General features: G+C 52.4%; 46 protein-coding genes, 1 tRNA gene and 1 other RNA gene (1 of these 48 running past the window's edge). 25 read left to right on the forward strand and 23 right to left on the reverse strand.

The genetic code is table 11. The features are described from left to right. Together AACZ40_RS01290 and AACZ40_RS01295 are read left to right on the forward strand one after the other, a co-directional pair. Window positions 1–260: DUF1559 domain-containing protein (locus AACZ40_RS01290; protein WP_339672860.1), on the forward strand; the 260-nt coding region annotated here is incomplete at its 5' end. Between the two features lie 209 nt (window positions 261–469). Beyond that, a complete protein-coding gene (locus AACZ40_RS01295; protein WP_291167984.1) occupies window positions 470–787 on the forward strand; it encodes a hypothetical protein in 318 nt (105 codons plus the stop codon). A gap of 15 nt (window positions 788–802) precedes the next feature. On the opposite strand, the gene AACZ40_RS01300 is transcribed toward AACZ40_RS01295, so the two are convergent. Both AACZ40_RS01300 and AACZ40_RS01305 read right to left on the reverse strand, forming a co-directional pair. Then, complete coding sequence (locus AACZ40_RS01300; RefSeq protein WP_291167982.1) at window positions 803–1,258, reverse strand: hypothetical protein; 456 nt, start codon at window positions 1,256–1,258, stop codon at window positions 803–805. 43 nt (window positions 1,259–1,301) lie between these two features. Beyond that, entirely contained in the window at window positions 1,302–2,489 is a 1,188-nt protein-coding gene (locus AACZ40_RS01305; protein ID WP_291167980.1) for an HRDC domain-containing protein, read from the reverse strand. Between the two features lie 344 nt (window positions 2,490–2,833). On the opposite strand from AACZ40_RS01305, the gene AACZ40_RS01310 reads away from it, so the two are divergent. After that, the gene (locus AACZ40_RS01310) at window positions 2,834–3,550 is read left to right on the forward strand and encodes a flagellar motor protein MotB (protein WP_291167978.1); all 717 of its coding nucleotides are present in this window, start codon (window positions 2,834–2,836) and stop codon (window positions 3,548–3,550) included. A gap of 30 nt (window positions 3,551–3,580) precedes the next feature. Here AACZ40_RS01310 and AACZ40_RS01315 read toward each other — a convergent pair whose 3' ends face one another. The 3 genes from AACZ40_RS01315 to eno form a co-directional block, all read right to left on the reverse strand. Continuing rightward, complete coding sequence (locus AACZ40_RS01315) at window positions 3,581–3,766, reverse strand: hypothetical protein (protein ID WP_291167976.1); 186 nt, start codon at window positions 3,764–3,766, stop codon at window positions 3,581–3,583. Window positions 3,767–4,254: 488 nt separating this feature from the next. Continuing rightward, complete coding sequence (locus AACZ40_RS01320) at window positions 4,255–4,848, reverse strand: hypothetical protein (RefSeq protein ID WP_291167975.1); 594 nt, start codon at window positions 4,846–4,848, stop codon at window positions 4,255–4,257. 249 nt (window positions 4,849–5,097) lie between these two features. Then, window positions 5,098–6,372, reverse strand: a complete 1,275-nt coding sequence (eno, locus tag AACZ40_RS01325) for a phosphopyruvate hydratase (RefSeq protein WP_291167973.1) — start codon at window positions 6,370–6,372, stop codon at window positions 5,098–5,100. Between the two features lie 493 nt (window positions 6,373–6,865). Here eno and AACZ40_RS01330 point away from each other — a divergent pair, with 493 nt between their 5' ends. The 7 genes from AACZ40_RS01330 (at window position 6,866) to AACZ40_RS01360 (ending at window position 13,696) form a co-directional block, all read left to right on the forward strand. Continuing rightward, entirely contained in the window at window positions 6,866–7,936 is a 1,071-nt protein-coding gene (locus tag AACZ40_RS01330) for a phosphatidylserine decarboxylase (protein WP_291167971.1), read from the forward strand. Further along, window positions 7,920–8,807, forward strand: a complete 888-nt coding sequence (gene pssA / locus AACZ40_RS01335) for a CDP-diacylglycerol--serine O-phosphatidyltransferase (protein ID WP_291167970.1) — start codon at window positions 7,920–7,922, stop codon at window positions 8,805–8,807. The genes AACZ40_RS01330 and pssA overlap by 17 nt, the downstream gene beginning before the upstream one ends. A gap of 53 nt (window positions 8,808–8,860) precedes the next feature. Further along, the gene (locus AACZ40_RS01340) at window positions 8,861–9,478 is read left to right on the forward strand and encodes a riboflavin synthase (protein ID WP_291167968.1); all 618 of its coding nucleotides are present in this window, start codon (window positions 8,861–8,863) and stop codon (window positions 9,476–9,478) included. After that, window positions 9,465–10,385: a 16S rRNA (adenine(1518)-N(6)/adenine(1519)-N(6))-dimethyltransferase RsmA gene (rsmA, locus tag AACZ40_RS01345; RefSeq protein WP_291167966.1), complete on the forward strand. Its 921-nt coding sequence runs from the start codon at window positions 9,465–9,467 to the stop codon at window positions 10,383–10,385. The genes AACZ40_RS01340 and rsmA overlap by 14 nt, the downstream gene beginning before the upstream one ends. 111 nt (window positions 10,386–10,496) lie before the next feature. Beyond that, window positions 10,497–11,981 carry an IMP dehydrogenase gene (guaB, locus tag AACZ40_RS01350; protein ID WP_291167964.1) on the forward strand — a complete coding sequence of 495 codons (1,485 nt, stop codon included), beginning with the start codon at window positions 10,497–10,499 and terminating at the stop codon, window positions 11,979–11,981. A 25-nt stretch (window positions 11,982–12,006) separates the two neighbouring features. Then, complete coding sequence (locus AACZ40_RS01355) at window positions 12,007–13,143, forward strand: hypothetical protein (RefSeq protein WP_291167963.1); 1,137 nt, start codon at window positions 12,007–12,009, stop codon at window positions 13,141–13,143. Window positions 13,144–13,291: 148 nt separating this feature from the next. Beyond that, a complete protein-coding gene (locus AACZ40_RS01360) occupies window positions 13,292–13,696 on the forward strand; it encodes a hypothetical protein (RefSeq protein WP_291167962.1) in 405 nt (134 codons plus the stop codon). Window positions 13,697–13,749: 53 nt separating this feature from the next. Here the strand turns inward: AACZ40_RS01360 and AACZ40_RS01365 are convergent, their stop codons facing one another. The 3 genes from AACZ40_RS01365 to AACZ40_RS01375 all read right to left on the reverse strand — a co-directional run bounded on the left by AACZ40_RS01365 (window position 13,750) and on the right by AACZ40_RS01375 (window position 17,416). Beyond that, the gene (locus AACZ40_RS01365) at window positions 13,750–14,871 is read right to left on the reverse strand and encodes a glycosyltransferase family 4 protein (protein WP_291167960.1); all 1,122 of its coding nucleotides are present in this window, start codon (window positions 14,869–14,871) and stop codon (window positions 13,750–13,752) included. 3 nt (window positions 14,872–14,874) lie between these two features. Next, window positions 14,875–15,849 (reverse strand): sugar phosphate isomerase/epimerase family protein, encoded by a 975-nt coding sequence (locus AACZ40_RS01370; protein ID WP_291167958.1) that lies wholly within the window; start codon window positions 15,847–15,849, stop codon window positions 14,875–14,877. A gap of 70 nt (window positions 15,850–15,919) precedes the next feature. Next, a complete protein-coding gene (locus AACZ40_RS01375; protein ID WP_291167956.1) occupies window positions 15,920–17,416 on the reverse strand; it encodes a hypothetical protein in 1,497 nt (498 codons plus the stop codon). A 361-nt stretch (window positions 17,417–17,777) separates the two neighbouring features. Here AACZ40_RS01375 and AACZ40_RS01380 point away from each other — a divergent pair, with 361 nt between their 5' ends. From AACZ40_RS01380 to AACZ40_RS01395, 4 genes are all read left to right on the forward strand, one after another. Beyond that, on the forward strand, window positions 17,778–18,785 hold the full coding sequence (locus tag AACZ40_RS01380; protein ID WP_291167955.1) for a CNNM domain-containing protein: 1,008 nt from the start codon (window positions 17,778–17,780) through the stop codon (window positions 18,783–18,785). Between the two features lie 314 nt (window positions 18,786–19,099). After that, window positions 19,100–21,145, forward strand: coding sequence for a methionine--tRNA ligase (gene metG, locus AACZ40_RS01385; protein WP_291167954.1), 2,046 nt, complete (start codon window positions 19,100–19,102; stop codon window positions 21,143–21,145). Window positions 21,146–21,665: 520 nt separating this feature from the next. Further along, a complete protein-coding gene (locus tag AACZ40_RS01390; protein ID WP_291167952.1) occupies window positions 21,666–22,187 on the forward strand; it encodes a type II secretion system protein in 522 nt (173 codons plus the stop codon). 236 nt (window positions 22,188–22,423) lie between these two features. Beyond that, window positions 22,424–23,932: a sulfatase-like hydrolase/transferase gene (locus AACZ40_RS01395; protein WP_291167950.1), complete on the forward strand. Its 1,509-nt coding sequence runs from the start codon at window positions 22,424–22,426 to the stop codon at window positions 23,930–23,932. A gap of 88 nt (window positions 23,933–24,020) precedes the next feature. On the opposite strand, the gene AACZ40_RS01400 is transcribed toward AACZ40_RS01395, so the two are convergent. After that, the gene (locus AACZ40_RS01400; protein WP_291167948.1) at window positions 24,021–26,501 is read right to left on the reverse strand and encodes a DUF1549 and DUF1553 domain-containing protein; all 2,481 of its coding nucleotides are present in this window, start codon (window positions 26,499–26,501) and stop codon (window positions 24,021–24,023) included. Between the two features lie 564 nt (window positions 26,502–27,065). Here AACZ40_RS01400 and AACZ40_RS01405 point away from each other — a divergent pair. From AACZ40_RS01405 to AACZ40_RS01420, 4 genes are all read left to right on the forward strand, one after another. Continuing rightward, window positions 27,066–28,412 (forward strand): DUF1501 domain-containing protein, encoded by a 1,347-nt coding sequence (locus AACZ40_RS01405; RefSeq protein ID WP_291167946.1) that lies wholly within the window; start codon window positions 27,066–27,068, stop codon window positions 28,410–28,412. 115 nt (window positions 28,413–28,527) lie between these two features. After that, complete coding sequence (locus AACZ40_RS01410; protein WP_339672883.1) at window positions 28,528–30,711, forward strand: hypothetical protein; 2,184 nt, start codon at window positions 28,528–28,530, stop codon at window positions 30,709–30,711. Window positions 30,712–30,780: 69 nt separating this feature from the next. Continuing rightward, window positions 30,781–32,004 carry a DUF1570 domain-containing protein gene (locus tag AACZ40_RS01415; protein WP_291167942.1) on the forward strand — a complete coding sequence of 408 codons (1,224 nt, stop codon included), beginning with the start codon at window positions 30,781–30,783 and terminating at the stop codon, window positions 32,002–32,004. A 134-nt stretch (window positions 32,005–32,138) separates the two neighbouring features. Beyond that, window positions 32,139–33,350, forward strand: a complete 1,212-nt coding sequence (locus AACZ40_RS01420) for an AI-2E family transporter (RefSeq protein WP_291167938.1) — start codon at window positions 32,139–32,141, stop codon at window positions 33,348–33,350. 607 nt (window positions 33,351–33,957) lie between these two features. Here the strand turns inward: AACZ40_RS01420 and AACZ40_RS01425 are convergent. The 4 genes from AACZ40_RS01425 to AACZ40_RS01440 form a co-directional block, all read right to left on the reverse strand. Next, on the reverse strand, window positions 33,958–35,610 hold the full coding sequence (locus tag AACZ40_RS01425; protein ID WP_291167936.1) for a TlpA disulfide reductase family protein: 1,653 nt from the start codon (window positions 35,608–35,610) through the stop codon (window positions 33,958–33,960). Between the two features lie 796 nt (window positions 35,611–36,406). Beyond that, window positions 36,407–37,855: a right-handed parallel beta-helix repeat-containing protein gene (locus tag AACZ40_RS01430; protein ID WP_291167935.1), complete on the reverse strand. Its 1,449-nt coding sequence runs from the start codon at window positions 37,853–37,855 to the stop codon at window positions 36,407–36,409. Between the two features lie 164 nt (window positions 37,856–38,019). After that, window positions 38,020–39,174, reverse strand: a complete 1,155-nt coding sequence (gene rsgA / locus AACZ40_RS01435) for a ribosome small subunit-dependent GTPase A (RefSeq protein WP_291167933.1) — start codon at window positions 39,172–39,174, stop codon at window positions 38,020–38,022. Between the two features lie 34 nt (window positions 39,175–39,208). After that, window positions 39,209–39,715: an FHA domain-containing protein gene (locus AACZ40_RS01440; RefSeq protein ID WP_291167931.1), complete on the reverse strand. Its 507-nt coding sequence runs from the start codon at window positions 39,713–39,715 to the stop codon at window positions 39,209–39,211. Window positions 39,716–39,888: 173 nt separating this feature from the next. On the opposite strand from AACZ40_RS01440, the gene rnpB reads away from it, so the two are divergent. Beyond that, window positions 39,889–40,266, forward strand: an RNA gene (rnpB, locus tag AACZ40_RS01445) — RNase P RNA component class A. 292 nt (window positions 40,267–40,558) lie between these two features. Next, window positions 40,559–41,014, forward strand: a complete 456-nt coding sequence (locus AACZ40_RS01450; protein ID WP_291167930.1) for a hypothetical protein — start codon at window positions 40,559–40,561, stop codon at window positions 41,012–41,014. Window positions 41,015–41,202: 188 nt separating this feature from the next. On the opposite strand, the gene AACZ40_RS01455 is transcribed toward AACZ40_RS01450, so the two are convergent. From AACZ40_RS01455 to AACZ40_RS01465, 3 genes are all read right to left on the reverse strand, one after another. Next, window positions 41,203–43,233: a VCBS repeat-containing protein gene (locus AACZ40_RS01455; RefSeq protein WP_291167929.1), complete on the reverse strand. Its 2,031-nt coding sequence runs from the start codon at window positions 43,231–43,233 to the stop codon at window positions 41,203–41,205. A 33-nt stretch (window positions 43,234–43,266) separates the two neighbouring features. Further along, entirely contained in the window at window positions 43,267–43,680 is a 414-nt protein-coding gene (locus AACZ40_RS01460; RefSeq protein ID WP_291167927.1) for a hypothetical protein, read from the reverse strand. Window positions 43,681–43,809: 129 nt separating this feature from the next. Further along, the gene (locus tag AACZ40_RS01465) at window positions 43,810–44,751 is read right to left on the reverse strand and encodes a DUF1559 domain-containing protein (RefSeq protein WP_291167926.1); all 942 of its coding nucleotides are present in this window, start codon (window positions 44,749–44,751) and stop codon (window positions 43,810–43,812) included. Between the two features lie 431 nt (window positions 44,752–45,182). Here AACZ40_RS01465 and AACZ40_RS01470 point away from each other — a divergent pair, with 431 nt between their 5' ends. Then, the gene (locus AACZ40_RS01470; protein WP_291167925.1) at window positions 45,183–45,878 is read left to right on the forward strand and encodes a GntR family transcriptional regulator; all 696 of its coding nucleotides are present in this window, start codon (window positions 45,183–45,185) and stop codon (window positions 45,876–45,878) included. 74 nt (window positions 45,879–45,952) lie between these two features. Here the strand turns inward: AACZ40_RS01470 and AACZ40_RS01475 are convergent. The 4 genes from AACZ40_RS01475 to AACZ40_RS01490 all read right to left on the reverse strand — a co-directional run bounded on the left by AACZ40_RS01475 (window position 45,953) and on the right by AACZ40_RS01490 (window position 48,037). Then, a tRNA-Leu gene (locus AACZ40_RS01475) sits at window positions 45,953–46,037 on the reverse strand. Window positions 46,038–46,297: 260 nt separating this feature from the next. Continuing rightward, window positions 46,298–46,813: a protein-tyrosine phosphatase family protein gene (locus AACZ40_RS01480; RefSeq protein WP_291167923.1), complete on the reverse strand. Its 516-nt coding sequence runs from the start codon at window positions 46,811–46,813 to the stop codon at window positions 46,298–46,300. A 461-nt stretch (window positions 46,814–47,274) separates the two neighbouring features. Continuing rightward, window positions 47,275–47,760 carry a barstar family protein gene (locus AACZ40_RS01485; protein WP_291167921.1) on the reverse strand — a complete coding sequence of 162 codons (486 nt, stop codon included), beginning with the start codon at window positions 47,758–47,760 and terminating at the stop codon, window positions 47,275–47,277. A 19-nt stretch (window positions 47,761–47,779) separates the two neighbouring features. After that, on the reverse strand, window positions 47,780–48,037 hold the full coding sequence (locus AACZ40_RS01490; RefSeq protein ID WP_291167919.1) for a hypothetical protein: 258 nt from the start codon (window positions 48,035–48,037) through the stop codon (window positions 47,780–47,782). A gap of 172 nt (window positions 48,038–48,209) precedes the next feature. Between AACZ40_RS01490 and AACZ40_RS01495 the strand changes: the two genes are divergently transcribed. Continuing rightward, window positions 48,210–48,458: a hypothetical protein gene (locus AACZ40_RS01495; protein ID WP_291167918.1), complete on the forward strand. Its 249-nt coding sequence runs from the start codon at window positions 48,210–48,212 to the stop codon at window positions 48,456–48,458. Next, window positions 48,455–48,775 carry a type II toxin-antitoxin system RelE/ParE family toxin gene (locus AACZ40_RS01500; RefSeq protein ID WP_291167917.1) on the forward strand — a complete coding sequence of 107 codons (321 nt, stop codon included), beginning with the start codon at window positions 48,455–48,457 and terminating at the stop codon, window positions 48,773–48,775. Before AACZ40_RS01495 ends, AACZ40_RS01500 begins: the two co-directional genes overlap by 4 nt. A gap of 1,270 nt (window positions 48,776–50,045) precedes the next feature. Here the strand turns inward: AACZ40_RS01500 and AACZ40_RS01505 are convergent. Next, the gene (locus AACZ40_RS01505; protein ID WP_291167915.1) at window positions 50,046–51,944 is read right to left on the reverse strand and encodes a carbon starvation protein A; all 1,899 of its coding nucleotides are present in this window, start codon (window positions 51,942–51,944) and stop codon (window positions 50,046–50,048) included. Window positions 51,945–52,597: 653 nt separating this feature from the next. Between AACZ40_RS01505 and csrA the strand changes: the two genes are divergently transcribed. Then, window positions 52,598–52,828 (forward strand): carbon storage regulator CsrA, encoded by a 231-nt coding sequence (gene csrA, locus AACZ40_RS01510; RefSeq protein ID WP_291167913.1) that lies wholly within the window; start codon window positions 52,598–52,600, stop codon window positions 52,826–52,828. A gap of 232 nt (window positions 52,829–53,060) precedes the next feature. Here csrA and AACZ40_RS01515 read toward each other — a convergent pair whose 3' ends face one another. Together AACZ40_RS01515 and AACZ40_RS01520 are read right to left on the reverse strand one after the other, a co-directional pair. Continuing rightward, window positions 53,061–53,753 carry a class I SAM-dependent methyltransferase gene (locus tag AACZ40_RS01515; protein ID WP_291167911.1) on the reverse strand — a complete coding sequence of 231 codons (693 nt, stop codon included), beginning with the start codon at window positions 53,751–53,753 and terminating at the stop codon, window positions 53,061–53,063. Between the two features lie 114 nt (window positions 53,754–53,867). Further along, window positions 53,868–56,408 (reverse strand): ATP-dependent Clp protease ATP-binding subunit, encoded by a 2,541-nt coding sequence (locus AACZ40_RS01520; RefSeq protein WP_339672903.1) that lies wholly within the window; start codon window positions 56,406–56,408, stop codon window positions 53,868–53,870. 604 nt (window positions 56,409–57,012) lie between these two features. Here AACZ40_RS01520 and AACZ40_RS01525 point away from each other — a divergent pair. Next, window positions 57,013–57,671, forward strand: the 5' portion of a protein-coding gene (locus AACZ40_RS01525) for a thiamine phosphate synthase (RefSeq protein ID WP_291167907.1). Its footprint extends 904 nt past the window's final position; 659 of the gene's 1,563 nt are visible here — the first part of the coding sequence; the start codon lies at window positions 57,013–57,015; its stop codon lies beyond the right edge, outside the window.

The following is a 57,671-nucleotide window of genomic DNA, read 5'->3' on the forward strand; positions in this document are numbered from 1 at the left end:
ACTGGGTTTACGGTAACGGCGGTCTGACCGTGTTCAATACACTGCTCAACCCGAACTCCGAGTATCCTAACTGTGTGACCTGTTCCAGTTGTGGTACGAACGATGCCCCTGGACTGTTTCCTGCCCGCAGTCGTCACGCCGGTGGTGTGCATATTCTGATGGGCGATGGCGCCACGCGATTTATCAGTGACAACATTGACAATACCACCTGGCAGAACCTGGGCGGCATTCAGGACGGAAACGTTCTGGGTGAATTCTAAACTGAGTCCAGTTTTACTCAAGCGTCTCCCGGGTCATTGGGAGCGAGTCTAATAGATTGGGACACGCTCTGGTGAAATGCGACGTGTTCCAGACCGTTCTATCAGATGTTAAAAGATTTTTGAGATATGAGCAGCATGGGAGTTTCGACTCTCATGCTGTTTTTCCACAGGTGGCGGATACCTCCCCTATTTATTTGAAAGCAAGCTATATGAAATCACTCTTTGCGCTCCTGACTGGTCTGGCGTTGATTTTACCTGTAATGACTGGCTGTTCCGGCGAAGCAGAACCTGAAGTTCCAACTTCCGCGGCTATCATCTCTTCCTTCAAATCGAATCTGCAGGTTGTCGTTGATACCGGCGAGGGGGGCAGCGGGCTGGATGTACTGCGCTCGGACTTTGAAGAACTGCAGAAACAGGCGCCCGAAAAAGCCGCTGCCGTTGAGAAAGACTATAATGCACTGATGAAAGCCGGTAAGCCGGAAGACCGGAAAACGCTGGCCGCCAAAATCATCGCAGATTTAGAATAACGCATCTGCGAATCGTCAACCCTCACGGGGGGACGCTGCCGGTTTGTTCTTCCACCAGATCATCAGCCGCGGAGATAATTTGTCGCCTTCAAGAACACCTTCCACCTGAATAAACCGGTCCTCCTTGATGCGATAAATGAACGACTGCGGCGCCGGTGATTTTTTGCCTTTATTCGGGCCTTTCAGAACTTCAAGATCGTAATAGATAAAGAGGTTGGCGTCGCTCATGCGCTGCAGGCGATACTTTGCCTGATGCTGGTGAACGCGACGGCCCAGCCTGTCGTAGACAGTCACTTTTGAGAGATCGCGGGTGAGTTCTTGTTCGATGCGCAGCGGAGAGCCTTTTGCATCCTGATCGTTGCGGACCCAGATACCGGCTACTGCTTCATAGTCTTCCTCGGGTGCCGGTTCTGCTGCGGTACTCACAACGGCCCACAGCAGGAGCGCTGCCATCGCTGTTACAGACTTCATCTGAAACCTCCCTGTTTTGAATCGGAGACCTGATTTCTGAGTGTCAGCTGAGTCGTTCGAAATGCAGAGGGTGATCGGATTCCGGATCTGCCACCCGCATCGAGATTTTCCCGTCGAGAACATCGGTTAACAAATCGCCACAGACGTCGGCTCGCCAACCGGCCATCAGGCGGGGACGTTCCTCTGAGATTTCTTTGTAGACATGGTAGCGAACCAGGTGTCTTAAGTCGGCGGCAGTTCCCACGAGCGTCTGGGAGACATTCATTTCGGCACAGCGATTGGCCAGAGCGATTCCCAGCAGCTTGCCAATCACCTGTTCATCCTGGTTCTGTTGGGTATTGGGGTTTTCCGTGAGTTGAGGCAGCTGATCGCTGGGCGTCTGTTGTGCTTTGGCGATCCGCTGTACCACTTCGGGTGCCAGCTTGAACATATTCTTGCGGTTCAGATCACGTGTGGCCGTCAGATCCTGGGGGGTGGCCGGTTTGCGACGTGCGAGTTCAATCAGGAGGTCATCACGGAGAATCCTCCGTGCCGGCTGGTTCTTTTCCTGAGCCACTTCATCCCGCCAGTCAAACAGTTCACGCACAATGGCCAGCTCGCGCGGTTTCAACTTGTGCAAACCGGAAACACGGCGCCAGTTTTCCCGATGGAATTCAGAATCGACCTCGTCAATCATGCGTTGAAACTCGGCTTCAGCCCAGTCGAGTCGACCCAGTTCGATCAATTCTTTTTCCTGAATTTTCCAGATCTTGAGCACGAACTTGACGTCATCCAGAGCATATTTGATCTGTTGCTGAGTGAGCGGACGACGACGCCAGTCGGTGCGGGTCTCTTTACTACCTGCTTTTTCATTCAGCACACGCGCCACCAGTGCGGTATACGAAATGGGAAAGCTGCGGGAACGCAGGCCTTCGGCGATCTGCAGATCGATCAGTTGTTGAGGTTTTTTCCCGGAAAAATGACGACAAAATCGAACCTCTTCACGACCGCCGTGTACGACGACGGTTGTGGTATCGTTCGTCATGATATCCCACCAGGGAGATAAATCATCGATTTCATAAGGATCAACGGCAACAGCCTGGCCATTGACGGCAAACTGCAACAGGGACAGTTCCGGCCGATAGGTGAACTCTGAAACAAATTCGGTATCGAATGCGACGATGCCCGCGTCCAGGATTTGATCACATAACGCGATAAACTCGGACTGCTGCACGATGAGGGGGCTCGACATCCTTTAACCACTTCCTTTTCTTTGACCCGAAGCTCAGAACTTCGTCTGACTTGACTGCGCCGACTTGCCTGTTCCCGCTTAAACCCTAATGTTGTAGATATTTATCGGATTCGTCAATGAACTCAGGCACATTTTGTGCCGGTGTCAGTTATTGTCAGCCTCCTGAAAGGGGCGTTCACAGGGATTAAAAACCCGTTGAAGTCGACAGGATTGAAAAAAACCGTATAAGTTTCGCCGCCTGCTCTGTCGATTCTGTTTATAGAAGATCCTGTGGCTCAAATCTGAGCGGCAGAATCTGCCGATTGTTAACCTACTTTAAAAAGCCGCTCCAGGAGCAGACTGTCATGGAAGACGAGGCCCCACCGGGAGTCCCGGAGTGGGTGGTGACTTACGGTGATATGATGTCACTGTTGCTCACCTTCTTCATCATGCTGGTTTCATTGAGTGAAATCGTGAATGATGAAAAATACCGGGCCATCCTGGAATCCATTCAGACCTACACGGGATATCGGACCGGTCCGATCTCACCGCCGGGAAAGTATTTCCCGATGAACTCGCTGGTGGAACAAATGAGTATGCTGGGAGCCTACACAGACAGCCCCGATCGTGGTCGCGGGGGAATCAAAACCCGTTCCCTGGAAGGCAAGGATGTGCGCGTTTACCGGACGCGTGAAGGGGTACCCGTACAGGTGGGACGTACCCTGTATTACAACCAGATCGACATCGATCTGGATCCCGCACGCCGGGAAAAACTGGACCAGATGATCCCTGAACTGGCCGGGAAACCGAACAAAATCGAACTCCGCTCGCATACCTCAGTCAAACCGTTGCCCGCTGACTCGCCGATTCATGACAAGCTGGTTCTGACCTATCAGCGGGGGCGGAACGTGATGATGTACCTGATCCAGAAAGGCATCGAACCGAAACGGATTCGCATTACCTCCGCTGCCGACTATGAACCACCATTGCAGACCGGTGATGAAAAGTCGGAGCAGATGGATCGCCTGGATGTGTTACTCCTGGATGCTTTCGTGAACGATTATGTCGGCCCCAGAAAGTAACAGTCAATACAAGGCTGTGTCCTGAAAGTTTTACTCTGCCATCAGATCTTCGACCTGGTATGCGCGACGGCGGGTGGCTGCGTCGTGCATTTTGATGATATGCGGTGCGGAAGCTTCGATGTGGGCTTCATCCAGGCGTCTGTTGACAGCAGGAGCCAGGGGTACGAACATCGATGTAACGCGGGCGTCCATACTGTTCTCTTCTGATTCAGACATTTCCTGATCCTTTATCTTCATTTCATCTAACACGACAGGATTCCAAGTTTCTTTCCGCTGTTCGGCTGAGACATAATGTGTCCGGGCCCAGCTCCGCAATCTCAATTCTTTAACCAGAGAGATCGTACTGTCCAACTCCTTGATCATACTGCGCTATCCTCTTTGATGAATCTTCTGATGCACGCCCCATTTCCAGGCGCGTCCTGATCTGGATGGTCCCGGTTTCAAGAAACCGATAGACGCTGCAGCAAACCTGGACACAGGCTTAAATGTGACTACTAATCAGATCGTCTGGAATCTTACATCAGCCAGAATGATTTTGTTTTCGTTCATCGGCATTCAGTGAGATTCCCGCGGCAGGCAGCTATTGCAGACACAACCCGAAGAACATGGTTGTTGAGAAGAATGGTCAGGACCACAAATAAGAGACTACGCCGCATAATCAAACGGAACCCTGCAACCCGGCGCGACGCTCAAAATCAGTACAATCAGCATTCTTCTTCTTCCGGGTCTTCGTCACTGACCCGATAGCGTGAAAGCAGTACCGAAAACAGATTTCGCGTCGACCTGGTAACGGTTTCCAGCTGAGGCGTCTGGGACTCGTGCAGAAAGGTAAATGCCAAAACGATGATCACCGCCGCCGTCAACAGGATGGAAGAACGCACTTTCTGATTTTCGCTGAGTACCCCCAGCATGGGAATATACCAGGCGCGACTGGTGACAGACGCTTTGAGATGGGGATTCCACTCGGGAACATCCAGGGCATGATCCGGCTCGACGGCAATGCGTTCTTCCCCGGGACTGGCGGCATCAAAGTCGATGCGGGCCACTTCAGAACGGAACTCCGGGTCATTCTCCAGCGAATGCGCGATCTCTTTCAGGTATTCCACCTGATTTTCCAGCGAAACCAATTGCACCTGGTTAGTCAGATACTCATTGCGCAAGTTCAGATAAGACAGGTAGCGGGGCGCCAGAACCACCGCCGCAAACAGGCTGGCTGCAATGAATAACAGGATCCAGAATGTCAGCGAGATCATCCAGCCCAGGCGGGATTCTTCATTCTGATTCTGATTGACTGACACAATAAGCACGCCCGATTTCAACAGGGAAAAACTGCAGGAAAACAACACCGTCATTCTCTTTAATCAAAATCGACCACGACACACAGCCTTCTTCATGCGCTGTAAAACAGTACGGGTTATCCAGACTGCTCCCTTTCTAACGGTTGGCAAGCCAGGCTTGAGTCATCGGGCAGAATATACGGGCGCAAAAAAACTCCCCTCTGAAGTGAACCAGAGAGGAGTGATTTTTATTCGACTTTGCAGTAGCGATCAGGAGATCGTGCCACCAAAGGTTGCTTCGGTACCGAGGATTTCTTCGATGCGGAGCAACTGGTTGTATTTGCAGATCCGGTCGGTTCGGCTGGCAGAACCGGTTTTGATCTGACCTGTGCAGAGTGCAACGGCGAGGTCGGCGATGGTGGTGTCTTCGGTTTCGCCGGAACGATGACTCATCACGGCGGTGTAACCATTGCGTCCTGCCAGTTGAACGGCTTCGATGGTTTCGGAGAGCGTACCAATCTGGTTGACTTTCACCAGGATGCTGTTGGCGATGCCTTCATCAATCCCCCGCTGCAGACGTTTGGGATTGGTGACAAACAGGTCGTCGCCCACCAGTTGGACTTTATTACCCAGACGCTCGGTCAACAGTTTCCAGCCATCCCAGTCATCTTCAGCCAGACCGTCTTCGATGGAGCAGATCGGATATTTATCAACCCAGGAGGCGAGGAAATCAACCATGCCGGCAGAATCGAACTCGCGACCTTCGACGGTATAGATGCCGGTTTTGGAGTTAAAGAACTCGGTGGAAGCGGCATCCAGGGCGATCTTCACCTGATCGCCGGCTTTGTAGCCTGCGTTTTCAATCGCCGTCAGAATGACATCAATGGCGTCTTCACTGTTAGGCAGATCAGGAGCAAATCCTCCTTCGTCACCAACGGCAGTACTCAGACCTTTGGAAGAGAGGACTTTCTTGAGTGAATGGAAAATTTCGGTGCCGCAACGCAGTGAATCACTGAAGTTGTCGAAGCCCAGAGGCATCACCATGAATTCCTGCAGGTCGATCCCGTTGCTGGCATGCTCACCACCGTTGATGATGTTCATCATCGGGGCAGGCAGGCGGTTCGCACCCACGCCACCCAAGTAGCGAAACAGTGGCAGATCAGAAGCGTGTGCCGCTGCATGGGCTGCAGCCAGCGAACAGGCCAGGATCGCATTCGCACCCAGGCGAGATTTATTTTCCGTGCCATCCAGGTCCAGCATCACACGGTCGATGAGCAGCTGATCGCTGACATCCAGGTCGACCAAGACATCGGCGATCTCGGTGTTCACGTTTTCAACAGCCTGCTGAACCCCTTTGCCCAGAAAGCGATCTTTCTTATCTGCATCACGCAGTTCACAGGCTTCATGCATCCCTGTGCTGGCACCACTGGGTACAGCGGCACGTCCGACAGTTCCGTCTTCCAGTTCGATATCCACTTCCACAGTGGGATTCCCGCGGCTGTCAAGAATTTCACGGGCATGAACGGAACTAATGGCAATACTCATCGTTTGTGTTTCCTCAAAGACTTCTATGAAATGAACTCGAGCAGCTGAGTGTGATACACATCAACATTGTTCGATACAAGTGCGCTCAAAGAAGCATCTTTTTAGCAGAAACAGGGGTTAAGCTCAAATGACTGGGTTTAGATTGTATGAATCTTTCGAGGACCGGCAAGGTGACGCTTCCCGTAGATCCCGTGAGAGCACCCCCGAGCAAAGGACGCTGTTTAAACGACGAAAACCCTTGAATTGAATAGCTTTCCGACAGACGCGTATTGCCGCGGAATGCTGTCAGACTGGACAGTTTTTTTGGATTCGAGGATTTGGGACCGAAGATTACCGATTATTCGCCCCGTGGTGGAATCCCGAATCTCGTCAGGGGTTATGAATCTTGTTAGACTGTTCTGTTCCGGTGACAGACTGAAATCCGGTCTGTCTCCTTAATATAAATCGAATATAAATCGCTATTAAATTCCGCCTTGTTTGAAACCGTTTTCCGATGAGTTCCACTTCACAACATAATCATTCACAGAAATCTGGCACGTCCTACCCCCGCTTGAACGTGGAAGCCATGGACCCTCAGTTGACCACGATCCAGCCGGGTGGCGGGATTATTATCAACCTCGAGATGCTCTGGGGGCGCTGGCGCCGGTTCTGGCTGAAGACGTTCCGCCGGGGCTACGTGCAGAAGATGCAGAGCAAGCGAAAAGGTGATTTCAATCCCTGTCCGCATGAGGTACTCGATCCCCGTGATCTGAAGTACCATGAAAACCAGGGCGGGTATTACTGGGATCCGGCAGACGATCCGTTTGCTTATCGCAGCCGACTCCCATTCGCCCGGGAAGGACTGGCGGAACTGATCGTGCTTTCCACCCTGTTCTTCGGCGGTGCAGCTCTGACGACTGGATTGTTGCTGGTGACCGGGGCAGCGGGATACATCGCGAACTTCGGCTGGTTGCTGACGCTGACCCTGTTACTGCTGGGTCTGGAAATCGTCTGGTTCTTTCGTAATCCGAATCGGAAGATTCCGACCGAACCAGGAGTCGTCGTCTCACCCGCTGACGGGACCCTGGATACGATCGAAGAAATTGAACATCATGAATACATTGGCGGTCCGGCGATTGAGATCGGCATTTTTCTCTCCATTTTTAACGTACACATCAATCGCACACCGGTCGCCGGAAAAATTATCAAACTCGCTTACCGGCCGGGCAAATGTCTGAACGCGTTGCGCCCCGAATCCACGCGCGAGAACGAGCGTCTGGAAGTCTACCTGCAGATGCCGGAACCGACGAACCGCCCCATGCTGGTGCAGCAGATCACCGGCGCGATCGCCCGGCGCATTGTCTGCCGTATTAAACCGGGGGATGAATTAACCAGGGGTCAGCAGTTCGGTATGATTAAGCTGGGCTCAAGAACGGTGATCGTGTTTCCCCGCGAACCGGGGCTGGAAATTCTGTCAAAGCCGGGTGACAAGCTACTCGCGGGTTCGACAATTCTGGCAAAATACAAGGCTGACTCGGAGAGTGTGACACCAGCGGCGGAGGCATCCGATGAAGAAAAAGCGTAAACTGATCGCCGTGCTTCCGACATTGCTGACGCTGGGAAATGCCGCCTGCGGATTTGGTGCCATCACCTATGCCGCGAAGGTCGGTCCGGAATATCTGGGGCAGGCAGCCAACAGCGGTGGATTGACCCGCATGCTGGGTACTTCACCGGGCCTGTTTAATTCATTTGAAAATCAACACCTGTTTGTCGCTGCCGTCCTGATCTTTGTCGCCATGCTCTTTGATGCCCTCGATGGCAGCGCTGCCCGCTGGGCCAATCAGACCAGTGAATTCGGCGCCCAACTCGACAGCCTGTGCGACGCGATCAGTTTTGGAATCGCACCGGCCTTTCTGATGCTGCAGATGGTGCAGTTCCGCACGCAGTACCACCCCCGCTTATTATGGGTCATCGCCCTGTTGTTTGCCGTCTGTACCATCCTGAGACTGGCCCGTTTCAATGTGGAAACCGATGAAGAAGATACCCACGAAGGATTCAGCGGACTCCCTTCACCGGCGGCAGCCGGCGTTGTCGCTTCCTTTCCCATCGCCATGCGGGGGGTTTACAAACTGGCGGAGACAGACCAGGCATCACTGGCAAAAACGATCGCGGACTGGCTGATTCCAGCGGTCGTCTGGACACTCCCCTGGATCACCCTGGCTGTCGCAGCGTTAATGGTCTCGCGGATTCATTATTCGCATGTGTTTAATCAATTGTTCAGGGGGCAACGCAGCCGTCGCCATGTATTGCAACTCGTGTTTTCCATGGCGCTGGTGTTTCTGGTTCAGGAACTGGCCATCCCGGTCCTGTTCTGTTATTTCGCGTTTTCGTCTCCAATTCGTGCTTTTTGGGAAGAAGTTGTCTCTGGACGACTATACAAATCAAAACAAATTTGAGAAACTGGCACGTTTAACTCCTTAACAATCGAACCTTGAAGGTACTGTCGCCGATGTTTACGGGACTGGTCGAGGGTCGAGGTACCGTTCATCTTCTGGAGAAGAACGGCTCCGCCATCGATTTAACGCTTGCGATTCCGGAATGGATGACGATTGATGCCCACCTGGGAGACAGTGTGGCCATCAACGGATGCTGCCTGACGGTTGTTGAAATCGAAGTCGGCTTCCTGAAATTTCAGGCAGGTGCGGAAACCCTTGCCAGGACCAACTTGGGTCTGCTGGCACCGGGTAACGAGGTCAACCTGGAACGCCCCCTGGCAGCCAACGGCCGACTGGGCGGGCATTTTGTCCAGGGTCACGTGGATGGCGTGGCGACGATCAAATCGATCGACAGGGATGGGGAGTGGATCACAATGTGGTTCGATGTGCCGGAAGCATTAGCCCTGCAGATGGTCGCAAAAGGGTCGGTCACGATTGACGGGATCAGCCTGACGATTGTGGACAGCCAGCCGGCGGCATTCAGTATCGCCTTGATACCGCATACGCTGGAGGTAACCACCCTGGGCCAGAAGCAGGTGGGCAGCGTTGTGAATATCGAAACGGATATCCTCGGGAAGTATGTACAGAAACTGATTCCCATAACATCAGATGGTTTCAATGAAAGAAGATGAAAGGCAGACTCGATCTTATTTAATGCAGCTTTTTGAGCGGCATGGCTTTAACCCGCGCTCTGATCTGGGCCAGAACTTTCTGATCGATCTGAATATCATCGAATACGTCGTGGAACATGGGCATATCCAGCCGACCGATATTGTCCTCGAAGTGGGAACCGGCACCGGTGGCATGACCACCTTCATGGCCCAGCAGGCGGCGCATGTGATCACCGTCGAATACGACCGCAACATGCATACGCTGGCACAGGAAGCGACCCGGAAATACGATAACATCACGCTGCTGAACTGTGATGCCTTAAAAAACAAAAACCGGATGTCCCCCATCGTGCTCGACGAAATCGCGGCACAACTCGCAGCGCATCCGGGCAGCCAGCTTAAGCTGGTTGCGAACCTGCCTTACAACGTCGCAACGCCGATCATCTCAAATATCGTGGCCTCCGATCTGCCCTGGAATCGCATGGTCGTGACGATCCAGTACGAACTCGGGTTGAAAATGTCGTGTAAACCGTCGAGTTCGAATTACGGTGCCTTGTCGGTCTGGCTGCAGTCGCAGTGTTTTGTGAAACTGCTGAAGAAACTGGGGCCCACCGTCTTCTGGCCGCGCCCCAAGGTCGATTCGGCCATCGTCCAGCTCACACCCAATCCACCACTCAAACAGCAGATTGGCGACCGGGTCTTCTTCCAGGACTTTCTCCGCCGGGTTTTTCAGCACCGCCGCAAACTGATGCGAAGTACCCTGGTAGGGATGTACAGCAAACAATTACCCAAGGCGGACGTGGATTCATTATTACTGTCACACGGGATTGATAAAGAAAAAGCACGGGCGGAAGAATTAAGTATCCCCGAATTGATCGAACTGTCGAACTCGTTTCAGGAACAGATCGCACTGCAGGCAAACCGGTAACAAATTGCCAGCCTCCCAGTCCGTGTCTAAAATGCGTTCATCATAAAAACTTTAAAATAAATCACAGATCAACAGCAAAAACATTCAAGTGTCGCGTGAAGGAGAGGAACAATGGAAGATCGCATTATCTGTCAGGGAATAACCTTTGATGACGTCTTACTGCAACCCGCATACAGTGAAGTAATGCCATCGGAAGTCAGTGTAGCCACTCAGCTTACCAGAAATATTCCTCTGAATGTTCCCATCATCAGCAGTCCCATGGATACCGTGACGGAAAGTGATATGGCAATCGGGATGGCCCAGGAGGGGGGCATCGGCATTATTCACAAGAATATGCCCGCCGATCAGCAGGCGATGCTGGTGGATGTCGTGAAACGGAGTGAGCACGGCGTGATTGTCGATCCTGTGACCCTGCCCCCGGAAGCCACGGTCGCCGAAGCCGCCGAAATCATGAAGCGCAGGAATATCGGCGGGGTCCCTGTCACGAAAAATGGGAAGCTTGTAGGAATTTTAACGAGTAGGGACTTACGATTTTTTGACACGCCCGACAAGTCAATTTCGGAGATTATGACGAAAGACAAGCTTGTAACGGCTAAAGAAGATACAACGCTTGAAGCGGCTCAGCGGATATTATTGGAAAATAAGGTCGAGAAACTTCTGCTGGTTGACGAAAATTATCAACTGAAGGGGCTTATAACAATCAAAGACATCGACAAGACGATGCAGTTCCCTCTGGCCTCCAAAGATTCACGAGGCCGGCTGCGAGTGGGAGCTGCCGTTGGTGTCCACGATTACGAACGAGCCGCTTTACTGATTGAAAAAGGGGTTGATCTCCTGGTTGTTGACAGTGCACATGGCCATTCAGGCAATGTGATACAGACCGTGAGAGAAATCAAAAAACGATGGGACATCGATGTAGTCGCCGGTAATGTGGCGACAGAACAGGGTGCCCGCGATCTGGCAGATGCAGGTGCAGATGCCGTCAAGGTCGGCATCGGTCCTGGTTCAATCTGTACAACACGAATTATTTCCGGCGTCGGTGTGCCGCAGTTAACGGCGATCTCAAATGCTGCCAAGGCATTACAGGGGTCGGGAGTTCCGGTCATCGCCGATGGAGGCATTCGTTACAGTGGAGATATTGCCAAGGCACTGGCAGCGGGTGCCCATACGGTAATGTTGGGAGGTTTGCTCGCAGGTCTGGATGAGAGTCCGGGCGAATTGATTTTATACCAGGGGCGCAGTTTCAAGCGTTATCGCGGTATGGGATCGATGGGAGCAATGGTTAAAGGTAGCAGCGAACGCTACCGTCAAAGTTCAATTAATCAAGATGGAAAGGACACTGCTAAAAAACTCGTTCCGGAAGGAGTGGAAGGTCGTGTGCCCTATAAAGGCCCATTGCAAAATCTGCTCTATCAGCTTGTAGGAGGACTACGGGCCGGCATGGGTTATCTGGGTGTCCAGTCTATCGCGGAAATGCGTACCGAGGCTCGATTCATCCAGGTCTCAGCAGCAACGGTCAGGGAGAACCATCCGCATGATATTGCAGTTACACAAGAAGCACCAAATTACACAGCCGAACATTCGCCCATGGAATAGTCGCCGCCTGCGGTGTCTGTTAACCATGGCGCTCGCGCTGGGAGCATGCCCTTTCTCATTTGCTGGTGAGCCTGCGACATCCACCGATCCGTTCCTGTCCCAGTCCAGCTCGACCGCACAGACCTGGGAAGAGCTCAAAACCCGCTCTCCCGAACAACGCTGGGAATCGCTGGCGAAAGAGAACAAACGCGATCTGAAAAAACAGGAACGCAAAGACCGGCGCGAGCAGCGCAAGACCACTCGAAACAATGATGAACTGGAACAGGTTCCTGTATTCCGCCAGATCCCCGATGATATGCCGGAAACACCGGCTGTCACAGCGACCCTCAAAAACACTCCCCCTGCCAGCAATGGAACCGGCTTCAGCACACCAGTCAGTGCCCCCGCCGAGCCGGGTGTGAAACCATACAAGACAATCGGCCTGGAACAGAACCCGGCAGCACCGGCGACAACGGCGAAAAATCTGGAATTCAAAGGACCGGCGCCTGTCAGCCAGCCTCAGCAGATTGTTCCGGTTTTCCCGGACACGGTGACAACCGGTTCGGCTTACATCAGCAGTCAAAAATCTTATGAACCCGCTGAACCCGTACCAGGCCTGGATCCCAATTCTCCGGATTTTCTGGAAGACGAAACGCCACACTTGCTGAAAAAAATTGCCGGCATCAATCCGTTCTTTGACTATGAACCTGATCCGGAAATTGCCAAAAATGAACCGTGTCGCAACCTGTGCCCGCGACCGGATGGCAAACCCTGTAAAACGACCGATGAAGAAGGGGAACACATTCTCGCCTGTCCCCGCGAATTTCAATTGAGCCACGAACCCTATTCAGGCCGGAACTTCACAGAAAGCATTTATACCTGGGAAGCTTCGGACATCCATTATAACCCGCTTTACTTCGAAGATCCCAAACTGGAACGCTATGGTTATTCACGACGGGATCTGATACAGCCCTTTGTTTCCATGGGTCGGTTCACCGGTCAGCTGCTCGCGCTGCCTTACCAGATGAGCATCGACCCGGTCAGAAAAGACATCTATCCTCTGGGATATTATCGTCCGGGTGAAGACAACATTCCGAAACGCATCAATGGAATTCCCTGGAATACCAAAGCAGCAGTTACAGAAGGACTTACAGCAACCGGCCTGATTTTCCTGCTTCCTTAAGCTCAGAGAGGGGATTCGCAGGCAAGTGGTAGTTGCTGAATGATGACAAATTCGATATTCTCTAAACACACCTTGATCCACAGGACCAGGGTGTGTTTTTGTTTTTTGTCCCCACCAGTCTGCGCTTTTGAGAGTGATTTTCAGTACCATGTCTCGTGACTCAGCCAACAATGTTTCTTCTGCCTCCCGTGAACTGGCCAACGATATCATTCAGCGTGTGGCAAAGCTGGTCAGTGAAGCAGAAGCGGAAACCAAACCACTGGAACTGGACCCGTATCGCGGTCAGCTGTTTGAACTGTTCGTGATGGCGGATGCCGCCGGCTTTATCTCTGAAGAGGCTGAAATCGATCTCACCGCCGACAATCTCTGCCGGGAACTGGCCAGCCACTGGGGACTGGCATCCGCCACCCAGACTGCCGTCGAATCTCAGGCTAAACTGCCTCCCGACCAACTCAGCAAAATGCGAATCCTCTGGTCCGTATTACGCCTCTGGATGGAATGGGATTACGCCTGGAAGCGCTGGGAAGAGTTCCATCCCCAGGATCGCGCCTGACATGAACCGCTGAAACAAGACACCGAAACGAGCCAGCGAACGAGTCAGGAAACTCAGCCGATGACTTCCTGCCAGAACACTTCCAGACGTGCAGCCGCCTGTTCGCTGGTGAACCGTTCCAGAGACTGCAGCCGCGCAGCCTGCGCGAGCGACTGTCCGAGCTCCGGGTCGTTCAATACCCGCGACATCGCGTCTGCCAGCGAACCGGCATCACCGGGGGGCACCAGTAACGCAGAGACAGTGTGCGTCACGATTTCTTTTGTCCCGCCCACGTCTGTCGCGACGACGGGCAAACCACTGGCAATCGCCTCCAGCAGCACCCGTCCCAGGGGCTCCTGTTTAGCAGGATGCACAAGCAGGTCGGCCTCGTTCATGAGCCAGGGAATATCCTCGCGATATCCGAGTCGATGCAGCCTGCCTTTCAAGTCGGGCCGATCAAAGGCGTCATGGAGCGCCTGATCAAACTCGATGCTTTCCTGCTTTTGTGAATGTCGCTCTCCCACCAGTAAATAATGCGTCCGCTGATCCCCCTGCTCTGCCAGTTTCAAAGCCGCTTCCGCCAGAACATCCTGTCCTTTGCGCAGGCCGATCTGTCCGATGGTCAGACAGAGCTGAGTCTCTGGCGCCAGCCCCAGTTGCTGTTTCAATACCCCGCTCGCCGGTCGTGGCTGAAAGCGTTCGATATCGACGCCGTTATAGCAGACGGTGACACGGGCAGGATCAAGACCTCGACTGATGTGAAACTCACGTGTTGCTGCAGAGACCGCCGCCAGGCGTTGATTCTGATTCAGATCGCAATTCGCTGCGCGACTGAGCTTGATGATATCACGCAGATGCCCTGAGCAGGGCACCGGTATCTGATCGGCGAGCGCCCCTGTCAGCCGCGACATCGAGAGACTGTTGGCATGCAGCAGATCGAAGTCACCCGCTGAAATGAGGGGGACAATCTGTTCCACGACCGCTTCCCGCGACAGTCGCTGCCCCTGATCATCGTGAAACAACACAGGATGACAGGGAATGCCGGTCTGTTCCAGTGCCGACTGCAACAGACTTCCAGGAGGACAGAAGGCTGTGAAGAGGAACGACTTCGCATGCAGGCGCGAGAGTACTGCCAGCATCGAATGTTCGCCGCCGTTGAGCGAACCGAATTCAAACAGGAGGGCAATTCGTTTCACAGCTCAGCCGGTTTTCCCTGGTTGATCGAGTTTCGCCTGCAGTACGGCTGCTTTTGTCTTTTGCAGTCCGATGCGGGCCACTTCCAGTGGATCCTGCTGCCAGTAATCCCGGTTGAACAGCTCCAGCGATAACGTACCGCGGAAACCGGCCTGAAAGATCATCCGGAAAATGTCGGTCAGGGGCGCGACCCCATCACCGGGATAGACGCGATGCGAATCGTTGATCGTCTCGCGAGGAGGATCGGCGGGGTAGTCATTCACATGAAAGACCTGGACGGCAGACCCGCTGAGCAGACCGAGCCCGGCAAAGTCGGAACCCCCTTTGTAGATGTGGTAAAGGTCGGGCAGCAGACACGCTTTGGGATGCCCGCTCTCAATGGCAACGAACACCGATTCGCCCAGCCTGGAGAGGGAACTGGAAAACCCCCAGACCTCGACCTGGGGAATCACATCCATCTGGTCACCCAGTTCCAGTAGTGCGCGGTACCGTTTCGCGGCTGCGAACAGATTCAAGTCGGTCTGTTTTGTCGCGCCGGTGGGAGGGGCAGCAATGCGGATGCCCCCAATCTGGCGAAGCGTGTCCATGTCCCGCTTGGCGACTTCCAGTCCCTGTTTTCGTTCAGCTTCATCGTCGACGATCCACTGGGCAAAGCCGATGGCACTTTCGACGGTCAGACCGGCATCGTTGATGCGTTTTCTGAGATCCGACAGGGAGCCGCCCGCCTTGACATACTCGTCGATATCACGCAGCCAGGGCTCAATCGAATCGTAGCCGGCCTGGGAAGTCAGGTTAATCTGTTCGACGATTCCCAGTTTCTGACCACGAATGGTACTGGTATTGAAACAGTAGCCAAAGGGTTCCGCGGCTGTGCGGGTACGGCTCGTCCCGGCCATCACGGTTGCGGGAGCAGCGATTCCTGCTGCCAGTAGACCGCCGGCGGTTGCCAGCATTTCGCGTCGATTGAGATTGGTTTGCATGCGAGTGATTCCGGTGGGCCGTTGATGCGGGTTGGTTATCCATTAAAGCTACCGGAAGCGCAGACCATTTTCAACCTGTTCCCATGCCTCGGTCGAACGCTTCCAGGTCCCGCTGAAACAGGCTGAGCACCTTCTGCAGCGTTTCCCGGTTGATTTTCCAGCTGGGGTTATCCACGGTATAGCGATTACAGTGATCCACAATCAGTCGATACAGAAATTTGAACAGATGTCGGGGCACCCGCAACTGGGCGAACTGACCGATCAGTTCCTGTTCGGAGATCGAATCATCAAACAGATCTTTGATGGACGGATTCTTTCCAGGCTCTGTGGCGCAGGCCCGCACCCGATCGCAGGCAACGTCGTACAATGACTCGCCGGTCCAGTCCAGCGAGGTGACCAGGTTCTGTTTATCCAGCCGCGAACGCTCGTAGAATTCTTTTTCTTCCCGATGCAGATAATACACTACGTCAGATGGGAGTAGCAGCTTAAAAGCGACGCCCGGATGTTTGAGCAGTTTATTATCGAACATCGGCCAGAGCAGATCCCGCATCCGCTCTGCCGAGCCGTTGACCAGATGTGGTTCATCGACCCGGTCAACCAGGATCACGATATTGGTGAAATCCAGCTTTTTGAGGATCGCCTGAAATTTGGTGAGCAGTTCGTAGCGGTCATCACTGCGGTCCCGGGAGGGAATGGGTTGCCCGGCGAGTTCCCGCCGTTCAATCCGCGCAAGAATTTTTCGCAGCGCGTTGGGCAGATGATCGAAGACGCGCACTTCACGTGTGACGCGCCAGGCTTTCCAGAACAATGACGCCTGTCGCCACAACCAGGGTGCCCAGCCGGCAAACATGATCAACCAGATCCACCACTGACTGAAGTCTTTCCAGTTACCCAGATAAAACACCAGACCGACCGTCACGATCGTCACCAGAAAACCCAGGGCCCGTTCCCATTCCGTTTTCCAGTAGGAGAATTTCAGTTTTTTTCGCAGTCGATTCCAGCGCTGAACGGCTGGCATATCGAGGCTGTTGTCATAGAACGCAGCCAGCAGGAGCAGGTCGCGTTTTTCCAGGTGTGTCAGGTTTGCCACCTGCGCTTTGGAAACGGATTTGATATTGTTATCAGTCGATTCGTTCGGTTCGATGATCTGCCCGATCAGCTGTGTCACGCCGAGTGACAGAATCGCATCCATGTGGTCCCATAGCCGCCAGTGTGAAAGCAAGCGTTCGGGGCGTCGATTGCGGCCCGAATAGCGTTCGCGGAAACAGTCCAGGAAAGGATTGAAGTCATCGTATTCAATTACCAGCACGCGATTCTCGGGATGACTGGCATTATGCTTCTGCAATTGCTCAATCATCTGCATGCGGATGGCGGTCTTGCCTGCTCCTTTTTCGCCGAATACGACCGAGGTGGACGGGTTGGTCGGATTGGAAAATATTTTGTCCCAGACCGGATGATGGGTTCCATTGAGGCAGAATTCCTTGAAGACATGATCGCTTTGCGCGTCTTCCTGCCCGAAAGGATTCTCTTTGATTCCGTGATGTTCCAGAAACTGCTGAACTTTCATAAACTTCCACTCATATAAACAGAACCAGGTTAAACCTTTATTTAGTAGCGACTTATGTCATTCGTCCCACTGCAGCCTTATTTCAAAATCGAATCGGAAGCGGAGCGGCAGGCGTTCTCACTGATATCATGTCAAAATGAGAAGGCTGGGCAACTGTCTTGTTACTAAAACATAGGTCATCATTCGCAAAAATGGTAGTCCCCGGATTCGGTGAGCGGAAAATAGTAACTGATTTTCAGCAGGGTTCAGCAAGCACCTCTTGCAAGTTGGCACGGGTTTCAAGAGAATCCATGTCGGTCAGGTGGTGCATCTGACAAATGCGCGTTTCTGTTTCAAATTCTGCTGAAGGTTAAATTCAAAGTTGAACTGGCTTCCTCTTCTTGGTGCAGTGGTATTGTTCGCCATTGGCTTGCGTCTGTCGGCCCTGTTCAGTGGATCAGAAACCGGCTTCTATCGCGTCAGCTTTCTGCGTTTGAATATCGACGCCAACGATGGAGATCCGATCGCCAAGCGCCTCTGCTGGTTTGCGCAGAATCCAAGCTATTTTGTCGCGACAACTCTCATCGGCAATAACCTCGCCAATGATCTGACAACGATTGCCATTTCGATCGGAATTGCCGAGGTCTTCCATCAGTCTGGAGGCTCGGCGGAAATCGTGGCGACGATCCTGTTCACGCCGATCATCTTCATCTTTGGCGAACTGGTCCCGAAAAATCTGTACTACCGCTCGCCTTCGATGCTTCTGAAACGCTACCATCGCTGGTTCGATTTCTTTTATTACGCATTCTGGCTGATCAGCACTCCCCTGGTTTCGATTACTCGCCACCTGGAACGTTTTTCGCCGGATCGCAACAAACCGGCTCAACTGGTACTGGGACGACAACGCCTGGTGAAGGTGCTGGAAGAAGGGCACCTGGAAGGCCTGTTGAGTAATTCACAGAAGCAGCTGGTACGCGGCATGTTCAATACCGCCGCCCAGTCTGTGAAGAAACTGATGATCCCCCAGAATCAGATTACCGGCGTCACACGGACTACGGATGCAGCGGAAATTATTCAACTGGCGCAACGCAACCAGCTCTCATCGATTCCCATTCGTGCCCGGGGTAATTCCACTGAATGGACTTCCTATCTGAAACTGGTCGATCTGATTACATCGCCTGCTCCGATTATTCCAGCCGTGTATAACATGCCTCGACTGCAGGCTGATTTCAGTATGCTGGAATCCCTCTATATCTTGAGAAACTCCTCCTCGGCGTACGGGGCCATTTTTGAAAATGATAAACAGGTGGGCATTGTGAGTCAGCTGGATCTGGTGAAAGCCCTGTGTGCTTCAGACAGCCCGCTGATGATGACCCGCGCCACGATCTAACTAAATCCGCATCACATTCAGCATGGCGTCCCTCGTACTGTAATAGCCGGTTCTCATGCCCCTGAAGACGCGACATTAATAGCAGATACGCTCCAGAGCGGCTGATTTTCACTGTTTCTGGCTGGATTGCGGGATCAGGCTGGGGGGCGTACAATCAACGCCCATTGCAATACGAGAACCCAACCGGTCACCATTTCGTATTCGCGGGCATTCACAGGCAAGCGATTCCAGAGAACCCCGCAGCGAGATCCGTGTCTGAATATAAGTATGTTTTTATTTCGATCTGACCCGACTTTACCTTTTCCGGAATTATTATGACCCAACGTCGCATCCTTGTCACCGCGGCTCTACCTTATGCCAACGGTGATATTCACATCGGCCATCTCGTGGAATACATCCAGACTGACATCTGGGTGCGGTTCCAGAAACTGCGCGGCCATGCCTGCCGCTTCTTCTGTGCAGACGATACGCATGGAACAGCGATTATGATCCGCGCCCGCCAGGAAGGTCGCTCGGAAGAAACATTGATCGCCGACGTCCAGCAGAAACATATCGCCGACTTCGCCGGTTTCAATATTGAATTCGATCATTACGGCAGCACCAACAGCGAACAGAATCGCAAGCTGTGTTATGAAATCTGGGAAGCATTACGTAAAGCCGACCTGGTCGTTGAGAAAGAAGTGACTCAACTGTTCGACGTGCAGGAAAATACGTTTCTGGCCGATCGCTTTGTCAAAGGGACCTGTCCCAAATGTAAAGCCCCAGATCAGTATGGTGATAACTGCGATAAATGCGGCAGCACTTACACGCCTGCTGACCTGGCTGATCCGATCAGCACGCTGTCGAATACCACGCCTGAACTGCGTACCGCCAGCCATCTGTTTGTCCGCATTGAAGATCTGCATGGCTTCCTGGATGAATGGACGCAGTCGGGCGCACATCTGCAGTCCGAAGTAGCCAACTATCTGAAAGGGCACTTCCTGGGTGACCCGCTGCGTGACTGGGATATTTCCCGCCCCGCGCCTTACTTCGGGTTTGAAATTCCGGACAGCCCGGGCAACTACTGGTATGTCTGGTTCGACGCGCCCATCGGTTACATCGCCTCCACCCTCGAATGGTGTGAAAAGAACGGCGAAGACTTCGACCAGTGGTGGAAGAACCCCGAAACCGAAGTGCATCACTTCATCGGCAAAGACATCACCTATTTTCATACGCTGTTCTGGCCCGCCATGCTTAAGACAGCGGGCTTCAACCTGCCCGAGAAGGTGCACATTCATGGCTTCCTGACGGTGGACGGCGAAAAAATGTCCAAATCGAAAGGGACCTTCGTCAAAGCATCCACCTATCTGAATCACCTCGATCCCGCCTGCCTGCGTTACTATTACGCTTCCAAACTGGGACCGAGACTGGATGACCTGGACCTGAACCTGGATGAGTTCATTCAGAAAGTGAATTCCGACCTGGTCGGCAAGGTGGTCAATCTGGCGAGTCGTTCGGCGAAGTTCGTGGCGAATACGGGACTGTCCGCCGCGTATCCGGAAGACGGCGGCCTGTTCGCGCATGCGGCCAGTCGCAGTGATGCGATTGCCGCCGCCTATGAAGCCTGTGATTACAACGGCGCCATGCGAGAAATTCTCGCGCTGGCAGATCGCGCGAACAAGTATGTCGAAGACCAGAAACCTTGGGAACTCCGCAAAGATGAGAGCCGACAGGCAGAACTGCAGAATATCTGTTCGATCTCGCTCAATCTGTTTCGGCAGATTGTGATCTACCTGAGCCCGGTGCTGCCGAAACTTTCTGATCTGACCGGAGAACTGTTGAACGATCCGATTACCAACTGGGATCAGGCACAGACGCCCCTGGCGGGAACAGCCGTCAATAAATTCCAGCATATGTTTAAACGAATAGAAGAAAAACAGGTACAAGCCATGACTGAAGAAGCAAGAGAAGAAGTAGAAGCCGCCGAGAGCGAAGCGGCTGCATCACAATGGAACGACAGCGGAGCAGCCCTAGAGCAGGAGCCGATGTCGGAAGAATGCACGATTGATGATTTTGTCAAAGTCGATCTGCGCGTCGCCCGCATTGTGGAAGCGAACTCGGTTCCCGAAGCAGATAAGCTGCTGCAGCTGACATTAAGCCTGGGAGGCGATGAACGCCGCAACGTGTTTGCCGGAATCAAGAGCGCGTATGATCCGGAAGAGCTGGTCGGTCGCCTGGTCATCTGCTGTGCGAATCTCAAACCCCGCAAAATGCGATTTGGTACGAGCGAAGGCATGGTACTGGCTTCCGGACCGGGCGGGAAAGACGTCTTTCTGCTCTCACCCGATGAAGGAGCGGTACCCGGTCAACGCGTCCATTAAAATGTGTGACGTTTCTTAAATTGAAAACAGGCCACCAGGGCTGACTCTGGTGGCCTGTTTCATTGAATCAACACAGGTTTAAGTGAACTCGGGCACCCGTACAATCCGGAGATCCCGCAATATTGAATTGACCGGCATCGCTCCGCTTCGACGTAATTGATTGAAATGATCCACTCTTGACCAGTGTTTTTAGTGCATTTTGATTAAGGTTTTAACCGTAAACCTGCACCACCCGCACAACCATCACAATACACGCTGCCAACCGTTTATTCTTCTGAATTTTAATTGACTCGCTTGATAAAAAACATAAGTTTTGGGTGGCCACTCAGTCGGTGTCCCCTCTGATCGGGCCAATGGACAGAGGATCTGATACGTAACTCAATTTTTTTAATCCAGCACAAGTCTGATCCTGTAACAAACCGGGGTTACCTGTTCCTTAAGCGAACTCATTCTGGAACACCTCGAAACATTTTAAACAACACGAAGTGAATCGCACTTTCGTAACTCTCGGAGAAGGGCAATGATTAAAACAACACAAAAGCAGACACGACGGGCTGGTTTTACACTCGTCGAAGTGATGATTGTGGTCGTAATTCTTGGAATTCTGGCTGCAACCGTATTACCACAGTTTATTTCCACCAACGATGATGCCAAGGAATCGGTACTCGTTCAGGACTTGCAGACTCTGCGAAGCCAGATTCAAGTCTACAAGTTCCAGCATGATGGCAAATATCCCGCAGACGGTTCTACCGAGCCGGATGATTTCCGTGATGCCTTGCTACTTTCCAGTGATAAAGATGGTACCACCGGTGCCGTGGGAACCAAACCACTGGGTCCTTACCTGATTGGCAGTGTGCCTCCCAACCCGTTCACCGGGGGACGTGGAATCATGATCGTCACCGACGTTGCCGGTACGGAACCTGATGAAGCAGCCAAAGACGGAACGGAAACTGTGGGCTGGATTTATAATCCTGCCACAGGAGAAATCAAAGGTAACAACGCCGGAACTGCCGCTGACGGCAGAGACCTGGACACATTATAATCTCCCGCCTTGGTTTGGCCTCAAAACCCGGCTGAGCGTTTGAATTAAAAAGTGTAACCTGAATCAGCCCCTTGCATGAGTTTTGTGCAAGGGGCTGTTTTTATTGAAATAACAGCTTAGTGTTGCTTTTCAGATGAGTTTGCTTTCAAGTATTCCTTACGGGCAAATCTCAACCGCTGTCCCCTCGCCACAAAAAACAGGTGCGGCAGACAGCAGATTCAGAAAGGCAAACCACCATGCGAAGCTTCTCCCTCGCGCTGGCATTACTGGCCAGCCTTCTCTTCCCGAACAGGTCCACAACAGCAGCACCGCCTGCAGAGCCTACGTCTCCCAAGCGACCGAACATCATGGTCGTCCTCTGCGATGACCTGGGATATGGTGATCTGGCCTGTTACGGTCATACCGTGATCCAAAGCCCGAACATCGACCGCTTCGCGCAGGAAGGACTGAAACTGACCAGCTGCTATGCCGCGCACCCCAACTGTTCTCCCTCGCGCACCGGCCTGATGACGGGTCGCACGCCGTTCCGCGTCGGCGTTTACAATTGGATTCCCATGCTCTCTCCCATGCATGTCCGCAAACGGGAAATTACCATCGCCACTTTACTGCGACAGGCCGGTTACGCGACCTGCCACGTTGGGAAATGGCACCTCAATGGCATGTTCAATATGGTGGGACAGCCCCAGCCTTCCGATCATGGATTCGATCACTGGTTCTCGACCCAGAACAACGCCCTGCCCACCCATGAGAACCCATTCAACTTCGTGCGGAATGCCAAACCGGTTGGCCCGCTGCAGGGTTTCGCGTCACAGCTCGTGGCCGATGAAGCAGACGAGTGGCTGACGGAACTCCGCGACAAAGAAAAACCGTTCTTCATGTTTGTCTGTTTTCATGAGCCACACGAACCGATCGCCAGCGCAGAACGTTTTCGTAAACTGTATACCGCCCCCGAGGGCTCCACCCTGCCCGCCCATCACGGCAATGTCACCCAGATGGACGATGCCTTTGGGCGCATCCTGAAAACACTGGACGAGCAGAAACTGCGGGAGAATACATTGATCATTTTTACCAGCGACAACGGCCCGGCCATCACCAGGCGCCATCCGCACGGTTCTTCCGGTCCCTTGCGGGATAAAAAAGGGGCCACTTATGAAGGGGGCATTCGCGTGCCCGGCATCATCCAGTGGCCCGATCATGTCAGACCGGGAACCACCAGCGATGTCCCCGTCTGCGGAGTCGATATCCTCCCCACCCTGTGTGCCGTGGCTGGCATCCCCGCACCCGCAGATCGGGTGCTGGATGGCACGAATATTTTGCCGTTGCTGGAAGGCAAGCCGATCCAGCGGAAGAAGCCACTGTACTGGCAGTTCAATCGCGCCAAAAATGATGCCAAGGTCGCGATCCGCGATGGAGAATGGAAGCTGCTGGCGAAATTGAATGTCCCCAGCCCCAAGCCATCCGGCGGAATTACAATCGAAGAAATAGACGCCGTCAAAAATGCGAAACTGGAAGGATTTGAACTGTACCACATCCAGAGTGATATCGCTGAAACGACCGACCGATCGGAAAGCGAACAGAAAATTCTGGAAAAGATGAAACGGCAGATGCAGGCAATTTTTGAGGAAGTCCAGGCAGAAGCCCCCCGCTGGCCCGCCTGGGAATTTGCCCGCTACGAAGGGAAAATCCTCTCCGAGTATTATCGCAAACAGGAAGCAGCAGAGAAAAAGAAGAATAGTCAGCCCTGATCGCAGCTGAAGCTTTTCTGTTCCCGGATAAAAACAGAGCCCGTTTTCTTGTGCTGAAAACGGGCTCTGTCCATTAGCGTAACCGGATTTAATGGTTGAACAGGAATTCGCGGCTGTTGCTGATGGCCCACATCACGTCCTGGTAACCTTCGCGTTTATTTTTCGCGGCCTTCACGATCTGATCGCAGTTAGCCAGCTCTGCTTTCGTTGGGTAGCGGCTGAAGGAGGCCAGATACATTTCCGTAAAGACTTCATGATCGGCCGCTTTGGCTTTTAACAACTCTTCGATCCGTCCGTTCTTCGTTGCCAGTTTGGTATTGATCAACTGACCGTTGGCAACCTGCAGCACCTGCGCCAGGTTGGGTTCACTGGCGCGTTCGCATTCACAGGTAATCACACGCTTGGGACGTCCCAGTGTATCGAGGAAGTAGGAGCTGTAATTCGGGTCGGGCAATTCAATCGCCCGGGTGCCCTGGGGAACACCACGGAAGCGTTCCTGCGAACCGGTCAAGTCATCCAACGCATCCAGCATGACTTCCGCTGGCAGGCGTTTGACATTGTAATGCGTATAGAATCGGGTTTTCGCCACATTCTCCGGTAAGGGTGCCGAGGAAAGCTGGTAGGCGCGGGAATTCATAATCACCCGCATCAGTTCTTTCAGGTCGTAACCCGATTCAATAAAGTGGTCGGCCAATGCGTTCAGCAGTTCCGGGTTCGAAGCCGGGTTGGTTTCCCGCATGTCATCAATGGGTTCAATAAATCCGGTTCCCATGTAATAAGACCAGAAACGGTTCACCATGTTCCGGGAGAACAGGTGGTTCTCAGGTGATGTAATCCAGCGTGCCAGGGGACGACGGAAATCACGGTAGGAAGTCGTATCAATGGGCTCACCCAGCAACGGCGTCGGCTCCATTGTTTTTTTCGTACGCGGATGCCGAATCGAACCGCTGCTTTTGACTTTGACAATCGTATCCGCGCCCAGCGCACCGAAATCGACGCTGCCTTTATTTCCCACCCGCGTGAAGAAAGCGGCCAGGCTGTAATAATCTTTCTGGCTGTAAACTTCAAAGGGATGGTGATGGCACTTGGCACACTGCAGACGAACGCCCAGGAAAATCTGTGACGTGGCTTCCGCCAGGTCTTCGGGGTTGGTCGCAATTTTGAAATAGTTGGCCGGGCCGTTTTCGTAGATCGATCCCTGTGCCGTGATGATTTCATTCACAAATTCGTTGACCGGTTTGTTTTCCCGCAGCGACTGGCGAATCCAGTTGGAAAACGCCCACATGCCGCCATCACCGACTTTATTCCGGTTATTCCGCAGCAGGTCGCCCCATTTCATGCCCCAGTAGGCACTCCAGGGTTCCACGTAGACATCCCGTTCGGGATCACCGGTCAGACCGAGTAATTCATCAATCAGCTGACTGCGTTTATCGGGAGCTTTTGAAGCCAGGAACGCTTTGACTTTTTCCGGTTGGGGCAGCGTGCCGATCGTATCAATGAAGGCGCGGCGGATGAAAACTTCATCGCTGCATAGCGGCGACGGTTCGAGACCGAGTTCGCTGAAACGTTGTTTGACGTGTTCATCGATAAAGTTGTTCGGCTTGAATTCCGCCAGATCCACTTCATTTTTATAAGGGGAAATCACAGTCGAAATCTTTGCCTGTCCCATGTACCGCACCATCACGGCGGTCTGGCCGGCTCCCACAATTTCGACTTTACCCCGGGGCGTTACCGTCGCGATATTTTCAATCAGGCTGTCATACTGTGCCCGGGCGGTCACATCCTGTTTCGTACCATCACTGTATTCAGCGACAACGCGCAACTGCTGGATGTCTCCCTGCTGGTAACGGCGTGACATCGGCGTCAACTGCATGCCGACGACCGTAGGCTCTTTATCATCAATTTCAGTGACCGCTTCCGAAATCCATGTTTCCAGAATGCGATATTCATAAGAGTCTTTCGCGAAACGTCGACCGCCGCCATGCGCAATTGCCATGGAAGCCTTCTGCAGAATCAGACTGTTTTCCGGCTGCAAAATGGAGACCCGTCGCTGTCGGTCGTCACGGGCCATTTCCGGATAATCCTGTTCGGGAGCATAACCAAACAGCGAGAGCTTGAACCCCCCTTTACCAAACTGACTGGCATGACAGCCCCCCAGGCTGCAGCCCCCTTTATTCAATACGGGAACCACGTCTTTCACGAAGCTGGCATTTTTGCCATTCGCACGGGGTTTGATCTCGACGGAAATCTGCGACTTCTGTCCGGCGTGAGCAACCTCAATTTTTCCCTTACCAAATGCCAGCGGGCGCACAAGACCCTCGGCGTTCACTTCCAGCAGATCGGGAGTGAGACTGGTGAAGGTGGATTGATGCGTCAAATCGCCGACAATCTTGCCCTTCTCTTCTACCGGAACCTGGATCTGGAAATAATCCAGCAGCCCGTCGAGGACGATCTGTTGCGGCGAGACCTGCAGTTTCGATTCAGCGGCTGAAGATGCGTTTTGCATCAAGGCAGTGGAAACGAACAATGCAATGATCAGGAATCGTGGTAACGTCTGATTTTGTTTCACGTATGATTTCCAGTCGAACATAAGATCAACTTTCTTAAGCGGGTCGTATTTCATCAGAGGGGATCCCTTGAAAGAGAGAACCGGTCTCGCAGAATAAAACACGTCGTCGCAGAAAAACCTGTAACAGGTAAAGGATGGCAGGTTGTGTGTGGTATCAGGTGGGAAGCTAATGGCATAACATAAAACGCCATTTATACTTAAATATACTAAAAAATGATGCGAAAGCAAAAAAAACTCTGCGTTTTCATCATTTTTTTCACGCAGAGCAAACGGCGATTCACCTAAACCGAATTTACACCACTGTACGGGGAAGTCCCCTGCTCTCTTTATTTTATCGCTATAATTTCATGCGATCAAGGAGTGATTATTTCAGATAGCGAATTCCATCTTATTAATTTCGGGTCGGAAAGCCGATTTAATGTTTGCCTACCTTACATAAACGGTTACAATTATGATAGTTAGTTAATAATTATATGACTTAGCGATATCAACAAACCTGACAAAACATCCCTCCCTCATAAATTCCTGCAATGCCAGGATCCTGCCACACTAAAGGAGTTTCTCATGCTGAAGCTATTCCCGCAAAAGGTTTCGAACTGCGAAACTGGAAGTCGACGTCAATTTCTTTTAGAAGTTGGTGCGCTCAGCGCGTTTGGAATCACCCTGGATTCCCTGCTGCGTGGACAGGCTCATGCTTCAGAAAGCGAGTCTGCAGCGCTCTCAGATCCCTCAAATGACACCAACTGCATTCTGATCTGGACGCGAGGCGGTACCAGCCATCACGATACTTTCGATCCCAAGCCAAACGCATCGGCTGATGTACGCGGCGATTTTTCCGCCATCAGCACCGCCCTGCCCGGCTACCAGTTTACCGATCAGCTGCCGCTGTTCGCGAAACACGCCAACGAGTTCTCCATCATGCGGAACCTGAATCCGCAGAACGGTGCGCACTCAACGGCAGACGCATTTATGCTCTCCGGACATAAATTCAATCCTTCGGTTACGTATCCCTGCTACGGTGCCGTGGTCGCGAAGACCAAGGGATTCAAAACCAATATTCCGCCTCACATTCAGATTGGGAACCATGTCGACCGTCGCTTTAACGGCGGCCTGGGCGGTTACTTGGGAATGCAATACAACCCGTTTGAAATTCCCGGCGATCCCAACGCGAAGAACTTCACAGTACGTGATATCTCTCCGCCATCGGGGATTACCATTGATCGCATGAAACGCCGTCAGCAGGCGCTGCAGGCGATTGACACTCTGCAGCGACAGGCTGATCGCAACCAGAATGCCTTCGAAGCTTCTGACTCACATTACCAGAATGCCTTCAGCATGATTACGTCGGCTGATACTCAGAAAGCCTTTGATCTCAGTCAGGAATCAGACAAAACACGTGATGATTACGGTCGTCACTACCTGGGTCAAAGCTGTCTGCTGGCCCGTCGTCTGATTGAATCGGGTTCCCGCTTCGTCACCGTCAGCAGTGGTGGCTGGGATACTCATACCAACAACTTCAAATCGCTGCGTGGTTCACTGCCTCCGTTTGACCGGGCGCTGACCTCGCTGGTTCTGGACCTCAAACAGCGGGGCCTGTTGAACAATACGCTGGTCGTCTGGCTGACCGACTTTGGCCGGACCCCGGTCATCAACTCGGCCGCCGGTCGTGACCACTGGTCCACCGCGTCGACCATGATGATGATCGGTGCAGGCACCCCCGCCGGTCAGGTTGTCGGTGCGACCGACGACACCGGTTCGCGTCCGGTCGGGAAAGAGTATTATCCTGCCGACGTCGCCGCTACGATTTACACAAAACTGGGTGTGAACCTGGATCATTATTTTGTATCACCTGAAGATGGTCGCCCCCTGATCGTCTGCGAAGGTCAACCGATTCCGGAGCTGATGGGTTAAATCCCGGCGGCTTCACTCATCCGAAAACCAACAGTGACAGCCCCTGGGAGCGTATGAGTTCCAAGGGGCGTCCCTGTTTATCAGGCACTCACATTGATCTAAACCAGGACATTCGATGCGCTGCATACTTTTTACACTACTGACTGTCACCTGTTTCGTGATCACCCCCGCGCGGCTCAAAGCCTCCGATGAGAAAAAAACACCCCCGCCATCAAAGATCGGATTCCGGCAGCTGGTGACGTTCAAACCCGCCGCCGTCCAGCAGGGCGATAAGCGGAAGATTCAACTGCACTCCAGTTACACGCTGGATAATACCCACTCGGTCTTCTTTGACCAGCCGGGGATCAAGATGACCTTTGCCGAGACCAAGCCCAAAGCGGCGCCGCGCCGTGGTCGTGGCTCGGTGGGAACTCCGTTTGAATTTGAAATCGAAGTCCCGAAAGAGCAGGCCACACGTATTTATGAATGCCGGGTGGCTACCGACCAGGCGGTTTCCAGTGTCTCGCATCTGCTGGTCACCCCTTATCCGGTCATTGAGGAAGAGGAAAAGAAAGACAACAACACGTTTGATACCGCCCAGGAAATCACATTCCCCTCAACCGTCTGTGGTATCATCGAGAAGTCCGAAGACATGGACTGCTTTAAATTCAAAGGGAAAAAGGGACAGCAGATTACCCTGGAAGTTTATGCCCAGCGCGTGACCGAAGCGATTCACACCATGCAGACTTCCAGCGTGTACCTGATGGATTCGATCCTGACCCTGTACGGTCCGCAGAAACAGATTATTGCCCAGAACGATAACTTCATTAAATCGGATTCGCTGATTTCATTCAAATTGCCCGCCGACGGTGAGTATGTCTTCGAAATCCGGGACACCCGTTATGTGGGAACCGGAAAATATGCCTACTGTGTTGAAGTCAGCGATGGTCCCTATGTGACTCACACCATGCCCCTGGCGGTTCAGCAGGGAAAACAGACCGAAGTCACCCTTGAAGGTTATGCGTTACAGGGCAACACCAAAGCGGCATTCTCATCGAAAGAAGCCAAAGCAACAGGCTGGGCCAAACGGTCCTTTCAGACACCGGCCGGTGAAACAAACGCTGTCTGGACGCTGATCAGTGAGCATCCCCAGGCGGTAGCCGCTGACACGAATACCTCAATGAAAACTGCCTTCCCTCTGACATTTCCCCTCGGCGTCAGTGGCCAGATCACGGAAGCAGAGCAGACTCAGTTCTTTTCGTTCCAGGCCAAAAAAGGCCAATACTATTCTTTCCAGCTGATGTCGAACCGCATCGACCTGCCACTGGACTGCGTGATGGAAGTCCTCGACTCCAAAGGCAAAGCACAACGGGTCTATGTAAACGGCGGCGCGAATGTTGAGGCCGACGATGGCCTGCAGATGAAAGACGTTGACTTCCACTTCATGGCTCCTGCCGACGGTGAATATTATGTAACACTTCGCGATCTGCACGACCGGGGCGGCGATCGATTTGCCTATCACCTGACGGCGGAACTGAGTGGCCCCGATTTTCAGATGAGTGGCGAATACTATTATGCACAGATTGCACCGGGTACCAACATGATGTGGTTTGCCAGCGTCAAACGCCTGAATGGATTTGACGGCCCGATTGAATTGAATATCGAAGGCCTGCCCAAGGGAGTCACCTTCGAACCGGTGACGCTCCCCCCCGGAGTCAATGATTGTGGCCTGATTCTCAAAGCAGCGAAAGATGCCCCGATCAACGCGTCCCTGGTCACGATTTCCGGCAAAGCCAAAATCAAGGGCCCGGACGGGAAAGAGCAGGAACTGGTTCGCGAAGGTCGCATCACCTGTGAAATTCAGTCGCGTGGTGGCGGACAGGCACGCTGGCCGATCAACACGTCGATTGTGGGTGTCACCAAACCGCTGGATCTGCTGGAAGTCACAGCCACGCCTGGTGAAATTGTCCTGAAGCCCGGCGAATCAGCCGAGATCAAAGTCAAGATCAAACGCAGCGAAGCTTATAAAGAGCCCGTCACACTGGCGACCGCCTTCATGTATTTCAAATCGAAATACGGTGAGCAGTTGCCGCCCGGCGTCACGCTTTCCAATAAAAGTAAAACCCGTCTGGCCGGCGATACCCTGGAAGGCACATTGATTATTGAAGCCTCCAAAAAGGCAACACCCGTCAAGCGTTTCCCCTTCGCCGCGATGGCGCGGGTCGGCATCACCTTTTCGATCACCACCAATTACGCATCGAATGTGATTTATCTGACGATCACCGATGAAGATGCCAAAGACAAGCTGGCCAAAAAATAGGGATCGACTTCAACCCCTCTCTCCCCTATTCTGGAAGGATCATTTCGCTTCCCGCGCAGAAAGTCTGATATGACCTGGAGAGATCTGACATTTTCAACTTCACTGCTGAGTGTGCGATCCCTCCTGCGCTCTCTCTTTTGCGGTCTCTGTCTGTGTGCCGTTTCCAGTGCAGGACCGGTTTCTGCCCAGGGCTCTGCCAAACCGGAAAAAATCGCCCCACCCCTGTTTGAATTCACATTTACGGATGATCAAAAACAGGAGCAGATTATCGAGGCGGCCCAGATCCTGCAGGCCCAGGATGGAGGGGTGGTGATGCTGACCCGCGACGGACGCCTGTTGACGGCAACTCCTGAGCAACTGAAAAGTAAACGGCTTTTGAATCGCGAGTTCACTCCCCTGGATGCCGGTGAACTGGAAAAGCAGCTCAAAGCGGAATTCGGCGAAGATTTCACCGTCACTCAGACGAAGCATTTCACCATCTGCAGCCAGGCGGGCAATCGTTATTCTCAGTGGTGCAGCTATCTGTTCGAACGCCTCTATATGGTTCTGCATAATTACTGGGACGACAAAGCATCTCCGCTGCACGATCCGGAAGTGCCTCTGATCGCGGTCATCTTCAAGGACCGTGCCAACTTCGAACAGTATGCGAGCCAGCTTCTGGGTGAAGGAGCCGCCGCCACGCATGGCTTCTATTCGATTCAATCCAACCGCATGGTGCTCTATGATTTGACTGCAGGTCCCAATGAGCGTCCTGCTTACACCGACGCCGACATCCTGTTCAAACTGCGAAAGTCGCCGTTCAATGTCGCCACCATTATCCATGAATGCACGCATCAGATCGCCTTTAATGTGGGCTTGCATACCCGCTTCGCCGACAATCCGCTCTGGCTGACCGAAGGTATGGCGACTTATTTTGAAACCCCCGATCTGAAAAGCAAAACAGGCTGGCGGACCGTGGGCAAACCCAATCCCTGGCGACTGCGGCAGTTTCAGGATTATGCCCGCTCGCGCAGACCCGCCGACTCGCTGCAGACCCTGATCTCTTCAGACCAGCGTTTTCAGGAAGCAGAGGCCGTGCTGGACACTTATGCGGAAGCGTGGGCCTTCTCTTATTTTCTGATCAAAACCAAACGCCGACAGTACGAAGAGTACGTGCATCTGATCGCCGCCCGGAAGCCATTAATCTGGTCCACTCCTGAAGAACGGCTCAAAGACTTTCAGTCTGTCTTCGGCGCAGATCTGGCTCAGCTTGATCAGCAATTTCTCAGATACATGCGACAAATCAGCCGCTAAATACGATTTTTCTCTTTGCAGTTTCCCTGTTTCCCAGTATCGTGCGCATACGCCGTTTGAAGTCGGCGACGTTTTCAGACGCGCCAACCGAACGTCTCGCATAGAAAAATAACAATCCGTAAAGGGCATCTTTCATGTCAACTTCCCTGCAACCATCGGATGAGCAAGCCAAGGTCATCACAGGCTGCCTGCTGCTGCTATCCATCATCGCGCTGGCAGGTGTCTTTTATGTGACCCAGGCGGTTCTGGTCCCGTTTGTCATCGCCATTTTCATCGCGACGATTGTGACGCCGATCGTCGACCTGCTGGTATTAAAATGGAAGTTACCACAAATCATCGCGATTTCTCTGACGCTGCTGCTGGTACTCACTTTTGTTTTTTTAATCTGCATGACATTGATCTACTCGACGCAGCAGGTGATCTACAAAGCAGAAAACCAGTACAGTGAAAAGTTCGGCATCTTTATCAACTATGCGTTTGAGGCTGCCAAGGAAGCCGACAATCTTCCCAGGCCCAAACCAACAGAGGAAAATATAGCACTGCAGTCAGATGACACCGATTCGACAGAGGCGATTCCGGAGATCACTCCTCCCGCGCACATCGATGATTCAGATGCAGTGGTTGCCGAAAAACCGGAGACCGGCTGGTTTCAGAAAATGGGCATTGACCTGGATACGCTCAAAACAGCGACGATGGACTACATGCGAAACTCATTGAAGTCGATCGCGGTCAGCACGATGCAGTCGGCGCTGAACTTCACAACCACTTCCTTTTTCGTCGCGATTTTCGTGATTTTCCTGCTGGCAGGTCGAGACCCGAATGCGGTCGTCAAAAATGAAATCTACTTTGAAATCGAGCAGAAAATTCGCAGCTATATTTCGACCAAACTCGTCCTGTCACTGATTACAGGCACCCTGGTGGGTGTGACTCTCAAACTGTTTGGGCTGGAACTCGCGCTGGTATTTGCCATTCTGACGGTTCTGCTGAACTTCATTCCGTCTGTCGGCTCGGTGATCGCAACGCTGCTGCCGATTCCGGTCGCGTTTGCCCAGTTCTCTGACAGCCCCTGGACGATTGCCGGCGTCATACTGATTCCCGGCGCCATCCAGATGGCCATCGGGAACGGCATCGAACCGAAACTCATGGGAGAAGGCCTGCAACTGCACCCGGTGACCGTGCTCCTGGCGCTTTCGTTCTGGACACTGCTCTGGGGTCCCATCGGCGCGATCCTGGCAGTTCCCATCACCGCTGCCATCCGGATCGTCCTGATGCGATTCGAATCCGGACGGACCGCAGGCAACCTGCTGGCCGGCATCCTGCCCGGCGGATCAACGACGGTGGCCTGAAGACGAGGCCCCCTGCTCTCTTTTTTTCCACCACGAAAAACACGAAAGCAAACTGGGTGTGCCTGGATAAAATCCGGGCCGAGCGCAGCGAGCAGGAGGTCGCCGTTGCCGTATTCAACCCAGAAGCAGACTGCCACTATACTCGGCACGGCCGGACAAGCCGGTCCGTGGCACACGGAAACCTTCGATCATCTTGCATGTGCTCAATCAAAACAGACGTCCGTGTGCCATCTAATAGTGGAAACGATTTCAGAATTCATTATTTTCGTTGACTTGAATTTGGCTGAGTGATTTCAGACTAACCATTAAGCGTCGAATCTCAAACTCCCAAGCGGTCTGGAGAAGCAACCAAGACAATTCGTCATACTCATGCTTATCCTTCTCTGAAACACTATTCAGTTTAATCGTGGAGGTCATGATCTTACTCCGCGGTCTGTTCTACTTGATAGTGTCAGGATGACAAAGTGACTATTGAACTTTTTCGCCAGGGCCTGGAAGATTGATATGCGGCCTTAAGGCGACACATGTGCGGCACAAAATCGAATTTGTATTGATGAATGCGATGCCTTGATTCTTGCGGTATATGCCTAACTTCCGAATATCCACACTATTTTTTTAAAAGCCGTGGAATCAGGGTATCAAGCTGGCCCCGTGCCTCGGTCGAATAGAGATTGCCGCTTGGGTCGATCAAGAAGATGGCTGGGATTCCATCGACTCCCCATGATTCTGAAAAATCGTTCAGCGCTGATCCTGTCCGCAATGCGCGTTTGTCGCGTCCTAGATAATACTGCGGCCAGGGAATTTGCTCCTTGTCTACGAACGACTTCAAACTTTCCAATCCTCCGTCGTTTTCAGGTAGATCGTGACTGACTCCTATGAATTCGACCCCCTGATCATGGTACTTGGCATACAGCCGCTTCAATTCGGGGATTTCATGAACGCACGGACCACACCAGGTTGCCCAGAACTCCACCACGACAACCTTCCCTCGCAAATTCTTCATCGAGACTGCTCGACCAGAGATCACGTCAGTGAACTCAAGCTCAAACGGCTCGCCGATTAGATCACGCTTTCTGTTTTTCCCTTGCGCTATTCGACTACGAAAAGAATCAGGGTATTCTTGAGCGATGCGCCGCGTTAACTCAGTGCTTTGACGACTGATGAGGTAAGTATCCACAGTAAAGCAGAAGGCTCCAGCTAAAGAAAAGCCAAGAATCAATTGGCGAAATTTGGAGAAACGTTGGAAGGGCGCTGCTTCCGAACGTTGCCAGACGGGCACAAGCAATAGAGCCGTTGTGCTGGCTGCCACAATGACGAGCCAAAAACGATAAGTACCAATAAAACTTAGGATGCTTGACTCGAGGTTTCGATTCAATGCCAGAGTCACTACTGGCAGAACTGCCTCTAAGACAGCGGCTTCGAACTTTCTCAGGCCTGGGAAGTGCGGGTACGAGGTGTGTAGTAGAACAACCAACACAATCCCCAGTAATCCGAAAAGAATGCCGAGTCTTAGCCACTTCCATGTGTTGGATGATGGCCTGCGTGCAGTCATTGCAACCACCGCACTGATCACTAAAAACAGCGCAATGACCGCTAGCCGCAGATACCACTCAAAATGAAGTTTCGTGACTGCGCTGTGGAGGACCTCGGCAGATCGGTTGTCTTTGGGCCACTCGCTGACGAACTTTTCAGCGAGTGCGACAGCCGCAGGTCCATTAATCGGTCCGTTAAACTTGATCATGGTTTGATAAAATAGCGCATCGCTTTTCAGTCTGGAATCCGTCGTTTTCTTGAGAACCTCATCGATTTCGGCGTTCACTTCTCGCATCGAATCGAAGGTGCTTCGACCATTAGTCGAAGGCAATCCTGCGAGGTATTTCAACGATCGCCAACGTTCTGGCAAAAACTTTGCGACGTGAGGGTCATCCGGGGACATTTTACGGAGATCACCGATCAGCGTTGCGATTTTGGTATGTGTTCGGATGAAATCTTCGGTTGGGAGTGAGCGATGGGACGTTCTGAGTTCGTTCTGGATCTGATCGATCAAAACATCCGTTGGCGTCTTTGGCGTCACCGAGGATTCAATCGGACCTGATTTGTTGAATATTCTCTCGGTGGTGGGAGATGGATCATCAGGGCGACCTTGAGCGACCGATGCCGCCACCACGAAGGAGAGGAATACGAAAGCGGTAGTATTGGCACTGCAGCGGATTCTTCTGAACATATTCAGCCCACTTTCTGTCGTGATATTGTCCGGCAAACTGCCGTTGGCACCTCTCGCTGATACTCCGGAGTTTACATAACACGTAACATGACTGATTCTTTAGGGTCGGGGGGCTTCCTGATTTCCTTCCAACAAGGAGAGTACCTGAAGCTCAGGCCGCCGATACAGAGCCAGATGAATCTTGCGAATTTCTTTGTGGAATTCATGCTGCTCCGGTTTCAGTGTTCAAGCATTCAGACACAGGAATGATCTTATTCCAGCTAAGATTCCCAATATGAATCAGTCTGGAACTGCTACAGGTATAGAATGCCTTCGATTGTAACTGCTGCGGTTTCCTGTGTCTAAAATGAATTAATTTTTATCCACTTACGCCGTTACAGTTATTAATGATATTCAAAACCATCAGCTTGTAATCAATGTTAGATAATCGGTTGAAATTCAAATCCAATCTGGCGAACTTGGATGACCGCGACAAATCAGAACAAACTGCTGAACCTGATTCGGAATAACGGTGTTCGTTCGCCTGACTCATCAATATCAACTTCCGTCCTGGTTATACTGATTGTTATGGAAGTCCGATCGCTTAAAAAACGAATATAACTGGTGTCAACTTTAACCCTCAGAAGTTGGACATACTTTAGTGGTAAAGCAGAGTCTCTAATTCGCATCGATGTTAAAGACCGTGAGACCGTGATAGGATGTCAGCGAGTTGCTCTCCCAGTAAAAACTCTGGAAGCCTGATTTGGATTCTTGGACGTGCAAAATATCGACCGTTAAATGTATTCACGTCACTTAGATCTGATCTGAAATTGATCTATGTCAACCCGACTGCTTAATACACGGTCATGTTATTGGACGCTTCGGTTCCCTGGTCGAATTCCACTGTACCTGACACCAGGTTGTCGGTCACCTGAATCTGCTGGCCGCCGATGATCCGGATGGCGAAGTTTTTCTCGCCTTCGGTAATCAGGCAGTCGGAAATACGGGACTGCTTGACGTTCTGCATCAGGATACCTCCGTTTTCACATTGGCGAATCGAACAGTTGGTGATGTTCATCCGGGCGCAGTTCTTGAGGATCAGCCCGGCAGCAACGCCCCGGGTCGCCAGGATATTCAGCGCGTTGAGCGTGCAGTCACTGCAGTCATTGAAGACGTTCGCATCTTTGGTCTGAGCCCGGTAATCGGGATTGCGATCCAGCAGATTGGATCCGAGCACAATGTGCGAGCAGTCTTCCACCAGCAGGTTGTGTTCGTATGCCTGCCAGAGAGTATTGCCGGTAATCGTGATGCCGCGGGCATGCTTGAGGTGAATATTGACGGCGACATCACTCATCGAATTGTCGGCGATCGCGAAGTTCCCCACCTTGCGGGGGTCTTCGGGACCGTTGCCGATGAAGCGTACGTTGGCAGAATCGGGTGCGTCGTGCGTGTGTTGTATGGTGCAGCCGAAGATGGCACCTTCCCGCAGTGAGCCTTTGGAAATGTCGAACAGAATATTGGCCGTGGGCTGAGTGTCTGCTCCCATGTTGCCTTCGATGTCGCAGTTGCCGATCTGAATGTTGCGGATTTCACTCCCGCGAACCACAATCCCCCCCTGCCTGTTGTAGCTGATATGCGAGTCAGAAATGTTGATCTGATGCAGGTTCAGATTCTCGAGATAAATGCCGACGCCTTCATTTTCATACAGATGACAGTCATCTATGGAGACATTCCGGTTGCGTTCATAAAGATGAATTCCATGTAAAGCCTTGCGGACGACCAGGCGCGTGATAGTAAGCTGCATGGTCTTCGATGCCGCGATCCCGATGGCTTCCGGATGCTTGCCGACGATTTCGATGCCATCGACCATCGGCGACCGCTCCCGCTCCCAGACGACGGGCTGCACGGTTTTGGGGCTTGCCGTTCCGTTATGAGTGCCGATGAAATGAAAAGCGGGGCCGGCTCCTTCCATCAGGATCGTCGCTGTGCCATCGCCGGAAATCGAAGTCGGTCCGACTTTGTTCAAATCAATCACGACCGGCTTCGTGAGGCGATACTGGCCCGTCGGAAACCGAAGCACCCCAACCGGCGCATCAACCAGTTTCTGAATGGCAGCCGTGACATCAGTTTTGCCATCTCCGACGACGCCATAATCTGACAGCTTGACATCTCGTGCATATCTTACCATTTTCGGTTTTTGTGGGAGCTTCACCAATGGCTGAGATGCTTCGTGATGATTCAAGAACAGCCCCGTTAATACGAGTGTGATCACACTAAGCGGGATGAGTGTTTTCAGTTTCATGGCATCAACTTTCAATGCAGGTTTTTCTGGCAGGAGATCGCCGACAATGCGGACGGCCCGATAATTTAAGGAAGCTTATAAATCAGTCTACGCAACAGCGATGTCAGGTTCAACTGTCGTGCCAGTGAAAGGCAGAAGGGCTTCCGGGCGAAGCAGACAGCAAATTACTGATGATAAACGGGCCGCGGCTCATCGCTGGCGATGATTTTAAGATAACTCTGGTAGCGCTGGCGGGAAATGAAATCGTGGGCGACAGCGCGTTTCACGCCGCAGTCGGCTTCGTGCGTATGCGAGCAATCCGGAAAGCGACACTGGGTCACAAACGGGATGAAGTCGCGGAAGAAGCCTTCGACTTCCTCAGGAATCACATCCCACAACTCCAGTTGACGAATGCCCGGCGTATCGACCACCCAGCCCCCAGTCGCGATTTCGAGCAGCAAGGCAGAACGGGTCGTGTGCCGTCCTTTGCGGTTTTCCTGACTGATCTCTGCGGTTTCCAGTGACAGTCGTTCGTCAATTTGATTGAGCAGCGACGATTTCCCCACGCCGCTCTGGCCCGAGAAAACACTCTGCTTACCTTTGAGCAGCGACCGCAGACGCGGGATGCCGGTGCCCTCTGTGACGCTGGTTAATACAATGTCATAACCCATCTGGGCATACACGCCGATCAGGGGCTGGAAGGCGACCGGATCGACCAGGTCGATTTTATTGATGCAGATGATGGAGTGAATGTTGCCTTTTTCCGAACTGATCAGGAAGCGGTCAATCAGCGAGGGTTTGAGGGGCGGATCGTCGGCGGAGACCACAATGACAGCCTGGTCAATGTTGCTGACGAGAATATGCTCGCGACGTTTGCTGCCCCGTGAAAGATAGGAGCGACGCGGCTCGACACGTTCGATCACCGCCTGATGCTCATCCCCATCGGGACGAATCAATACATGATCGCCGGCGACAACGGCGTTGCGGTCATCGCGGGACATGGTGCGCACGAGCCGCCGGATGGTGCATTCATAGCGTGTGCCATCTGCCACCTGCACGACCGAGTTCAAGCCCTGCGAGCGGATCACGCGGCCTGGAATGCAGTTCTGCTCGTCGATATCGATGACAATTTCGGTGCCGTCATCGGTTTCGTGCTCGACTCCCATGACGGTGCGATGACGAGTGAGATCCCCTTTACCGGTGAGCCGTTCGGTGGTATCCCTGTACTGCGAGTCGACCTGCTCGTCCATCTGGTGGCTGGCGAGTTTATTGTTCCGGACCTTTTTCTGGCGGTTCTTTTTAAACGCAACCCGGATTTTTTTTCCTTTTTTCTTAGCCACTACAGTTCTGGTTCCATCACCGTCTGATCAAAATTCATGATGAACCGTCCTGCTCATCATCCTGATCGATGAGAAATTTCAGTCCGAGTTCATCGTCGGTCATCTGAGATTCGTCTTCCGGAAGTTCAATTTTATCTGGTTTCTTTGCCGGTGGTGCCATCGGACGTTCCGGACGTTTTTCCCGTTTGACGAGCCCCGCTTTTTCCATCAGGCTCATTTCGAACGGATTCTCTTCTTCCGGCGGCGGTTCATCGGACTGGGGTGTGTAATTGATTTCGTAATCGTGTTTGGCAATCGAGAGCCGGTCTCCGGGCAGCAGCCACTTCATATCGCAGCGGTCTCCGTTCACTTTGATCCCGTTGCGGCTGTTCATATCGCGGACGCGCCAATAGCCGTTGATAAATTCCAGCTGGCAGTGATGCGATGAGATATTGGGAAACTGCAGCGTGATATCGCATTTGCTGCGGCGGCCAATTAATAACACTTCTGACAGCAGCGGGATTGGATCGCCGCCGCCACACGGGTTGAGTTCACCTAACATTCCGACTTCCTGGCGCCTCTGTTACGTATTGTTTACCAAAAGATCATGAATTGCCCGCATGGCTTTAATCTATACCGCTGGCCACACATTATAAAGCCTTTCTCTTGAGAAAAGTCAGATTTTGGGGATACTTCAAGGGGACTGCTTACTCTATACTGGAGACTTCAATAGCGGGAGTCGGCTGAGTGGTCGCTGCGGGTTCTTCGGAATCCGTGGAGGAAAGTCCGGGCTCCACAGGGCACGGTGGTGGGTAACGCCCACCGTCCGCGAGGACAGGGAAAGTGCAACAGAAAGTAAACCGCCGGGCCGGTACGCTGGCCAGGTAAGGGTGAAACGGTGCGGTAAGAGCGCACCAGCAGACCGGGTGACCGGTCTGGCTCGGTAAACCCCACCGGGTGCAAGACCAAGCAGGAAGCAGTTCTGGTTCGCCAGAACACGGATCGGCCCGATCCGTTATGACTTCCGGGTCGGTCGCGTGAGGCAGCAGGCAACTGCTGTCCCAGATAAATGGCCACTCTCGACATAACCCGGCTTACAGGCTTGCTCCCGCTTATTGATTCTCTTCCCCGACCCATTCAATTCATCACAACGACAACACACCTCAACCCGCAATGTTGTCAAATTGATTGTAATAAATTCTACAATATTGCACTTTTGACAACATGCCAAATCATTTCCACGACACTGCGATAATTTTTATCTCCTTACACAACATGCACTTAGAGACTTTCCGCACTTTTATGGCACGGTAGCTGCTTTAGTATTCTTTCATCAACAACAAATGAAACAGTTGATAACAAAAAAAGCCACTTTAAAAAAACAAAACCATTAAAGGAGATAATGATGAAAAACTTCACACTCGCAATCGCAGCTATGGCAGCCGTTACTTTGGTCAGCAGCACTTCATTTGCTGCCACTCCGTTCTGCGGCACCAGCAGCTACTTTAACTCAAAATATGACAATTCGAAATACGACACACGTTACAATTCCACAGCCAGCCGGAACTGGAACAACAATTCCTATTCAAGCTACAACAGCAGCTACCTGAATACCCGACCGTTGTTCACTCCGTACAATCCTGCTGTGAATCGTTACAACAGCTCTTACAGCGGACTGTTCAATACGTACCGTCCTGTGTCAAACTACACTTCGTCGTATTTCAACAATAACAAGTACAGCAACTACAAGTACGACTACAAATACGACAATGATCGTCACGACCGCTTTGACCATGATCGACATGACCGTCATGACCACGACCGATACGATCGCAACGACAACTGGCGTAACAATCGCTAGTTCGAATTGAAAAGGTAAACCATCCCTCTCTGGTCGGGTTCTGCCCGGCCAGGGGTTTATAATAAATCATGCATGCAAAACGGACCCGCGCCACTCTGGTTGCGGGTCTGTTTTTGTTTTTCGGTCGTGAGTTGGAGTTCGTATCCGCGAGAGAACAAGTGAAACCTGAATCGCTTCAGCCAGGCCGATCAGTCGGGCAGCGTGGAAACCGAAAGTGTTTCGCGCGGGTAATAGTGAATCGTTCCGTTCTCAGTTCCCACCAGCAGATCGACCACTCCCCGACCAAAGTCAACCGGCGCAGGAGAGCAGGAATGAATTCCCAGTCCGATCCGTTTCCCCTGAAAGTCGAGTTGCCTGACATAATCAAAGACCGGCTCCGCGTTACTGCCGATGTTCCGTAAAAACAGTATCGAAGCCTGCCTCGTCAATAAATAACCACTGGGCAGGTAAGTGGATTTTGAAGCCGGGAAGGACAGGCCCCGGGAGGCACCGATCAACAGATCGATTTTCCCATCCTGGTCCCAGTCATGCGCCACCAGTTTGGCGCGTCCGGTCTGGCCAGCGGCTTCATCCACGTTGGCGGTAATCGGCGTGCCATCTTTGAGCGTGAGTAATTCGCCGCGCTCCACATTCTGATTATCGATCCTCCAGAACCGCCTTAACAGGTTCTGTTCATCCAGTGCGATCAGGCAGAGACGACCTGGCGTGCCCCAGTCTGTAATGGCCGGCTGACTTCTCCATGCCAGATGCATCTGCAATCCGTCACAATACAGGGGCTTCGGTTCTGAAAAAGCAACACCGTCTTCAGAAGGCTCCTGCAGCAACAGCATATAGTCCGCCATGATGCTGTTCAGGATCACGTCCAGCCGCCCGTCGCCGTTCCAGTCATAAAGTGTGGGACAGGTATAACCCCACATCCCCTCGCCGGGCCCCTGGATGGAACCGCGGTAACCGGCTTTGATGTTCAGCGGCTTGCCACCCACTGGCACGGATTGCGGTTGCGCGAACTCCACTCGTGCCTGGTCACCAATGTTTTTGACAAACAACAGTTGCCCCGCATCATTGCCGACGATCAGATCGGTCAAGCCATCGCCGTCTACATCTCCCGGACTGATGACGGGCAGTTCCCCCAGGCAGAGGTGGGCGTCTTCCCTCAATACGGGACACACTGATTCATAAACCGGAGAGCCGTTTGGCGCGAACTGGCCGGAACAGCGATAGAACCAGACCCGCCCGGTATCACCGACGATCAGGTTCGAGAGCCCCGTTTCGGGATCGGGGACTGCACACAGATTCGCATTAATCACGGGATGCCGTAAGCCGACATGCTCCTGGTCGTTGACCAGTTTTTGAGGAGAGAGTTTGCCGTTCTCGGGGTCAATTGCGAAGCAGCGGATCACGCCCGGCTTATCGCTGGTCACCAGCGCCGGCGGATGATCTTCTCCCAGATGAACGACCGTCATGCCCCCCAGGTTAAACAGGAATTCTCCGGGCCCCTGCCCTGCGCGAGAAACCGCTTCCACTTTTTTCAGATCCAGAGAACCAAAGGTTACGTGATATAACTGGCGACGTGTAATATTCCCTCGCCAGAATCCGGCACCATCGTAGGGAATGTAAGTCGTTGCGTGATGATCACCGGGCGGACGGTAGCTGCTTCCATCGGCGATCGAACAATAGACGTGAAACTGCCCCTGCGTGTCAATAAACCCGGCCATTGCCCGCCCCATGCCACCCGGCAGATCCAGTTCGGGTGAGAGCGCCTGCTGCTGAAATTCTGTTTTATCGCGATCAAATTTGCAGAGGCGAATTTTTTTGCCAGCGGCAAACAGACCATAGATCGTTTTATCGGGACCTGTAAAAATCGTCCCGTTCAATGCGGAACCGGTGATTTTGACAGGCTTCCTATAGACGGGCACGCCACCCTCACTGAATCCACGAAAAGGAAACAGCCTGTCGGGGAAAACAAACAGGTCGTATGGTCCCGAACCGTAAACATCGGCTGCCCCCACCACGATGGACCGATAATCCTCTCCTCTCCCGAGTTGCCCGTACTCGATTTTTTTCGAAACGGGAACGGGATGCGCGGGAGTAAAGTAACCCGTATTGCTGGATGATACCTTCTGGTCATCTCCTGCTGCTGATTTCAGTCCATGGCCCCAGACTGTGAAAGTCACTAACAGGAGCACGCATCTGATCATGCCTTTTGGTTTCCACGGCATAAGAGTCTCCTTGCAGCGCATCTGATTTTTATTTTACCTGGTCTGCAGGTCAAAACTGATATCGTTCTCCCCGGCTTTGACGTCTGCTTTCAGAATCGAGTTCTTACGATATTTTTCGGGCACCACTTCTTTGACTTTGGGAGCTTCCGGATCAGAATCATCGACGGGGGGAGTGCTGATCGTGACGGTGTGCGGTCCCACCTTCGCTCCCATCGTGGGGTACACATACATCAATTCATACCGTCCGTCCTTGTCTGTCAACGATTGCGAGCCCCGGCCTTCCTCAGGCGTAAACTGTACCAGCACCCCTTCCAGGGGAGAGCTGTCCAGCGTCACCAGCCCTTTCACTTTTCCCAGTTGCGGTTGATCATCCGGGCGGGAACGGCATGCAGACAGTAATAATCCCGGGATAACCAGGAACAGCGCTGTCTTCAATCTTCGTCTCATAGTTGTGCCTGCTGTGATTGAGATTGTTTTTGTGAGACTGACTGCGATCACCCGCGTCAGTGCAGCAGAAACCGACCCAGCGGCAACGCGTGCTGCACTGGTCGGATTTCTGCGACTGTGGCTCAGCTATTACTCGATGTTGGCGACCTTGCCATCATTTCCCGTGGCAATGGCAGACAGTTTATCCTGGTCCATATTCTCACTGATAAACTGAACCCGTCCATCGATGAATAAAAAATGCGCGCCGCCGGTATGCTGACTGGCAAACGCATTCACAGAACCGCCATTCACGGCGTAGGACGATCCGGTCGGGGCCAGTTGCCCGACAACGTTGGCTGCGCGGACATCGGGGGCAATCCCCACCCAGACAGCGCCATAATATTCCCCCGCCACCTGGGTCGTTAAGGTTCCGTCGATATCGCGTCGGTACTTTTCGCCGACCGCAAAGGTGTTACTCGATCCATCGATAAAGTCTCGCATTCGTGTTACATATTTTGTTCCGTCGACAAAAATCGCTTTGAATCCTGTGGTCGTATCGACTCCCGTCCAGTCGATGCCTGCTATGCCGGCATAGTTTGATTTGGCATGTCCGCCGGAAACGCGTCCCGGGTTAATCAGCGGATCGGTGGCCGTCGGACACATGTAAACGGGAATGGCTGTCTTCTGTAAATCGGCACTGCCGACGGTCGCTGCAGCCTGGGGGCCTGTCGGAACGCTGCACACCGCCTGTTTCACCTGGCCCACCCCGAGTTGATTATACAGATTCGCCTGATCGATAAACGGCAGAATAAATGCTCCCCAGCCCCAGCCGTTATTGGAAGCATCCACCACCGAGCAGCTGTTGTTCGGATCGCCACAATATCCGGGAGGAAACACCCGGTGTGTTTCATGATAATTGTGAATTGCCAGTCCCAGTTGTTTCAGATTGTTTCTACAGGTACTGCGGCGAGCTGCTTCCCGCGCCTGCTGGACAGCCGGCAACAGCAGGGCAATCAAAATGGCGATGATGGCAATCACCACCAGTAACTCAATCAGAGTAAAGCCGCGAACGCTGACGTGATGACGCTTCATGAGACTCGTCCTTTCGCATTGAAAAATGCAGGTCAGGCAGAAAGAGAATGAATGCTGAATCGCAAAGAATGGGGCTCTTGTTCTCACCTGATGCTTCTGCCAGAATCAAGGCAAGCAGTGAGCCATACCTAAAGTCTATAGACTTTGCCGCGACTTGCAAAGAAAATTCCTGAGAATATTCTGGCATACTATACTTGCTGACACTGATTGACGAGTTTAAGTTAAGCGGCTCGTTTGTTTTCCCTCGAAACATCAACCTGGTTGTGGATCATGGTATTTCTGTCGATCTGTGACAGTGTGTCGTTGCAAAAAAGTGAACAAAAAGACTACAACGAGGTATCATTGTCAGTATCATGGGTACCAATGCAAAGTTTGATGGTTCTTTACTGACGGGATCTTCCCCGCTCAGCCAGATCAGGTTCAGAGTATAAATGCGAAAGCCAGCTTCAGAAAAAAATCAGTCCGAGATCGCTTATGAAGTACTGCGACAGAAACTGTTAAACAGAGAGTTTGCACCGGGTGCCCGCGTTCGCTACGGGCCATTGGGAGACGAGATCGGTATGAGCGCCACTCCCGTGCGGGAAGCAGTCGGGCGACTGGTCAGTGAAGGTTTGATTGAACTGGTGCCTCAACTGGGAGCTGTCGTAAAGCGGCCGACGATTACGGACACGACCGAATTATACGAGATGCGAGAAGCCATCGAACCATTTGCAGCCGCGAAGGCTTCGCAGTTTATTGCTGCCAGACAGTTGAAGTCATTACAGGCAACCCTCGACACCATGCAAATACTGCATCGCTCAGTGCTGACCGGCAAAAAACAGGCGATGGAGGTCTCCGCCCGGTTTGACAAGTCTGACCTGAAATTTCATCAGACCATCCTGAACGCGGTCAACAACCAGCGGATGTTAACCGTCGTAGGCGACTTCCATTTATTGACAGAAATCATCGGAGCGGCGCGGCACAGTTACAGCACCGAAGTTCTGGAGATGACCATTGACGATCACACCCAGATCCTCAAGGGGCTGAGCAAACGCGATGCAGAATGGACCCGCAAGGCCATGACGGTGCACATTCAAAACAGTCGCCAGCTCACATTAAATCAATTGCAGAGCGAGTGCCCGCAATAAGTGATTCCCGACCGGTTTCGGCCCATCCGTAAAAAAAGACTCCGAGCTGGTTTGCTCGAAGTCTTTTTTATGAATGCCCAAGAGAGGATTCGAACCTCCACGTCCTTTACGGACACTAGAACCTGAATCTAGCGCGTCTGCCAATTCCGCCACTTGGGCTTATAAGCCGATCCCCTTTGTTATTATTGACTTACGCCAATTTCATATCAACCGTGTGAGACAGAGTTTCTGGCTCTGGACCCGGAAAAACTGCTTCCGAATCGGTCCCGTCTCACGGGGAAGCAGGTATGTTATAGACTTTGTCCCCCTTTTTCCAGTCATACGCCTCGCAATTTTAGGACAACCATTCGCAGAAAACCGGGTTGGAATCGATTATCCGGATTAATGCGAAACCAGACTCGCTGCCGGCCTGTTTCAGTTCAGAGAATGTTCTCTTTCCCTGTAATCTGCTTTTCATGTTTCAGGATCCAGTGATGCTGCTCGGGAGTATCCGGCACGGGGACGCGTCTCCGCTTTGAGATCAGCGCGAACGCCTCTGGTGTGGTCAATCCGTGGTGCAGCAGAATTGCCGCCGCCGTCATCCCGGCCCGGCCGATGCCCGCGCGACAATGTACGACCGTGTGACTGCCTTCCAGAATACCGTGATACAGTGTCCGGGTGAAGTCCGCAAATGCTTCGACCGATGCAGGCAGACAGCGATCCGCAACGGGAAACGAAGTAAATAACATGCCATGCTGTTCTGCGAGCCGGGGTTCGTCTTCCAGACCGATTTCGATGGATTCCTGAGCTTCGAGCAGGGAGACGATATGCGAAATTCCCAGCCGCGCGATCCCGGCAAATTCGTCGTCAATCCATTCCCCGGCAACCGGCCTGGCCATCACCGACAGGGAGCCGCCACCGATGGTCTGAATGGGATAGATTGTGGGTTGGAACATGGTTATTGCTCTCGTCTCTCAGTCTGGTTGATAACAGCCCGGCTCGTCCGGCCGTGTCGGGAAAGTATAGGATGCTCGGTTCTGTATTTGTACGAGTCAGCTGCGACCTCCTGCTCGCTACGCTCGGCCCGGATTACATCCGGGCTCACCCATTTTTCTTTGGGTGGTTTCGGATTTTTCGTGGTTGATAATGGAAGATAGCGGGGCTTTTCTGTGCCCATTGTGGTGTGAAACTGGTTTGCAGATCGCCAGGCGGGTCGACACATGGGTCGACCCCTACGATGAACGGTAGTTTTTTTGTTCTGAATTGAACTATTGCCCTGAGAGTTTCCTGTTGTCTGCGACAACCCCGGATTGCATCCGGGGTTACCCTTTCTGCTTTTAGATTGATGGGAAAATTATCTCGCAATGAAGGCTGTCCGGTCGGCTGTCCCCTTTGTTAATGCATATCATATTGCAGGTTAGAGCCCTCGATCTTTATTCATCCATTCTTTCCGATTCCAATAAACTGGCATGGCCCCAGCGTCTGATACATCCAATGAAGGTGTATTACTCTGAATCAAGGTAATCCACCGCTTGCCTTCCAGCAGAAACTGATACGTTTGATGCACCATATAGTTCAGAAATAACATTGCACTGCTGAGGTCTTCCTGATGCCAGCGATCGAAATTCTTGATGACCACTAATACTTTCCCGTTTTCAGAAACCATATCACTAATACAGTCATTGAACGCATCCCAGTTCCTGCCGAAATATTCTGGAAATTCAAAACCATCATGGATGTCGCTATAGAAATTATCCCGGGAATACCACGTCTTCGCATCAAAGCAATAAATCTGATAACCGTGCTCCGAAAACCAGTTTTGATGCTGATCAAGCAATTCGATAGAATAGTATTTCGTGACTGGCCCATCAGCCAGAATCTGGTAATCAAGTTCCTTTTCCATAGCATTTCAATTCTGTGTGTCAGCTATTTTTTTTCGAAACCAGGTACTGCAGAAAGGAAGTGATGCCGGCGAATTTATAGTCGGGATCGATGTATTTTTCGATGACGTAAAACATGAAGTAGTAGAGCCTGGCGGAGGACCAGATGATGAGCAGGAGTAACAATGCTATCTGCCAGGAACGGGTCTGAGCAATGATCAAACCCGTGGCAAACAGTAGAATCATCAGGAATAGAAGGCCTTTGAGGTAGATCAGACGTATGCTTTTGAGATCGGCCATGGGTTGCAGAATCCATCATTCACATCGTATTTGAGAATCACAACTTAATGAGGATGACACGATATTGTAATCAGGTCAATGGTAGAGGCACTGATGGGATTAATGTCTTTTCAGATTTCACTTTACGAAACTTCTCGTGACAAACAGGTTCTCACTCAAGTATAATCATGACATGATTAAACCACGCCTTACAGAAGAACAACGTCGCGCCCTTGCTCAGTCCCATGGATTATTGGAAGTGGATGAGGATGGTCGAAAGTACGTTCTGATGTCGATGGAAGTTTATCGAGACATGATGGGCGTGGGCACTGACGCAGAGCTCTCCGCTTCACTGGAAGCAATTCAAGAGGGGCTGGCGGATATCGATGCCGGCCGTACACGCCCGTTTCGTGATGTCCTGGCTGAACTTGAAAACGAATGACTTATCGTGTCGAGTTGTCAAAACGGGCAGAGATTGATGTTCGAAAAATCTATGCCTATATCCGCCAACACGGTCCTGCAGATCCCAGGACCTGGAAAACTGGTCTGGAAATAAAACTCTCTTCCCTTGAACAGTTTCCTGAAGCATGTGGTTTTGCCCCTGAAAATGAATTCACCGATCAGGAAATTCGTCAGACTCTTTACGGTCCTTTTCGTATCATTTTTACAATCAGAGAACCATTTGTATTTGTCATCAGCATTCGTCACGCCGCCCGCCTTAATCTGAGGCAGGATGAAATCGAGGATGCCGATTTATAACCGCGTTGTAGCCCACGGGTACATGACATGACGAGTGTATCAGATGATACCATACGGGCTCACCCTTTTTACTTTCGTGTGGTTTCGTGTCCTTTCGTGGTAGAAAATTCCAATTCAAGCATTTAATTAGTTCCCGTTGCGGGGTGAAACTGGTTTGAACCTCACCAGGCGGGTCGACACATGGGTCGACCCCTACATTGAAGGGGTCGGTAGTGTACCCTGATTTGAATGCTTGCTCTGACCGTTTCCTGTTCGCTGCGCTCACCCCGGATTGCATCCGGGGCTACCCGTTCTTTCAGACCAGATTCATATGGGATGTTCTATGGTGAGTACTGATACCACTAATAGATCATTCAGTGGTTCGGGATTTTCATCTGCGGGGGGTGGGGCACTTCTTTTATAATGCTTTGTGAAACTTGTAAGGGACGTGAGCACCTTCACCGTTGGACAAGCCGAACAGTGGCACGGGCTCGTCTGATATTGGAGGAAACATTGCACTTAATATTCAGGTTTCCGGGTGGCATGGCCGGCTTGTCCGGCCGTGTCGAATGGGTATGGGAAGCTTGATTCTGGATTGATCGTGGCAGCTGCGACCTCCTGCTCGCTCCGCTCGGCCCGAATTGCATTCGGGCTCACCCTTGATTTATGTGCGGGGGCTGGTTTTTCGGGCACTGTCGGGCAAGCGGACAGATGGCACCCGGTGATATCCTGCCTTGCAAGCGGGAACTGGTTCACTGAGCACCGTTGGACAAGCCAACTGTGCCACCCGCCGGGGCCACCTGGACTGGTAAGAGGACATTGAAATTTTGTTATTGTTGTGGGGTTCATGCTGATGTTTGATTTTTTGTTCGATCAGTGGTTCTGTGGTTTCGTTGCATGGTGGATTATTTTCGGGAAGGGCGTGGGGGCGTCAAGGGGGATAAACAATATCATGTGGCGATACGGGTTGACAGAGAACCGACCTGCGGCGAGGTCGGGGCGGTACCGGGGCGAAGCTTTGCGATGTGCGGCGACCCGCAGGCTACCATCACGAACGGGTGGTGTTTCAGGCAGTGCAAATCTGGAAAAAACAGGCTCTTTTGTAGTGAAGAGTCAGAACAAGTGGCCCGTGTTTCAGTGCACTGTAAACTGGTCACGCGCGCGACTCACTTTGGTGCTTATCCTCGGCAGCGGCGCGCAGCGGTCAAGTCCAGTTTGTGCAGTCGCGCAAGATCAAAGCCCGGCTCCAGTTACAAAAGCAGCCGGGACTTATGAACTGATATCAGCGAAATTAATTCGAACCACCCGACGAAGCAGCCGCGACCGTGGGTCGCGTGCGAGGCAGTTCCGGCAGTTGCTGTTCGAGGTGCCCCTTGGATTTCGACCAGACGAGCAGGCCTTCGATCATCATCCAGACCTGGAGTGCGATCACAATCAAGCCGAACAGGAACAGATGCCAATCATCGGCACTATAGGCCCAGCCCGATTTACTGTTGAACATGTTCCAGAGCATGGCCCAGGCGGGCATGATGAGCATGACGATCATCGGAACGAGAGCAAAAATAATGGGTTTATTTCGACGACGGAGGTAGAAGACGATGACCATAAAGGCGAGTCCGGCCAGCAGCTGGTTGGTGGCACCGAAGAGAGGCCAGAGAATCAGGCCTCCACTCCCGGGACCGGAGGTAGCATCTCTCGGCAACATCGCAACCATACCGCCCAGGAAGACGGCCAGTCCGGTGGCCGCATATTTGTTGGTGAGGGGTTTGATGTGAATGGTAGCCGCCAGTTCCTGGATGACGTAACGCTGCAGACGCGTCGCGGTATCCAGCGTGGTAGCAGCGAAACTGGCGACGAGCACGGCGATGATGCTGATGCCCAGCTTCATGGGAATTCCAATCGCACCCAGAAAATTCGCACCGCCCTGAATGAACGCGCCGATTTTCTCTTTCAAGCCAAACGTGCCCCAGCCTTTGCTGGCGTTATAACGGGTCTCCCAGGCAGCAACTCCGGTGAGCTGGGTGCCCGAAGCGGCATCAATGGTGGGTTCATACTGGTAGGCGGCGCCTGTGCCGACACGGGAGAAATCTCCCATACCCACGCCTGCACAACAGGCGAGAATCACGATGACCGCCAGGCCCCCTTCGAGGAGCATGGCACCGTAGCCGACGTACTGGGCGTCGAGCTCGGATTCAACCTGCTTGCTGCTGGTGCCACTGCTGACGAGACAGTGGAAGCCACTACAGGCGCCGCAGGCAATCGTGATAAACAGGAAAGGCCAGATAGGGGGTGCGTCCGCGGGGATGTTCTTAGCAATCGCGGGGGCACTGCCAACCAGATCTGCCTGGCCCGTCGCGCCGGCAACGATGGCACCAATCAGCAGCAGCCCCAATGCGAGGACCAGCTGGTGACTGTTAATAAAGTCACGGGGTTGCAGAAGCAGCCAGACCGGAAGTATCGAGGCGATGGCACAGTAAGCCAGCAGCACGAAGGTCCAGAGAATGACGACATTCGGGAATGGCCCGGTGAGTTTAAGGTCAGGAAATATGGCCGAGAGATCCACGGGCCAGTAATAGGCGCCCAGATAAACGGAAGCATAGACGATGACCAACGCGACCAGCGAAGGAACGAGCAGACTTGCGTTCTGTTTATAGACCATCAGGCCGATGACAATGGCGATGGGCATGGTGATCCAGACGGGGATCACCGTTTCCGGATAGAGAGAAAAAATGATGGCGATGACCAGTCCGAAAATCGCAAGAACGACTGTCAAAGCCAGCAGCAGAATCAGCAGAAACAGGATGCGGGTGCGTGGTGCGATCAGCCTGCCGGCAACTTCGCCGACGGTTTGTCCGCGGTTGCGCAACGAGACGATCAGCGCGCCGAAATCGTGGACGGCACCGATGAAAATCGAACCCACCAGAACCCAGACGAGCGCGGGCAGCCAGCCCCAGAAGACAGCAATGGCAGGGCCGACGATGGGGCCGGTTCCGGCGATGCTGGTGAAGTGGTGGCCGAAGATGACTTCCTTTTTGGTAGGCACAAAATCGACATCATCCCGCAGTTGTTTACTGGGAACTTCCGCGTCGCCATCGACGTTAAAGATTTTCTGGGACAGCCACTTCCCATAAGTGTGGTAGGCAATGATGTAACCTACAAAAGCTCCCGCGGCAATCAACAGTGTGGCCATTCGTGTTTTACTCCAGCAATTCTCAAAAAATCAGCTGTACTGATAGACGGTTTCAGAGGTCCGAACCGGCTTGAAGTCGATCCGGATGCGAATTTCATGTCCGATTTTGCACTGAAGGAGGACTCCCTGGCAGCAGGAAATCGTAAATCAGAGCGCTTACTACAGATTATCCACCTGGATGAGGAATCGCAAATCAGTCCGACATGCTGGCAGCCCGACCATACCGAAAAATACACATTCATACACTACCCTGCGCACACAGTGTCGGCATATTCGGCACAACCGGCAATTTCGCTGAATTCGGCAAAGCGGCACCCATGTTTCGCCAACAGCGTTATTTATCCCATCTTAGCAGGAATTATCTGTGAGAAAGCGTCGATGTATTTAGTACCCACGAGGAACTCATTAAATGATGCAGGGATGTGGGTCATTGCCGGTAAGAGAGTCATGCCTGAAAACGCATCCGGTCACTGGTCAGCCTGAGGCATCGGAGCTGTCCGGGATCGAATTCTTGAATCCGGTCTGATTTGTTTTACTTACATACGACTAGACAACAGGTGACAAACTTTAATTCAAATCAATAAGAGGTTTGTCGCCTCTTCAGATATCACCTCATTGGCCCAGAACTAAGATCTACGGAAGGAGTATTCACGATGCTTGTATTGTCGAGACAACGCGACGAGAGCATCATCATCGGTGACAATATTGTCATTACTATTGTCGATATCCGGGGTGATAAAGTACGGTTAGGAATTCAGGCACCAACAGAAATTCCAGTACACCGTCAAGAAGTATACGATGCGATTCAGCGGGAAAACGCGATGAAAGAATCGGAAGCACATCGTCCTTCGGCGAAGTCGCCATCAAAAAATGCCAGCGAATGATTTTGCCTGAGAGTCATTCCGCTGTTGGGGATAGCAGCGAATGGCTGGACTGTATCGAGTTTCACTAAAGTGTCTGCAGGTCACTGGGACCGTGTATTACCGTACGAGACGCAATGGTCAAAAGCGAAGCAATCCAAGAGTACAATTAAAGAGTAATTGAATGAGTCGCGAAGGGAGGTCGATCACGATGTCGGCCTCCCTTTGTTTTATTGCGCGGAGAGAGATATCACTTTCACAGTTTGAGTGAAACGGTCCAGTGACGATCGGACGTGATCTGCACGGCTGCTTCAGGCCAGTCGCAATGCTGCAGCAACGTTTTCACTTCATCCAGAGTCAAAGCAGCGTGCAGGGATGCCTGAAACATCTGTCGCTGATGGGAATTTGCATCAGCCGCATACAGTGTGACCAGTCGATCCAGTTCGGCATGCGAATCGGGCCGCAGCAGATCGCGCAGAAAGAGAAAGCCTCCCGGCTTGATGACGCGTTTGATTTCAGTAAACACAAACTGTGGTTCGGGAATGTGATGGATCAGGCTGTTAGAGATCACGCCATCAAAGCTCTGATTTTCACAGGGGAGCTGTTTGGCATCCGCGTGTTCGAGGAGAATTGTTTCACTCAAGCCGGCGCGCTGTATATTCAGCTGCGCCACCTTGAGCATTTCCGCGGCGAGATCGGTGGCAATGATCTGCAGCGGTGAAATGCGCTGACAGATTTCAATGGGAATGAGTGCGGTTCCGGTTCCCAGATCGAGCAATCGGATCGGCTGAGTGTTACCTGCGCTCGCCTGTTGCTGCTGGCAGGCAGTGAGCAGGGGAAGCAGGGACTCAGCGAACTGTCGATTGACTTCGCTGTGATCCATGGCGTCATAGTCGATGGCTTCTGCGCGGGTGTCCATGACTTCGGGTTCGAGCTGTCGGGGAATCATTGTCCATTCCTGCAGACCAACTGAGAGATTTCAGCAAGTATCAAAAAAAAGAGCCCTCACTCAATCAGGGAGGGCTCTTTTCAATTTTTCAGTCTGAACGAGGACGGGCGAAGATTACTCCCCTTCGGAAGAATTGCTGTCACCGTCCACAGAGCCGACCGCTGCCAGCTCTTCTGTTTCTGCTTCGTAGGAACCATCGAATTCGAGCTGTTTGGTATCGCCGGTTTCGACGACTTTGACGAGCACTTTATTCTTCCCTTCAAAGGCACCACGCAGCAGTTCTTCTGCCAATGGGTCTTCGATGTAGCGTTCGACAGAGCGACGCAGCGGACGTGCACCGTAGTCGAGTTCGCCACCTTCGGAACCTTTGTCGATGATGAATTCGCGAGTTTCGTCGGTCAGTTCGAGGATGACTCCCTGTTCTTTCAGACGGCTGCGGACTTTGCCCAGTTCGATATCCACGATCTGCTTGAGTTCTTCGCGGGTCAGTTTACGGAACACAACGACTTCATCGAGACGTCCCAGAAACTCAGGCTTGAACTCTTTCTGCAGGTCGTGCATCAGATTTCGCTTCATGGCATCGTAGCTGGTGTCATCGTCGGCTTTGCGGAACCCGAAGGCATCCCCGTGAGCCATTCCCTGAGCACCGGCGTTGGTGGTCATGATGAGCACAACGTTCTTGAAGTCGACCTTGCGACCGAAGCTGTCGGTCAGGTGGCCTTCTTCCATAATCTGCAGCAGCATGTTGAAGACATCGGGGTGTGCTTTTTCGATTTCGTCGAGCAGCACGACTGCGTAAGGACGACGACGAATCTTCTCGGTCAGCTGACCGCCTTCTTCGAAGCCGACGTAGCCTGGAGGGGCACCAATCAGACGACTGACGTTGTGCTTCTCCATGTATTCACTCATGTCGATCTGAATCAGAGCGGACTCATCGCCGAACATGAACTCGGCGAGTGTTTTGGCCAGCAGGGTTTTCCCGACACCGGTGGGACCGGAGAACAGGAAGGCCCCCATCGGACGCTTGGGATCTTTCAATCCACTGCGGCTGCGACGGACGGCTTTGGAGACCTGCTTGATGGCTTCGTCCTGGCTGATGACCCGCTGGTGCAGTTCATCTTCCATATTCAGCAGACGGACGGTGTCTTCGCTGGAAAGCCGGGTCAGAGGCACGCCGGTAATTTTCGCGACGACTTCTGCTACCACTTCCGCATCGACGACGCCATCGACTTCTTTGGATTTTTCACGCCATTCCTGAGTCAGCGACTCTTTGCGTTTCTTCAGTTTATCAGCCTGATCCCGCAGGTTGGCAGCTAGTTCAAAGTCCTGGTTGGCAACCGCTTCTTCTTTGGACTGGTTCAGACGTTCTGATTCTTCTTCCAGCTCTTTGAGATCGGGAGGTCGTACCATGGATTTCAGACGGATGCGGGCACCCGCTTCGTCGATGACATCGATGGCTTTGTCTGGCAGACAACGGCCGGTGATGTACCGGGAAGAGAGTTCGACTGCTTTTTCCAGAGCATCATCGGTGATCTGTACCTTGTGGTGCTCTTCATAACGTTCGCGGAGGCCACGCAGAATTTCGACCGTCTGTGAGTCGGTCGGCGGTTCTACCATGACGTTCTGGAAACGTCGTTCCAGGGCGCTATCTTTTTCAATGTACTTACGATATTCGTCGAGAGTCGTTGCACCGATACACTGCAGTTCGCCACGACTCAAAGCTGGCTTTAAGACGTTGGAGGCATCGATGGCACCTTCTGCACCGCCGGCCCCGACAAGGGTGTGTAATTCGTCGATGAACAGAATCGTGTTTTTGGCACGACGGACTTCGTTCATGACAGCTTTAATGCGTTCTTCGAACTGGCCACGGTATTTCGTGCCTGCGACCATCATCGCCAGGTCCAGAACTACGATGCGACGATCGCGGAGCAGATCGGGAACTTCGCCGTTGACGACCATCTGGGCAAAGCCTTCGACGATCGCGGTTTTACCAACGCCGGCTTCCCCTAAGAGAACCGGGTTGTTTTTCTGACGACGGCAGAGAATCTGAATGACGCGTTCGATTTCTTTGGATCGGCCGATAACCGGATCCAGTTTTTTCTGCTTGGCAAGTTCGGTCAGATCGCGACCGAAGCTGTCCAGTGCGGGTGTTTTGCTTTTGCCGGCTTTCTGGCTGCCTGTTCCGGGAGTCCGTTCGCCTGCTTCGCCACCTTCCAGGCCATGACCCAGCAGATTGAGAACTTCTTCGCGGACTTCTTCGAGTTTCAGACCCAGATTCATCAGAACCTGAGCGGCGACGCCATCCTGCTCACGGAGCAGACCCAGCAGCAGATGCTCTGTTCCCACATAGTTGTGGTTCAGATTGCGTGCCTCTTCCATGGCGTATTCGATGACTTTTTTCGCACGCGGCGTTTGAGGCAGCTTGCCCATCGTGACCATGTCCGGTCCGGACTGCACAATCTTTTCGACTTCCAGACGGATTTTTCGCAGATCCACGTCCAGATTTTTCAGCACATTGGCTGCGACACCTGAACCCTCTTTGACTAATCCCAGAAGGATATGTTCGGTCCCGATATATTCGTGATTGAACCGCTGGGCCTCCTGATTGGCCAGCTGCATCACTTTTCGAGCTCGATCTGTAAACCGCTCGTACATAACTTGTTTCTCCTCTGGCCCGTACATCCCGGGCTCTTATGGATGAACACTGTGAATCCGAGCTGAAACCAGCGGCTTCAATTCGAGATTCACTTCTCCCAACCTGTTTATGAAATTTGAATTGTCTTGTATTGTCTGCTAAAGATTAAAAACGTCACAAATGCATGTGTACATTCACTTACGGCGTTTTCATTAAATCATTGGTTACTTTGTAATTGAAAGGTTCCTAGGAATAATACGTTACTCACCAAAAAACGTCGAGGAATTTCCCAAAACTACTGAAAGAACAACTGAGGAAGTTGCTGAAATATCACAACTTACTGAAATATTATACCCATTTTACCAATCAGGATTTCACTGGTCTGCTCGAAACCGGGACAGGGAGTCTGATTCATAGTGGAAAACCGCGAAAATGACCAGCCTGCCAAAGCTTTAAAATCGATACAATCCACAAGCCCAGCATTTTCAATTCTAGTCCCCAACCCCTAATGTAGCAAGATAAGCCTTTGATCGGTTACTCTATTTAAATTAAGACTGGCGTGTCTCCAGTCGAAACCGTTCCCCTTCTCCCGACAGTTACCAGTCCAGAAGTACTACAATTCCCATGCATTATTCACTGACAGCCGGAGCACAACGGGCTTTGATTCAGGCAGAACGGATTGCCAGCGGTTCAACCGAAATGGAACCGACACTCGCTCCCCTGCTGGCAGCGCTGGCTCTGGAAGAATCGCGGGCGGCTGAAATCATGCTCGCTCATCAGATTGATCTGACACTGATACTGGAGGAATTCCAGATACAGTTGCCCGGAGATGCCGTTGCATTCTCAATCGATTCACCAGAGCAACCACTGGAAATGTCCCAGGCGCTGCAACAATACCCGGCTTTCAGAGAAGTGCTGAACCACGCAATGCAGCAGGCAAGTCGCTCGGACGTCCCTGCGGAAATCGGAAGTGAGCATCTGTTGTGGGGATTGCTGGCGACATCGGCAGAAGAATCTGCGTGGCTCCAGAGAGCAGGAGGTCTTTCCGCAGAGAAGCTCGACGACTCGATCAATGTTCTGTTTCGACAGACAGCAGAACCCATCGATGTTGATTTTGCACTGCGGAAAGCGAGCGCCACTGCCGGAGACCAGACAAATACATTGCGAACCATCGATGCCGCCGCCAATCGCCTGCGTGAAGGTTTGCGGGTCATCGAAGACTTTCTCCGCTTTTCGCTGGATGATGCCCATTTAATGAGCCTGCTGAAAACCACCCGGCATCA

It is taken from the genome of uncultured Gimesia sp. (assembly GCF_963972345.1).
In the GTDB taxonomy this organism is placed as follows: domain Bacteria; phylum Planctomycetota; class Planctomycetia; order Planctomycetales; family Planctomycetaceae; genus Gimesia.

Coding starts and splice junctions, on each gene's coding strand:
- AACZ40_RS01295 (WP_291167984.1), top strand. CDS start 470: ATGAAATCACTCTTTGCGCTCCTGACTGGTCTGGCGTTGATTTTACCT.
- AACZ40_RS01300 (WP_291167982.1), bottom strand. CDS start 1,258: ATGAAGTCTGTAACAGCGATGGCAGCGCTCCTGCTGTGGGCCGTTGTG.
- AACZ40_RS01305 (WP_291167980.1), bottom strand. CDS start 2,489: ATGTCGAGCCCCCTCATCGTGCAGCAGTCCGAGTTTATCGCGTTATGT.
- AACZ40_RS01310 (WP_291167978.1), top strand. CDS start 2,834: ATGGAAGACGAGGCCCCACCGGGAGTCCCGGAGTGGGTGGTGACTTAC.
- AACZ40_RS01315 (WP_291167976.1), bottom strand. CDS start 3,766: ATGTCTGAATCAGAAGAGAACAGTATGGACGCCCGCGTTACATCGATG.
- eno (WP_291167973.1), bottom strand. CDS start 6,372: ATGAGTATTGCCATTAGTTCCGTTCATGCCCGTGAAATTCTTGACAGC.
- AACZ40_RS01330 (WP_291167971.1), top strand. CDS start 6,866: ATGAGTTCCACTTCACAACATAATCATTCACAGAAATCTGGCACGTCC.
- pssA (WP_291167970.1), top strand. CDS start 7,920: ATGAAGAAAAAGCGTAAACTGATCGCCGTGCTTCCGACATTGCTGACG.
- AACZ40_RS01340 (WP_291167968.1), top strand. CDS start 8,861: ATGTTTACGGGACTGGTCGAGGGTCGAGGTACCGTTCATCTTCTGGAG.
- rsmA (WP_291167966.1), top strand. CDS start 9,465: ATGAAAGAAGATGAAAGGCAGACTCGATCTTATTTAATGCAGCTTTTT.
- guaB (WP_291167964.1), top strand. CDS start 10,497: ATGGAAGATCGCATTATCTGTCAGGGAATAACCTTTGATGACGTCTTA.
- AACZ40_RS01355 (WP_291167963.1), top strand. CDS start 12,007: ATGGCGCTCGCGCTGGGAGCATGCCCTTTCTCATTTGCTGGTGAGCCT.
- AACZ40_RS01360 (WP_291167962.1), top strand. CDS start 13,292: ATGTCTCGTGACTCAGCCAACAATGTTTCTTCTGCCTCCCGTGAACTG.
- AACZ40_RS01370 (WP_291167958.1), bottom strand. CDS start 15,849: ATGCAAACCAATCTCAATCGACGCGAAATGCTGGCAACCGCCGGCGGT.
- AACZ40_RS01375 (WP_291167956.1), bottom strand. CDS start 17,416: ATGAAAGTTCAGCAGTTTCTGGAACATCACGGAATCAAAGAGAATCCT.
- metG (WP_291167954.1), top strand. CDS start 19,100: ATGACCCAACGTCGCATCCTTGTCACCGCGGCTCTACCTTATGCCAAC.
- AACZ40_RS01390 (WP_291167952.1), top strand. CDS start 21,666: ATGATTAAAACAACACAAAAGCAGACACGACGGGCTGGTTTTACACTC.
- AACZ40_RS01395 (WP_291167950.1), top strand. CDS start 22,424: ATGCGAAGCTTCTCCCTCGCGCTGGCATTACTGGCCAGCCTTCTCTTC.
- AACZ40_RS01405 (WP_291167946.1), top strand. CDS start 27,066: ATGCTGAAGCTATTCCCGCAAAAGGTTTCGAACTGCGAAACTGGAAGT.
- AACZ40_RS01410 (WP_339672883.1), top strand. CDS start 28,528: ATGCGCTGCATACTTTTTACACTACTGACTGTCACCTGTTTCGTGATC.
- AACZ40_RS01415 (WP_291167942.1), top strand. CDS start 30,781: ATGACCTGGAGAGATCTGACATTTTCAACTTCACTGCTGAGTGTGCGA.
- AACZ40_RS01420 (WP_291167938.1), top strand. CDS start 32,139: ATGTCAACTTCCCTGCAACCATCGGATGAGCAAGCCAAGGTCATCACA.
- AACZ40_RS01430 (WP_291167935.1), bottom strand. CDS start 37,855: ATGAAACTGAAAACACTCATCCCGCTTAGTGTGATCACACTCGTATTA.
- AACZ40_RS01440 (WP_291167931.1), bottom strand. CDS start 39,715: ATGTTAGGTGAACTCAACCCGTGTGGCGGCGGCGATCCAATCCCGCTG.
- AACZ40_RS01450 (WP_291167930.1), top strand. CDS start 40,559: ATGAAAAACTTCACACTCGCAATCGCAGCTATGGCAGCCGTTACTTTG.
- AACZ40_RS01455 (WP_291167929.1), bottom strand. CDS start 43,233: ATGCCGTGGAAACCAAAAGGCATGATCAGATGCGTGCTCCTGTTAGTG.
- AACZ40_RS01460 (WP_291167927.1), bottom strand. CDS start 43,680: ATGAGACGAAGATTGAAGACAGCGCTGTTCCTGGTTATCCCGGGATTA.
- AACZ40_RS01465 (WP_291167926.1), bottom strand. CDS start 44,751: ATGAAGCGTCATCACGTCAGCGTTCGCGGCTTTACTCTGATTGAGTTA.
- AACZ40_RS01470 (WP_291167925.1), top strand. CDS start 45,183: ATGCGAAAGCCAGCTTCAGAAAAAAATCAGTCCGAGATCGCTTATGAA.
- AACZ40_RS01480 (WP_291167923.1), bottom strand. CDS start 46,813: ATGTTCCAACCCACAATCTATCCCATTCAGACCATCGGTGGCGGCTCC.
- AACZ40_RS01485 (WP_291167921.1), bottom strand. CDS start 47,760: ATGGAAAAGGAACTTGATTACCAGATTCTGGCTGATGGGCCAGTCACG.
- AACZ40_RS01490 (WP_291167919.1), bottom strand. CDS start 48,037: ATGGCCGATCTCAAAAGCATACGTCTGATCTACCTCAAAGGCCTTCTA.
- AACZ40_RS01495 (WP_291167918.1), top strand. CDS start 48,210: ATGATTAAACCACGCCTTACAGAAGAACAACGTCGCGCCCTTGCTCAG.
- AACZ40_RS01500 (WP_291167917.1), top strand. CDS start 48,455: ATGACTTATCGTGTCGAGTTGTCAAAACGGGCAGAGATTGATGTTCGA.
- AACZ40_RS01505 (WP_291167915.1), bottom strand. CDS start 51,944: ATGGCCACACTGTTGATTGCCGCGGGAGCTTTTGTAGGTTACATCATT.
- csrA (WP_291167913.1), top strand. CDS start 52,598: ATGCTTGTATTGTCGAGACAACGCGACGAGAGCATCATCATCGGTGAC.
- AACZ40_RS01515 (WP_291167911.1), bottom strand. CDS start 53,753: ATGATTCCCCGACAGCTCGAACCCGAAGTCATGGACACCCGCGCAGAA.
- AACZ40_RS01520 (WP_339672903.1), bottom strand. CDS start 56,408: ATGTACGAGCGGTTTACAGATCGAGCTCGAAAAGTGATGCAGCTGGCC.